Genomic DNA, 55,749 nt, shown 5'->3' on the forward strand with positions numbered 1-55,749 from the left:
GCGAAATTTAACTGTGAAGTATATATCCTTTCAAAAGATGAAGGTGGACGTCACACTCCAATCTTCAAAGGTTATAGGCCACAGTTCTACTTCAGAACAACAGACGTAACAGGTGACATCACACTTGCAGACGGTGTTGAAATGGTTATGCCAGGTGACAACACTTCTTTCGCAGTAGAGCTAATTACTCCAATCGCGATGGAAAAAGGTCTTAAGTTCGCAATCCGTGAGGGTGGTAGAACAATTGGTGCTGGTACAGTATCTGAAATTTTAGACTAAATTTTTGCTTAAATTTTGGGGTGGTCTCTTGATCACCCCTTTTTTGCGCTCAATACTTTAAATTGACGCGTAAAAAATATATGGCCTAGCGTAAAAATAATTTGACAATAGGCCCAAAAAAACAGTAAAAGTCAGGTTCAACTTTTAAAATTGATAATAGGATGAGTATGAAAGCTTCTAAGTTAAGAATTAAATTACGCGCATATGATCACAAGCTTCTAGATAGCTCAGTTGATGAGATCGTACAAACAGCTAAAGAGACAGGCGCAAGAGTAGCGGGTCCAATCCCATTACCAACTGAAATTAACAAGTTTACAGTTCTTAGAGGACCTCACAAAGATAAAAAATCTCGTGAGCAGTTCGAAATGAGAACACACAAGAGACTAATTGATATTGTTGATCCAACTCAACAAACTGTTGATAGCCTAATGAAGTTAGATCTATCAGCTGGTGTTGACGTAGAGATCAAGTACTAGTATAAACGAAAAAAATTTTTATTATTAACCATGCATGCATCTCTTGGAGAAGAGTGATGCTGTGGAGGCAAAATGACAGAAGAAACTCAAGCAGTTGAGACTACTGCTACTGTATCGCTTAACACTATCTATGGTGTGAAAGCTGGTATGACAAGAATCTTTGATGAAGCTGGAAACCACGTTCCAGTAACAGTTATCAAACTAATCCCTAACAAAGTTACACAAGTTAAAACTTTAGACAGAGACGGTTACGAAGCTTACCAAGTGGGTTACTACGAAAAAAGAGAAAAGCTTGTTAATAAGCCAACTCAAGGTCACCTAAAAGCTGCTAACGTTGAAAATAACTTTGTAAAATTTGCAGAAGTTAGAACAGAAGGCGTTGATGCTGCTAACTTAGGTAAAGATCTATCTCTAGAGTCATTTGAAGCTTCTACATATGTTGATGTAACAGGAACTTCTAAAGGTAAAGGTTTCCAAGGTCAGATGAAGCGTCACAACTTCAAAGGTGGACCTGCTACTCACGGTTCGAAATTCCACAGACGTGGTGGTTCGATCGGTAACAGAGCTACTCCTGGTAAAGTTTGGAAGAACAAAAGAATGCCTGGTCACATGGGTTGTGACACAAAAACAATCCAAAACATCAAGGTTGTTGAAGTTAATCAAGATAAAGGATACATGCTACTTAAGGGATCAGTTCCTGGTTCAAAAAATGGTTTTGTAAGAATCGCAAAAGCACTTAAGAAGTAATAGTAGACTGAGGTAATAGTTATGAGTGATGTAACAGTATTAAATGCAAAATTAGAAGAAGCAGGAAAGCTTACTACAAATGTAAGTCTTACTGCTGAAGATATTAACGTAGCGGCTGTACACCAAGTTGTTAAGGCTACTCTAGCGGGAAGAAGACAAGGTAATGCTTGTGTTAAAGGTCGTTCAGATGTTAGCGGTGGTGGAGCTAAGCCTTTTAAGCAAAAAGGTACAGGTAGAGCTAGACAAGGTTCAATTAGATCGTCTCTTATGGTAGGCGGTGGAACAGTTCACGGTCCAAGCCCAAGAAGCTACGTACAAAAAGTAAATAAGAAAATGGCAAAGGTTGCAATTCAATCTGTACTTGCTGACAAACTCCAAGCTGGAAAGTTGACAGTAGTAGATACAATTGAATCAACTGGAAAAACTAAAGATATGTACACTCTATTAAATGGTAAGGGTTTACTTCCTGCTTTAGTAGTAACTGCTGATAAAAACTCACCAGCTCTTAGAGCAGTGAAGAACTTACAGTGGGGTAAAGGGATGGCCGTAGAAGGTTTCTCTGTATACGAAGCAGTAAAATTTGAAAACCTAGTTATCGAAAAGAGTGCATTAGAAACCCTATTAAGTAAGTTGGTGTAGATTATGGCGACGTTAGAAAATGTATTAAAGAAACCACTTATCACTGAAAAGACTTCTGTTGCTACAGATAATGAAAACCGTTTTGGTTTTGTTGTAGATCTTAAGGCAAATAAGCATCAAATTAAGAATGCAGTTGAAGCTCTATATGATGTGAAAGTTTTAAATGTAAAGACAAACATTACTCCAGGTAAAGTTAAGAGAGCTGGTAAGGGTGTTAAAAAGACTAGTAAATTCAAGAAGGCTTTCGTTCAATTAGCGGAAGGTCAAAAGATTGAATTTTTTAAAGGTGTTTAACTAGTTAGCTGAGGAAATTATGGGTATTAAAAGATTTAAACCAACAACTCCTTCACTAAGAAAGATGCAAGTCGTAAATAGTGATGAGTTAACAAAAGGTGTAAAGCCAGTTAAAGGCCTTACAGCTGTTAAGAAAAATTTTGCAGGTAGAAATAACGCTGGTCGCATCACTGTTAGACACAGAGGTGGCGGTGTTAAGAGAAGATACAGAATTATTGATTTCAAAAGAAATAAAACAGATATCCCTGCAACTGTTCAAGCGATCTCTTACGATCCAAACAGAACTTGTAATATTGCACTTATCGCATACCTAGACGGTGAAAAGAGCTACATTCTAGCTCCACTTGGTCTTAAGGTTGGAGATAAGGTAATCGCTTCTGCAGATGCAGATATTAAAGTAGGAAATGCTAAGAAGCTTAAGGACATTCCAGTTGGTACTCTTGTACACAATGTTGAAATGTATCCAGGAGCTGGTGGTCAGCTAGCACGTTCTGCAGGTTCTTACGTTCAAATTATGGCGAAAGAAGGTAAATTTGCTCTTCTTAGAATGCCATCAGGTGAGCTTAGAAAAGTTGAAGTTAGTTGTGTAGCTACAATTGGTCAGGTTGGTAATCTTGATCATGAAAAACGTAACATTGGTAAAGCTGGACGTAAGAGAAAGCTTGGTTTCAGACCAACTGTTCGTGGTGTTGCTATGAACCCAGTTGATCACCCACACGGTGGTGGTGAAGGTAGAACTTCAGGTGGACGTCATCCAGTATCACCATGGGGAACACCAGCTAAGGGTTACAAGACAAGAACTAATAAGAGAACTGATAAGTTCATCGTTAAGAGAAGAAAGTAGTAGGAGATTAATATGGCCCGTTCATTAAAAAAAGGTCCATTTGTTGATATTAGCTTAATGAAAAAAGCTCTACAAATGCAAGAAGAAGGTAACAAAGGTAACAAAGTGATCAAGACTTGGTCTAGAAGATCAACAATTGTTCCTGAGTTCATCGGACTTACTTTTGCCGTTCACAACGGTAAGAAATTCATACCGGTTTATGTAACTGACAATATGATTGGACATAAATTAGGTGAATTTGCACTAACTAGAACATACTTTGGTCACGGTGCAGATAAAAAAGCTAAGAAAAGATAGTTAAGTTAGAGTTGAATAAGGAGAAGGTCAGATGGCCATTACAGTTAGAAACAGTAGAGTTGGTATCGCACCAAGAAAAGTAAGACAGGTTTGCGATCTAATCAGAAAGAAGAAAGCTTCTGAGGCGCTAAGAATCTTACGCTTCCAAGAGAAGAAAGAAATTGCACTTGTTTTAACAAAATTAATTAATAGTGGATTAGCAATCGCAGCTGATTCTGAAAAGTATGACTTAGATAACCTAGTTATCGGTACGATTAAAGCAGACGAAGGTCCAACTTTAAAGCGTATTCAGCCAAGAGCTCAAGGTCGTGCGTTCAGAATTAGAAAAAGAACTAGTCACATAACAGTAGAACTAAAAGAAGCATAGGATAAATTATGGGACAAAAAGTACATCCATACGGTTTTAGATTAGGTTATATTAAGTCATGGCATTCAAACTGGTTTGCTAACGATAGAGAATACGGTGAGACTCTTCACGAAGATCTAGCGATTAGAAACTACATTGAAAAGAACATGAAAAATGCTTCTGTAGCTAATATCGAATTATCAAGAACTTCAAACCAGGTTAAAGTTACTGTTTATACAGCTAAGCCAGGTGTTGCTATTGGTAAAAAAGGTGCAGGAATTGAAAAAATTAGAAACGACCTTAAGAAACTTACTAAAGGGACTCTAATCTTCAATATCGCAGAAGTTAAGAGACCAGATGCAGAAGCTAAGTTAATCGCGGAAAACATTGCAGGTCAGCTTGAAAAACGTGTAGCTTTCAGAAGAGCAATGAAGAAAGTTATGCAGTCAGCATTCAGAGCTGGTGTAAAAGGTATCCGTGTTAGAACAGCAGGACGTCTTGGCGGAGCTGAGATGGCAAGAGCTGAAGGTTATACAGAAAGAAAAGTTCCACTACATACTCTTAGAGCAGACATTGATTACAATACTGCTGAGGCTCACACTACATACGGTGTTATCGGTGTAAAAGTTTGGGTTTACAAAGGTGAGATCTATAAGTAGTAGGAAATTCGTTAGTGAATTTATTTTATTGAGGTAAATATGTTAAGTCCAAAGAAAGTAAAGTGGCGTAAGCAGCAGAAAGGAAGAATGAAGGGTAAGGCGAACCGTGGAAATACTATCACGTTCGGTGAATTTGCTATACAAGCCCTATCATGTGGGTATATAACTAACCGTCAAATTGAAGCTGCCCGTATTGCAATGACAAGAAAGATCAAAAGAGGTGGTAACGTTTGGATCAAGATCTTCCCAGATAAGGTCCTTACTAAGAAACCAGCTGAAGTTCGTATGGGGAAAGGTAAAGGTTCTCCAGATTCTTGGGTTGCAGTAGTAAAACCAGGAAGAGTAATGTTTGAAATCAAACACATCGATCCTGAGCTAAGTAAACAAGCACTTAAGCTTGCAATGTATAAACTACCTGTAAAGACTAGAATTATTTCTAGAGAACAGCAGGAACTTTAAATCGTTAAGAGGAAGTTATGCAAAAGTTAGAGTACAAAGATATAAGCGGTTTAAGCGGTAAAGAAATTGATGCAAAAGTAGTTGAAATGAGAAGAGCTATCTTTGATATCAACATGTCTAAAACGACAAGTGGAATCGAGAAGCCTCATGAGCTAAAACTTGCAAAAAAGAATATTGCTAAATTATTAACAGCAAAAAATGCTAAAGGTGAGTAACCATGAGTACAAATACGTTTAAGAGAAAGCTAGATGGTGTAGTTGTTTCTGTAAAGAATGAGAACACAGTTGTTGTGAATGTTGCTAGACGTTTCAAGCACCCTGTTTACAGCAAATTCGTTACAAAAACTAAGAAGTACCACGCTCATAACGTAAGTTTAGAAGCGAATCTAGGTGACAATGTAACAATTATTGAAAGTAAACCTTATTCAAAACTCAAAAAGTGGGAACTGTTAAAGGTAAATAAGTAGGGCTTAATAAGCCTATTTTAGGAGTTAGTAATGATCCAAATGCAAACTAAGTTAGAAGTTGCTGATAACTCTGGAGCTAAAGAAGTAAAGTGTATCAAGGTTCTTGGTGGTTCAAAAAGAATGAACGCAAATCTTGGTGACATTATTGTTGTAGCAGTTCAGCAAGCACTACCAGGTGGAAAAATTAAAAAGGGTGACGTTAAGAAAGCGGTTATCGTTAGAACAAAGTACCCTATTAGAAGAGACGACGGTTCATACATCAGATTTGATAAGAACAGCGTTGTAATACTAAATAATAACAATGAACCAGTAGGTACACGTATTTTTGGTCCTGTTGCGAGAGAGTTAAGAAACAAGAGCTTTACGAAGATCTGTTCTTTAGCGCCAGAAGTTCTTTAATTAAAGGTTCAGTGAGGAAGTTATGCAAAAGCTAAAAGTTAATGATAATGTTGTAGTTTTAACAGGTAAAGACAGAGGCAAAACTGGTGAAGTTAAGAAAATCAACTTCAAGACCAAAGTTGTTTATGTTGGTGGTGTTAATCTAGTAAAAAAAGCAATTAAACCAACTCAAGAGAACCCAGCTGGTGGTATCGTAGACATCGAAGCACCTCTTAACATCTCAAATGTTGCTGTTGTTAGCCCAAAAACAAAAAAGGCTACAAGAGTAAGAATTGAAGAAAAAGATGGTAAGAAGGTTAGAGTCGCTGTGTCTTGTGGATCAGTACTGAGTTAAGGATAGAGGCAAAAATGAGCAGATTCAAAAAACTATATAATGATGAAATAAAAAATAAAATGACTGAGAAGTTTGGTTATAAGAATGTTAACCAAATTCCTAAGCTAGAAAAGATAGTAGTTAACTGTTGTACAAGAGACGCAGTAACTAACTCTAAAGTTGTTCAGTCGATTGTTAACGATCTTGGTACTATTACTGGTCAAAAGCCTGTTGTAGCTAAAGCTAGAAAATCTGTTGCTGGTTTCAAAGTAAGAGAAGGTATGGCCTTAGGTGCAAATGTTACTCTTCGTGGTGATAGAATGTACGAATTCCTAGATAGACTTGTTAACATCACTCTTCCAAGAGTTCGTGACTTTAGAGGTGTTTCTTCTAAAGGTTTTGATGGAAAAGGTAACTATACTTTAGGTTTAAAAGAGCAGATTATTTTCCCAGAAATTTCTTACGATCAAATTGATAAAGTAAGAGGTCTAGGAATCTCAATCGTAACTACTGCTGGAAACAACGAAGAAGGTAGAGAGCTTCTAAACCTTTTTGGTATGCCTTTTAACAAGTAATTGAGGATAATGTAATGGCTAGAAAAGCGAAAATTGAAAGTAACAAAAAAAGAGCTAAACTTGCTGAAAAATATGGTGCTTTAAGAAAAGAACTTAAAGCTGCTATTATCAACGAGAATCTTTCTGATGAAGAAAGATTTGAAGCGATGATCAAGCTACAAAAGCTACCAAGAAATTCAGCTGCAATTAGAGTTAGAAATAGATGTGAATTAACAGGTCGTCCACGTGCTTTCTATAGAAAGTTCAGACTATCAAGAATTCAATTTAGAGAGTTAGCACTTAGAGGAATGATCCCTGGTGTAACTAAGTCAAGCTGGTAATGGTTGAGGAGACGAAATTATGATGACTGATCCTATTGCAGATATGTTAACAAGAATTAGAAATGCAATTAATGCTGGACACGATAGAGTGGAATTTCCAGCTTCGAAAATGAAAGCAGGTGTTTGTAAAGTTATGAAAGACGAAGGTTATATTCGCTCATTCAAAATCATTGCAAAGAGCCAATCAGATATTAGAATCAAAGTATTACTTAAAGACGACGCTATCGTAGGTCTTGAGAGAGTATCTAAACCAGGTCTTAGACAGTATCGTGGTTACAAGGACATCTCTAGAGTTATTAGTGGTCTTGGTACTTCAATCTTATCAACTTCTAAAGGAATTATTTCTGATAGAGAAGCGAGAGCGACTAAAGTTGGTGGTGAAGTAATCTGTAATATTTGGTAGTAGGGAGCGAGTAATGTCACGTGTAGGAAAAAACCCGGTAGTAGTTCCTGAGAAAGTTCAGGTTACAATAAATGGTACAAATGTATCAGTTAAAGGACCTAAAGGTGAGCTAGAGTACACTTTCAATGATAGAGTGACTTTTACACAAGAAGGTAATGAAGTTAAAGTAAACCCAGTTGATGAGTCTAAAAAGTCTCGTGCAATGTGGGGTACAGCAAGACAAATCGTTTTCAACATGGTAACTGGTGTTACTGATGGATTTGTTAGAAAGCTAGAGTTCAATGGTGTTGGTTATAAGGCAGCGGTTAGTGGAAATACACTAACTCTTAACCTTGGTTATTCACACCCAATTGAATATGTTCTTCCAGAAGGCGTAGCAGCGAAAGTTGCTGGTAAAGAAATCGAACTTACTGGATCAAATAAAGAACTAGTTGGCTTTGCTGCTGCAAAGATCCGTTCATTCAGACCACCAGAGCCTTACAAAGGTAAAGGTGTTAAATACGCTGAAGAGACAATCGTAAGAAAAGCTGGTAAATCTGGCGGTAAGTAATAAATAGTAGCCTGAGAATGGCCCGCAGTGAGGGCCTAGGGTGAGGAGTTTAAAATGATTAGAAAGCCTTATGGTAAAGCTGGTAAAGCAAGTACAGCTAGAAAAATTAGAAGAAAACTTGCTATCCGTAAGAAAGTTAACGGAACTGCTGAAAGACCACGTCTATCGGTTAACCGTACAAACAAGCACATTACAGTTCAGGTAATTGATGATGTTGCTAATAAGACACTTTTCAGTGTTCAAACTTACGGTAAAAATGCTGTTGAAGGAAAAAGCAATGTTGCTGGTGCAACGCTAGTTGGGACAAAACTTGCTGAAAACCTAAAGTCTAACAATATTTCAACTGCTGTATTCGACAGAAACGGACTTAGATACCACGGTGTAATTAAGGCTGTTGTTGAAGCTGCTAGAGAAAATGGAATTCAAATTTAGGAGTAAGTGATGACTGAAGAAAATAAAAGCGTTGAAAAAACAGTAAAAGCAGAACCAAAGAAAAGACAAGCTTCTAAGAAAGCTCCAGCGAAAAAGCGTCAAGCTAACTCTATGGATGTTGAATTAGAAGAAAGAGTTGTTGCTGTAAATAGAGTTGCTAAGGTTATGAAGGGTGGTAGAAGATTTTCTTTCAGTGCTCTAATGATCGTTGGTGATAAGAATGGTCGCGTAGGTTACGGTCTTGGTAAAGCTAAGGAAGTTCCTGAAGCAATCAGAAAAGCTACACAAGCTGCTCAAAAAAGCATGATTTCAGTACCAGTTGATGCAGGAACTATTCCTCACACTGTACTTGGAGAATTTGATGCTGGTAAGATTCTATTTAAGCCTGCTGCGGAAGGTACAGGGGTTAAGGCTGCTGGTGCATGTCGTTCAATCCTAGAACTTGCAGGTGTTAAAGACGTACTTACTAAGTCTCTTAGAGGTAACAACCCACATAACATCGTTAAGGCAACTTTTGACGCTCTTAAACAACTAAGATCTGTAGAAGAAGTAGCTAAAGTACGTGGAAAAGAAGCTAAAGGCTTAAGAATTAAAGGTTAATTGAGGTTGATATGACAGCGAAAACAATTACAGTAACATTAAAGAAAAGTACTATTAAATGTACTGAGAAGCAGAAAGCTACAGTAAGAGGACTTGGTCTAAGAAAAACTGGAACTTCAAAAACTTTAGAAAACACTTCTGCTGTTAGAGGGATGATCAAAAAGGTAATTCACCTTTTAGACATTCAAGAATAAGCAGTATTAGTTGATTAAGAGGTAAATATGTTAACTTTAAATAACTTAAAAAGTCCAAAAGGTGCACATAAAAACATTAAGAGAATTGGTCGTGGACAAGGTTCAGGTCAAGGTACTCAAGCTGGTAAAGGGCACAAGGGTCAAAAGGCTCGTGCTGGTGGCGGTGTAAGAACTGGTTTCGAAGGTGGAGCAATGCCACTTTACATGCGTCTTCCAAAAAGAGGTTTCTCTAACGCACCATTTAAAACTGTGTATGCAGAAGTTTCTCTATCTACATTAGAAGCTAAATTTGATGGCGGAGACGTTACAAAAGAAGCTCTAATTGAGAAAGGTATCCTTAAGGGTGCAGACAAAAGACGTCCAGTGAAAATTCTTGCTAACGGAGAGCTTTCAAAATCGTTAAATTTTGTTAATATTGAAAAGTTTTCTAAAGGTGCTCAAGAAGCAATCGAGAAAGCTGGTGGAAAAATAGCAACAAAATAGATAAAAGGATCGTCTGATGTCAAACGCTCAAGGAAAACTTGAAGAGCTTAAGAAAAAAGTCTTTTTTACTTTTTTATTATTAGTAGTATATAGATTGGTTGCGCAAATTCCTGTACCAGGAGTTGATGCGCAGGCAATCTCTTCTTATTTTGCGGAAGCTGGTGGAGGAAGTCTTTTTGACCTGATCAACACTTTTAGTGGTGGTGCCTTCAAGCGATTCTCGGTTTTAGCACTGGGGATTATGCCGTATATTACTACTTCTATCATCTTTTCTCTTTTAGGAGAGGTTATTCCTCAAATCCAAGAGCTACAAGAAGACTCAGAAGGTAACAAAAAAATTCAAAAGTGGACTAGGTATGCAACAGTAATTCTCTGTTGCATACAAGGTTACTCAATGGCCGCTGTTTTCGAAACATTTGTTTCACCAGGAGGCGCTAGAGTTATCCCTGAGCCAGGTATGCTTTTTAGAATTGTAACTATGATTACTTTAGCTGCAGGGACAATGTTCCTACTTTGGCTTGGTGAACGTATTACAGAATTTGGCTTGGAGAATGGTGTTTCTCTGATTATTTTTGCTGGTATTGCTGTAGAGTTACCATCAGAAGTTATTCAAAAAATCACACTATTTAGAAACGGTGAAATGGGAGGACTAGAGCTTCTTACATTTGTAGCCGTTATTATTGTTGCATTTTTTGTTGTTGCATTTATCGAAAGAGCTTTTAGGGCTGTTCCGGTTCAGTATGCAAAACGTGTTGTTAATAATAGAGTTTATGGTGGTAACCAAACTCTTCCAATGAGAGTTGATACTGGCGGTGTTATGCCTCCAATCTTAGCTTCTTCTTTATTAGCAGCCCCAGCAACTTTTGCTACATTTATTCCTGCAGACAGTGCTTTTAAGCCATACTTTGATACAATTCAGCAAAGTTTAGCTCCAGGACAACTTTTATTCAATATTCTTTTTGCAACACTTATTGTGTATATGACTTACTTCTATGCACCGATCCAATTCAAAACGAAGAAGATTTCAGAGATGTTACAAAAGAATAATGCTTTTATTCCAGGTATTAGGCCAGGTGATAAAACTAAAGAGTATTTAGATACATTATTAAATCGTTTATCATTCTTTGGGGCTCTTTTCCTTATCGTAGTTTGTATTGTTCCTTCATTAATTACAGGAGCACAAACTAGATTTGGTGGTACTTCAATGCTTATTTTAGTATCTGTATCAGTTAGAGTTATGATGAATGTTCAATCGTTTATGTTTGCTGACAAGTATGAAATGTCATACAAGTCAAAAGGTAAATATAACGGAAACAATAGAAGGTTCTAGTCCATGGCACCTCAACTTATTTTAATTGGAGCTCCTGGATCAGGAAAAGGTACTCAAGCTAAGAATATTGTTTCTGAGCTTGGGTACAAACATGTTTCTACTGGAGACTTGCTTAGAGCAGAAGTAGCTAAAGAGTCAGAGCTTGGTCGAAAGATTAAGGCCGTTATGGATTCTGGTAAACTAGTAAGTGACGAGTTAGTATTAGATCTTCTTAAGGCAAATTGTGCTGTTGAGAAGTCGACATATATTTTTGATGGTTATCCAAGAAACTTAGTTCAAGCAAAGGATTTAGATAGTGCTCTACTTGGTGGAGTCGATTCTAAAGCAATTTACTTTGATATCGCACTTGATACTTTAGTTGAGAGAATTGTTAATAGACGCGTGGCTCCTGGAAGCGGTGAGATCTACAATCTAAAGACAAAGCCACCTAAAGTTGAAGGTAAGTGTGACGTTTCAGGTGAAGACCTTGTGCATCGTAAGGATGATAACGAGGAGACTGTAAGAACAAGAATGAAGGTTTTTACAGATAATATTGAGCCAGTTCTTGAGTATTATGAATCTCAGGGCCGCTTGGTTAGAGTTGATGCTACTAACGGGCTTGATGAGATTTTTGAAGAAATAAAAAAAGTAGTTAAATAATTTATTTTATAAGTAATTCGCCTTGCAATATGGCCCTGAGTCATATATAAGCAATTACTTTAGGTTTTAAAGTATATGAGTAATCAGGAAACGATTGAAGTTGAAGGAGAGGTTACTGAACTTCTTCCAAACACAAAATTTAAGGTTAAATTACCTAATGGACATTCTGTCATTGCCCACATTAGTGGAAAAATGAGAATGCACTTTATTAAAATTTTACCTGGAGATAAGGTACTTGTTGAGATTAGCAAGTATGACTTAACGAAGGGCCGAATTACATATAGAAGTAAAAAACGCTAGTGTAGAATTTACGAGGTTGTTATGAAAGTTAGAGCATCTGTAAAGCCGATGTGCAAAGATTGTAAAGTTATTAAAAGAAGAGGCGTACTTAGAGTTGTATGTAAGCAACCTAAGCACAAGCAAAGACAAGGTTAATCATAGGAAAGGAGTGTAGCTATGGCGAGAATTCTTGGTGTTGATATTCCTAGAAATAAGGTAATGAAAATTGCCCTGCAATCAATTTACGGTGTAGGACCGAAGGTTGCTAAGGAAGTATTAGAAAAAACAAACATCGATTTAAACAAAAATTCAAACGAACTAACTGAAGAAGAAGCAAACGAAATCAGACTTCTTCTTGAAAGTGAGTACACTGTAGAAGGTGACTTACGTAGAGAAGTTGGTCTTAACATTAAACGACTAAAAGACTTAGGTTGTTACAGAGGGATCAGACATAGAAAAGGTCTTCCTGTAAGAGGTCAAAGAACTTCTACAAATGCTCGTACTCGTAAGGGACCAGCTGTTGCAATCGCAGGTAAGAAGTCAATTAAGTCAATGAAGTAATTGTTAGGAGTTAATGATGGTTAAGAAAACAGCTTCAAAGAAAAAAGTTAAAAAGAATATTTCGAGAGGTATTGCACACATTCAATGCTCTTTCAATAATACAATCGTTACGTTCACTGACATGAACGGTAACGCTATTTCATGGGCATCTGCTGGTCAATTAGGATTCAGAGGCTCTAAGAAATCGACTCCATTCGCGGCACAGATGGCTTCTATGGAAGCAGCTAAAAAGGCTATGGAGCACGGACTATCTACTGTTGAAGTAAGAGTTAAGGGTCCGGGTGCAGGTAGAGAAAATGCTGTTAGAGCATTCATCGCTGCAGGCCTTAAAATCACTTCTGTTGCTGATAGGTCACCAATTCCACACAATGGATGTCGTGCACCGAAAAGAAGAAGAGTATAATTATATAGATTTATATTAAGGAGTTGTCTGTGGACACATTTACAGCAAAAAATTGGACAGGAATGATAAGACCAGTAGCTTTGGAAATGGATAACGATAAGCTAACTAATACTTATGGTAAGTTCGTTGCTAAGCCACTAGAAAGAGGTTATGGACAAACTCTTGGAAACTCTTTACGTCGTGTACTTCTATCTTCACTTCAGGGTGCAGCTATTGTTGCAATCAGAATTGATGGTGTTGAACATGAGTTTGGTACAATCAACAACGTAAAAGAAGAAGTTTCTGAGATTATTCTTAACCTTAAAGAAGTTCACTTTAGAATTAAAGATAAAGAGCAGGTAACTCTTACTCTTGAGAAATCAGTAGAGGGTGTTGTTACTGCTGGTGACATTTCTGAGTCTGCAAATGTTGAAGTTTTAAATCCAGAGCACGCTATCTGTAATCTATCAACTGGTGGATCTATTAAAATGGAACTACTTGTTGCTAGAGGTAAAGGATACGTTACAGCTCTTGATAATAAAGAGTCTTTTGATCTTCCAATCGGTTGGATTTATCTTGATTCTCTTTTCTCACCTGTTGCACGTGTTAACTATACAGTTACTAACTCACGTGTTGGTAAGAGAACAGATTTTGATAAGCTTACTCTTGAAGTTTGGACTAACGCAGGTGTTGAGCCTTCGGATGCAGTAGCTTACTCAGCGAAGATCCTAAGAGACCAACTTGCTGTATTCCTTAGCTTCGAAGATGAAGAAGAAATCACAAGAATGGAAACTAAGCCTAAGAAACAACAAAATACTGCTAATGCAGCTCTATTAAAGCCTGTATCTGAGCTTGAGCTGTCTGTAAGATCTGCAAACTGCTTGCAGAACGCAGATATTAAGTATATCTATGAGCTAGTTTCTAAGACTGAAGGCGAGATGCTAAGAACTAAGAACTTTGGACGTAAGTCACTAAATGAGATTAAAGAAGTACTTTCTCAAATGGGACTTGGTCTGGGTATGAAAGTTGATAGCATCATGCAAGATCTAAAAGAAGAATAAAAGTTGTTATAAGTTGAGGTAGAGATATGAGACATCAAAAACATAAGTATAAACTAGGTGTAAGTCCTTCACACAGAGTTGCAATGGTTAAAAACCTTGCTTCTGAAGTTATCGATCACGGTATGATTAAAACTACTCTTACAAGAGCTAAAGCAATCAAGCCAGTAGTTGAAAAATTAGTAACTCTTTCTAAAAATGATACAGTTGCTAACAGAAGACTTGCATACAAAAAACTTAATGATAAGAATGCTGTAAACAAGCTTTTTACTGAGCTTGGGCCAAAATTCAAAGAAAGAAACGGTGGTTACACTAGAATCATGAGACTTTCTGAGAACAGAGTTGGTGATAACTCTAAAATGGCATACATCGCATTTGTTGATTAATTTTTAATCTGAATAAGATAGAATAAACCCATCATATTTGCGTATGATGGGTTTTTTTATTTAAAACTTTTCCAATATATCTATGAGCACATCTTCTAAAGTTTCTATTATTTTCATTATTGTTGCCATTACACTAGGTTATTCCATTTATCATAAGGGTAAGGTGGATACTTATGTAGACCAAAGTCGTGATTATATTCTTAAGTCACTGCCAAGTGTAAAACTCGATAATTTTGCTGATAATACTGAAGTCGAACTTCAAGATTTAGCTAGAAACTCTAATGGTTTAGTCGTGCATTTTTGGGGTACTTGGTGTGCACCTTGTGAAGCCGAATTTCCTGAATTTGTTGAATTTGCACGCAAGCTGGAAGAGAAAAATGTTAAGGTTGTTTTCATGGCCGTTAAAGATGATGACATGAAAATTAAAAAATTTCTTAAAAGATTCAATAACTTACCATCAAATTCTTTAGTGATTCATGATCAAGCAGGTATCTCTATGAGTAAATTAGGTGTTGTAAAGGTTCCGGAGACTTTTGTCTTCAATTCAAAACTAGAGCACAGAATCATGTTTAAAGGTCCTCAGGATTGGAAAATGGATTCATATTTTGTACGTGTTCTTAGCTATTTAGGCGTGAAGTAAATTAATAATATTTCTTTAAATTCGTCTATTTTTTTATCATTCATAGTTAAGTTTTATTAAATTCTGCCGAAAAGTTTTACAGACTTTGCTTTGGCCTATCGTTTTTTGTGCCAAAGAATTAAACATCGGAGAATAAAAATGATCAACTGGAATGAACTAAAAGGACTTCATGTTATTTCTAAGCTCGAAGAAGTAATTCATAAGTGGTTTGGTGTAGAGGTTTTCTATGCAGATAACCATTTTAAGATTAGAAGTTCACACACTGATAAGGACTATAATTTTAAAAACCTTTTCTTTGAGACACAAATGTCACTTCCACATGGTTATGATTTTGTTACGGCCGATGTTGAGAGATTTAGTGATGAACTAAGCCAGTCTGGTGAGGTTGTTATGATCTTTGATTCATATTTCCCAGGTGTTAAAATGATGGGTACTAAGATTGAAATTGAAGGTGAGTATCATGGAACTGTATTTGCTTTTCCTTTCTTAAAAAGTACATTTACTGAATCAGAAGAAAAAGAGTTGGTAACGGCACTAATTGAGCATGGTGCATCTCCAGAAGCAGCACAAGAATGTGTTAATGAAACAAGAAGATTATTCCCGAGAGAAATTGAATATTTAAAAGAGTTAGTTGAGCTAGTTGCAGGTGAAATTTCTACATTTCACCATGAAATCTCTAAGCGTGAAGAAAGAATTCATATGCTTAATTCTGAGCTAGGTGAAAAGTTTCGCTATCACAATATGATTGGTAAATCTAAGCAAATGCAAAAGATTTATTCACTACTAGAGCGTATTTCTACGAGTGAATCATCAGTTCTTATTCAAGGTGAAAACGGAACTGGTAAGGAACTTGTTGCTAAGGCCGTACACTTTGCTTCTCCACGTAAAGATGCTCAGTTCCTAGCTGTGAACTGTTCAGCATTCAACGAAAACTTATTAGACTCTGAATTATTTGGTCACGTTAAGGGATCATTTACTGGAGCACATAAAGAGAAATCTGGTTTATTTGAACTAGCTAATGGTGGAACACTATTTCTTGATGAAATTGGTGATACTTCACTTTCAATGCAGGTAAAACTACTTCGTGTCCTTCAGGAAGGTACATATCTTCCAGTTGGTGCTGATTCACCTAGAAGAACTGATGTTCGTATTATCGCAGCGACAAATAAAGACCTTAAAACAATGATGGCAAAAGGTGAATTTAGAGAAGACCTCTACTATAGAATTAACGTTCTAAATGTAAATCTTCCTCCGCTAAGAGATAGAAAAGAAGATATTCCTGTATTAATGGAGCACTTTCTTAAGAAGAAATGTGATGAGTCGGGGATGCCGATGAAGTCATACTCTAAGAAGTGTATGGAAAAAATGCTAGATTACCCATGGCCAGGTAACGTACGTCAGCTAGAAAACGAAGTTGAGAGACTGGTTGTGCTTGCTGGTGATGATAAATCAATTACTCCAGATAACTTAAGCCCTCAGATCCTTGATCATGGCGCAGCTCCAGTTGAGTCAACTAGAGGTGTTAATACATCAGGTAAACTTAAGGATGCACTAATGGAGCTAGAGATCATTATGATTCGTGAAGGTCTTAAGAGATGCAACTTCAATAAGTCAAAGCTTGCTAAAGAGCTTGGGATGTCTAGGGCCAGCCTTATTATGAAAGTTGATAAGTATGGACTAGATAAACGTGCGAAAGCAGGTAATGAATAGAATAATTGCTTTAAAATAAAAAGATAGACACTTTTAGGCCCTCTGCGAGGGCCTTTTTATTTATATTTCCATAATTTCAGTTACTTAACCCCTCAAAAATAACGCAATGTGATTGGGCAAATTACCTTTTAAGGGTGTAATATGCTCGGATAATTAATTACATAGAATCTCGAAAGAGAAATTGGTGGAGGGGATGTATGTCAACAACCAGTGAAAATATATTAGAGCAAAAAAGAGCTCTTTTAGTAGACAGAAGAATGCAGGCCGAGCTTGGTGGTGGTGAAGCGAGAATCGCTAAGCAACATGAGCAAGGTAAGTATACTGCAAGAGAAAGAATTGAAAGACTTGTTGATCCAGGTACTTTCATTGAGTTTGATAAATTTGTTACACATCGTTGTGTGAACTTCGGAATGGAAAATAAGAAGTTTTACGGTGATGGTGTTGTTACGGGTATTGCAGAGATTAACGGACAAAAAATTGCGGTTTACTCTCAAGACTTTACTTGTTGGGGTGGAGCACTTGGTGAAGCTCATGCAAGAAAGATCTGTAAGATTATGGACTTTGCTCTTGATAACAGAATTCCTGTAATTGGAATTCAAGATTCAGGTGGAGCTCGTATTCAAGAAGGTGTTGATGCACTTGGTGGATACGCTGAAATTTTCTACAGAAACGTAAAGGCTTCAGGTGTAATTCCTCAGATCTCATTAATCATGGGTCCTTCAGCAGGTGGAGCTGTTTATTCTCCAGCTGTAACTGACTTTATCTTCATGGTTGATAAGTCATCATATATGTTTGTTACGGGTCCAGATGTTATCAAGACTGTAACTCACGAAGAAGTAACAAAAGAAGATCTTGGTGGTGCAACAGCTCACTCAGAAAAGTCAGGTGTATGTCAGTTTAAGTGTAAAGACGAAGACGAAACATTTGAAAGAGTAAGAGAGTTAATGAGCTATATCCCAGCTTCTAACTTTAAAAAGCAAGCGCCTAAGTATACTTCGGATCCAGTTTATAGAGATAACTCTAAACTAAAAGAAGTTGTGCCAGGTAACCCTAAGAAGCCATACGATATGAAAGAAGTAATTCTTGATATCGTTGATGATGGGCACTTCTTAGAAGTACATAAGGATTATGCAAGAAATATCATCGTTGGTTTCGCATCAATTGGTGGAATTAAAATTGGTATCGTAGCAAATCAACCAGAAGTTCTAGCTGGTGTTCTTGATATCGATTCATCTTGTAAAGCTGCTCGTTTCATCAGATTCTGTGATGCTTTTGATATTCCAATTGTTTCACTTGTAGACGTTCCTGGTTTCTTACCAGGTACAGTTCAAGAGTACGGTGGGATCATTAAGCACGGATCAAAACTTCTTTACGCATACGCAGAAGCTACTGTTCCATTAATTACTCTTATTACAAGAAAGTCTTACGGTGGAGCTTATGACGTTATGGCATCTAAGCACATTCGTTCAGACGTAAACCTTGCTTACCCAACTGGTGAAATTGCAGTTATGGGTGCAGAAGGTGCAGTTAATATTGTATTTAGAAAAGAACTTCAAGGCCTTGAAGGTGAAGCTTTTGATAAGAAGAAAGCTGAGCTAGTTGCAAACTATGAGAATAACTTCGCTAATCCATATGTTGCAGCTGAAAGAGGATATATTGATGCTGTTATTCTTCCTGAAGAAACAAGAAAGCGTCTATATGAATACCTAGTTGTTCTAAAAGATAAGAACGTTGACCGTCCAAAACGTAAACACGGGAATATTCAATTATGATGATCAGACAGCCAAAGAACATGGAAAGAAGAGTACTAATTGCTAACCGTGGAGAGATTGCTTCACGTGTTGCAAAAGCTTGTCGTGAGCTAGGGCATACTGCAATTGGTATTTACACAGATAATGAACCACAAGGAACTCACTTACAATTTTGTGATGAGTGGGTATACCTTCCGGGAAATACAAATGCTGAAACATATTTAAATGTTGAAAAGCTTGTTGCTCTTGCTAAGGAAGTTAAAGCCGATGGTGTACACCCTGGTTACGGTTTTCTTTCTGAGAATAGAGATTTTGCAAATGCTCTATCTGATGCAGGAATTACTTTCATTGGTCCACATGTTGAGGCCATTAGAGTTATGGGTGATAAGGCAACATCTAAGAAGCTAGCAAACGATGCTGGTGTTCCTACTGTTCCAGGTACAGACCACGCTGTTCCAACTGTTGATGAAGCGGTTGAGATTGCGAGTAGAATTGGTTATCCAGTTCTATTAAAAGCTGTTGCCGGTGGTGGTGGACGTGGTATGCGTGCATGTAAAGATGAAGCTGAAGTACGTGCTCAGTTTGAAGCCGTTGGACGTGAGTCTATGGCAGCTTTCAATAACGGAGACCTTTTAGTTGAGAAACTAATTGTTAATCCACGTCACATTGAAGTTCAGATTCTTGCAGATAAGAAAGGTAATACTTTCCACTTTTTTGAAAGAGAGTGTTCGGTACAAAGAAGACACCAGAAGATTATTGAAGAAGCACCATCTCCATTTATTGGAACTGATGAAGAACTTCGTCAAAGTGTTTGTGAAACGGCAGTTAAGCTTGCTAAGGCAGTAAACTATGACTCAGCAGGAACTGTTGAATTCATCATGGGTGAAGATAAGCAATTTTACTTCCTAGAAATGAATACACGTATTCAGGTAGAGCACCCAATCACTGAAGAAATCACAGGAATGGATCTTATTGTTTGTATGATCCAAGCTGCTTTTGGTGATGAGTTAGGAATTCCTTCTCAAGAATTTATCAGAAGATCAGGGCATGCGATTGAGTGTCGTATTTGTGCTGAAGATCCAATTACAATGCTTCCAGCTCCAGGTCTTGTAACAGGTTTTGAAACAAACTTCCCACAAGGAACTCGTTTTGATCACTGTCTATACAAAGGACTTGAAGTAACTCCTGACTTCGACCCAATGGTTGGTAAGTTAGTTTGTAAGGGAATCGTTCGTGACGTTGCTGTTAGAAAAATGAATGCAGCTCTTGATGGACTATTCATTGAAGGACTTAAGACAAATCTACCTCTTCTAAAAGAAATTATGACAGAGAAGAACTTTGTTGAAGGTCACTACTCAACAGCTTACATTGGTGAAGTAGCACCTCAGAACAACGTGAAGACAGACCTAGATCATATTAAGCTTTATACGATCATTGCTGGTTCTGAAGCACGTAGGATGGGTATCTAATATGAGAACATATTTAATTAATGATAATGAAGAAGTAATTGTTGATTTAACAAGAACTAAAGTTCACGATCACAGCTTAGTTGAGTTTGATTTTTCTACATTAAAAGAAGGTGAAAGAAGCCTTCATGAAACGATGTGGTTAAGAAAGCTTTGTGGCCAATATTTTATCTCTAGAGATAATAAAACTTGGAAAAAGATCCCAAGACAGGATCTTCCATCAAGGGTTGTGAATGTTGATAAAGTTTACTCTCTATTTAGAGGGTATAAGCCATCTGGCTTAGGTGGAGCTGACGCTGGTGAGCTTCTTACTAAAATGCCAGGTAAGGTTGTTAAGATCAATGTTGAAGTTGGTCAAGCAGTTAAGGCCGGTGAAACTCTAATTATTCTTGAGGCCATGAAAATGGAAAATGAGATTAAGAGTGGAATTGACGGAACTGTTAAAGCAATTCACGTTAAGGAAGGGGACGCCTTAGAAGAAAACGTCCTCATGTTAGAAGTAGAAGCATAAGACGCAAGTCAAGGAGAGCATATGTCTTTTAATAATGGACAAGCACCAAGGAATGACTTCGAAAAAATGAAACAAGATTTAGATAAGGGGCTCAAGTTACTTGGGCCCTTTTTTGTATTTATTGTTTTAGTTATTTTCGGGTACACATCTTTTTACACTGTTGAGCCTGATGAAGAGGCCGTGGTAATCCGTCTGGGGAAGTATATTAATACGAATACTCCAGGTCTTCATTTTAAAATCCCGTTTGGAATTGATGAAGTTATCAAGGTTAAGGTTAAAACAGTTCTTCAAGAAGAATTTGGATTTAGAACAAAGAGTACAAGATCTCGTCGTTCATCTTACTCAGGTGACAACTTTGATAATGAGTCTCTAATGTTAACTGGTGACTTAAATGTCGCTTCTGTTGAGTGGGCAGTCCAGTATCAAGTAAGAGATCCGTTTAAGTTTATCTTTCAAACAAGTGAGCCAGTAAGAAATATTCGCGACATCTCTGAGTCGATTATGAGAAGAGTTGTTGGTGATAGATCAGTTACTGATGTTCTAACAGTTGGTAAAGTTGAAATTGAAGCTGATGCAAAGGTTTTAATGCAAGAAGTGATTGATAAGTACGACATGGGAGTTTCAATTATTTCGGTAAAACTTCAAGATGTTAATCCTCCTCAGGTTGTTAAGGCTTCATTTAATGAAGTTAACGAAGCGAAACAAGAACAAGAAAAGGCCATCAACGAAGCTGAGGGTGCTTATAACAAGGTTATTCCTGAAGCACGTGGTAAGGCAGAGAAAATGGTTTCTGAAGCTGAAGGTTATGCTGCTGCTCTTGTAAACCGTGCAGAAGGGGACGTTGCGAAGTTTAAGGAAATTCTTAAAGAATATCGTCGTGCTCCAAAAATTACAAAAAAACGTCTTTATATTGAAGCAATGGAAGGGCTTTATAAGAAGTACGATAATCTTACGATTATTGACCCTAAGGTTAAGGGGCTTCTTCCAATTTACAACCAAGGAGCTAAGAAATGAATAAAGTAGTAACTCTTATTGTTGTTGTATTTATTGGTTTAATTCTAAGTAAGCAGTCACTGTTTATCGTTAGTGAAGGTAGACAAGCAATTATCACTGAATTTGGTAAACCTGTTGGAAAGCCAATTACAGATGCAGGTTTACACTTTAAGAAACCATTTGTTCAAGATGTACGATTTGTTGATAAACGAATTCTAAGCTGGGATGGTTTTCCAAATCAAATCCCTACAAAAGATAAGAAATTCATTAAAGTAGATACGACGGCAAGATTTAAAATTATTGATGCTCTTAAATTTATCCAAACTGTACGTAATACAGAAGGTGCCAAGAAGAGAATTGATACGATCTTAGATTCAGCAACAAGAAATGTGATTTCATCTCATGACCTTGTTGAAGCTGTACGTAACTCTAATGCAATTATTGATAAGTTAAATGCAACTAAAGTAGATGTTAACGAAATTGAAGAAGAAATAACTGGTGATATCGAAGATGTAAGCGTCGGTAGAGAAAAATTATCTCAACTAATTGTAAGCAAAGCCGATGGAGAGTTAGAACAATTTGGTATTCAATTAATTGATGTCCAATTAAGACGTATTTCATATGAGAAGTCAGTAGAACGTAAAGTTTACGAGAGAATGATTTCTGAACGTCAGAGGATTGCACAAAAGATTAGATCAATTGGAGAAGGTGAAAAGGCCAAGATTGAAGGACGTTTAGTAAAAGATTTACAAACAATTCAATCAGAAGGCTATAAGAAGTCGCAATTGATTAAAGGTCGTGCAGAAGCAAAGGCATCAGCAGTTTATGCGAAGTCTTTTTCTCAAGATCCAAGCTTTTTTGAGTTCGTGAGATCTCTTGAAGCATATAAGACATCAATTAAAGGTAAAACTAAGTTTATAATCTCTAATGATAACGAATTTTTAAAATACTTGAGGTAAGCATTGATTGAATATGTAATTGCAGAAAATCCAGATGATCGCGTATTACAAAAAGTCTCACAGGCTCTTAATAATGGAGAGCTTGTGTGCTTACCAACTGATACTAGTTGGGTCGTTATCTCTTCTCCTTTTAATAAGAAGGGGATTGAAAGAATCTATAAATATAAGAATGCTCCAAAACTAAAGACATTTTCACTTCTATGTGACTCGATTTCAATGGCCTCTGATGTGGCCAATATTGACGATGGCGTTTTTCGCTATATTAAGAGAATTATTCCAGGTCACTATACATTTATTTTTAATGCGAATAAGAAAATTACTAAGGCCGTTGCAGCAAATAAAACTGACCATGAAGTAGGAATTCGATTTGTTCCTTCGACACTTATTAGTCGACTACTTGAGATTCATGGAGAGCCGGTATTATCGAGTAATGTAGATTTGGATAAGTTTACTCCTGCTCTCTCTTCTTATGATGAATTATACTCTTATATGATTGAGGAATCATTAGCGGGAGTTGTGTCTCTCATCGTTGATCCAGGAGAGCATGAGTTTGTAGGCTCATCAACAATTGTTGACTTCACTAATGGTGAAGCTGATGTCATTAGACAAGGTGCTGGAATTCTTTAGTAATTTTAGTCTTTTACAAGATTTTTTTATTGTTAATTAAATAGACAAGGTACTGATTTTTTTCAATTTTCAGTATCTTGGTGTCTTTTTCTTCTATATTACAATCTATGTTAAAGAAGAAAATACTCCTCCTATCTTTTCTGCCTTATTTGGCCATGGCCAATAACTTTATCGAAGTTAAGGTTCATGATCTTAATGTTTCTAAGCAAGATGATATCTTTGGAAGACTAGGCTACATGGAGTACGAAAGTGCTATTATTTCTCGTGATAGTCTTTCATTTAATATCTCAGACCGAAATAAGAGCAAATCAAGTGCAGAGGTTTACTTTAAAAATAATCAGCTAAAACTTGATAATGGAATGATGACTGCTCAATTTGATATGAGTGGTAATACTTTTTTAAATACACTCGATAAATTAATAATTAAAAATGCTGAAACGGCGATTAATGCTACCTATTTCAATATAAATGGTTCTAGCTTTTATATGGACAGAGAAGGGCTTGAACTAAAGGCAAATAACTTCTTTGTTTTCTGTACAACAAATGATCCTGAATACGATATGGCCACTGGAGATGGGATTATTAAGGGCTGTATGACAGAGCTTAATATAACGCCTAAGTCGCATGAAAATCCTGTGAATTTTGTTTTTAAGAAGAAGTTAGAAGATGGGGCCACGTTTGCGGCGAGTGGTGATATTGGTACGATGCAATTGCAAGCGGCCAGATTTTTACAAATTGCTTCACCACTACTTGTTATGGATTACAAGCAATATGATGTACAAGCAAAATCTGTTGATCTTAAATGTGAAAAGGACGAGGACCTTGTTGAAATCGATTCTGATTCTCTAATGAGTGGTTGTGAAAACACTGCAGCTTTGAATGTTCCAAAGATTTTGGTTTCTAATTCAAAAGAGAAAACAAAATTTTATTTTGATATCGATACATTAAACGTGAAAAGTGAAAGATTGAATTTTCATTCAGATGTTTTTCAATTTATCGATACGAAGAAGTCTGTCACAGTAAAGGATCTTGACGTAAAATGCCAAAAGTTAATTCAATCAGACTTATTAGATATACCTTCAATGATTAAAGAGTGCTTAATTGATGGTTCTATAGAAATTGATAAGCTAAAAACGAGTGAAGATATTAAGATCGTTAGGGACCCTCGTGGACGTATCGTTTCTAGGCAAACAGTTTCGAATCGTTATAAGAATTTAGAAATAGATACTTATAGGCCTTTAGCAAATCTAAGTTTAGATAAATCAAACCTTTCAGATATTTCAATTAAAATTACTAATGGTATCGCTAAAGTTAAGGCGCATGCATATAAGAATGTTCTTTTAAAAAAGAATTTTGATGTAGATTTAACTGCGAGTGTTTCTTTTAATGAAAAAGATTCTCAAATTATTATGGATGTAACAGATGTCGTTGTTCCATTTGGTTTTATCAAAGTTAAGTGGATTTGGTTAATTGAAAAGATTATTAAGAATGCTATCGTAGGAAGTAATGTTACTTATGAAGATGGGAAATTCTATATTTCGATCTAGGAGATTGAATGAAGTTAATTTATTTATTTGTTATTTTTCTTATTACATCATTTGTTTTTGCAAATACGACAAATATAAGTTGCCAAGGTGGTGGGTACTCGTTCAATGTTCATGAAAACAAAGCAGTCATTAAAATTTTAGAGTCAACTTATGATGTTTCCGTAAAGCAGACTGGCCCTAATTATACAGGAGTTCTTAAAGCAGAGGGATACCTTGGTTTCCGTTTTATTTTGAAAGGGAATGAAGGAGAGTTAAAGCTTGTAGGCCCTAAGAGCTTAACTAAGAAAATGAAGTGCTCAGTTGTTAAATAAAATATGAATTAATTTATTTGCAGCACTTAGAGGTGTTTCAACTTCATTTAGTATATTGTCATTTAATTTTGTCCATTCTGATTGAAGAGATGGATTTGCTCTAACCTTATTTTCAAGTAGCTCATTAAACAGCTTCTTAAGCCAGTCTTGATTTTGTCTTTTACGCTTTAGTTGAATCTTTTCTTGATTTTCTTGGTAGATTTTTTCAATCAGCTCCCAATATTCAGTTACGCCTTTATTTTCTAGGGCCGAGGCCATCATGACATTGGCACCGATTTTTCGCTCTGTTTTGATCACGCCTAGGGCCGACTTGTATTGAACCATTGTATCGTGAGCTTTTTGTTTGTTATCACCATCTGCTTTATTAATAACGATATTATCACAGAGTTCAATGATTCCCTTTTTTATCCCTTGAAGCTCATCTCCTCCACCTGGTAGTAGAAGAACTGTGAATAAGTCCACAATATTTGCAACGTCGTATTCAGATTGACCAACACCAACAGTTTCAATAAGAACAACATCATATCCTGCAGCTTCACAGGCTAGCATTACTTCGCGTGTCTTTAGTGCAACTCCTCCTAGGTTTCCAGAAGATGGAGTTGGGCGAATAAAAGCATTTTTTTCTTGGGCAAGCTTCTCCATTCGAGTCTTATCGCCAAGAAGGCTTCCACCACTTAGTGGGGAGCTAGGATCAATTGCTAGGACAGCAACCTTTAGTCCCTTATTAATTAAATGAAGTCCCAGGGATTCGATAAATGTCGACTTACCAACCCCTGGTGTTCCAGAAATACCGATACGAATAGACTTACCTGTTAAAGGTAGAATTTCGTTTAAGAGCGTCTGAGCTTCTTTTTGATGCTCGCTCTTCTTACTTTCGATTAAAGTGATGAATTTAGAAAGAGATCTAATATTTCCACTTTTTAATTTCTGGATATCTATTTGCATTACTTTTGGGCCTCTTTGATTTTAGTAATTACATCTTTTGCGGCTTCAGCAATTGTCGTTCCTGGCCCGTAGATACCTTTAACACCAGCTTCATATAAGAAGTCGTAGTCTTTTCTAGGGATTACTCCTCCAGCAACAACGATGATATCTTCAGCATCAAGTTTTTTAAGCTCTGCAATTAGTTCTGGAATAAGAGTCTTGTGTCCGGCAGCAAGTGAAGATGCTCCAACGACATGTACATCATTTTCTACTGCTTGTTTTGCGACTTCTTCTGGAGTTGAGAAGAGTGGAGAAAGGTCAACATCAAAACCTACATCGGCATAAGCTGTTGCGACAACTTTTGCTCCTCGGTCATGTCCATCTTGTCCCATTTTTGCAACTAAGATTCTCGGGCGACGTCCGAAATCTTTCTCGAATTGGTCAATTTCATTCTTAATGCTCATCCATTCCTCATCACTTTCAAATGATTTACCGTAAACACCTGAAACAGTTTTAGTGTTTGCATTGTAGCGTCCCCACTCTTTTTCGAGTGCGTAAGTGATTTCACCAACACTACAACGTGCTTCCATTGCCTCTACAGCTAGCTCTAGTCCGTTACCATTTCCAGTTTTAGCGTAGTATTCAAGCTTGGCCATACACTCGCTAACTTTTGCTTCGTCACGGGATTCACGAATTTCTTCAAGTCTCTTAATTTGTTCATTAAGGACTTGAACATTATCGATCTCAAGAACCTCTACATGATCTTCTTTTGTTGGCTTGTATTTGTTAACACCTACAATTACATCTTCACCGCGATCAATACGTGCTTGCTTTAGGGCAGCAGATTCTTCAATCTTAAGTTTAGGAAGTCCTGTTTCGATTGCCTTGGCCATGCCACCAGCTTCTTGAATTTCCTTAATAAGACCACGTGCTTTGTCTGCAATCTCTTTCGTTAGAGTTTCCATCATGTATGAACCACCCCATGGATCAACAGTATTAGTAATACCAGTTTCTTCTTGAAGGATGATTTGAGTATTTCTTGCAATACGAGCTGAGAATTCTGTAGGAAGGGCAATTGCTTCATCAAAAGAGTTTGTGTGAAGTGATTGAGTTCCACCGAATACTGCGGCCATTGCTTCAATTGTTGTACGTATAATATTGTTGTATGGATCTTGCTCTGTTAGTGACCAACCTGAAGTCTGACAGTGAGTACGTAACATCTTTGATTTAATATTCTTTGGTTCATACTCTTCAACTATTTCAGACCATAGAAGTCTTGCAGCGCGAAGCTTCGCAATTTCCATATAGAAGTTCATTCCAATACCAAAGAAGAATGAAAGTCTTGGAGCAAATTGGTCGATCTGCATCCCTGCTTTGATTGCAGTGTCGATATACTCTTTTCCATCTGCAAGTGTGTAGGCAAGCTCTAGAGCAGCGTCTGCACCAGCTTCTTGAATATGGTATCCCGAAATCGAGATTGAATTAAACTTTGGCATATTATTCGAAGTATATTCAAAAATATCTGCGATAACTTTCATCGAAGGAGCCGGAGGAAAGATATAAGTATTTCTTACCATAAACTCTTTTAGAATATCGTTTTGGATAGTTCCTGAAAGTTGATCTAGTGATACACCTTGCTCTTTTGCAGCAACAATATATCCTGCTAGTACCGGAAGAACGGCCCCGTTCATTGTCATCGAAACAGAGACTTTATCTAATGGAATTCCATCGAATAGAACTTTCATATCCTCAACTGTATCGATAGCAACACCAGCTTTCCCAACATCACCTTTTACTCGAGGGTGATCTGAATCGTAACCTCTGTGTGTTGCAAGGTCGAAGGCGACAGAGACACCTTGTCCACCAGCAGCGAGTGCTTTCTTGTAAAAGTCATTTGATTCTTTAGCAGTTGAAAATCCAGCGTATTGACGAATTGTCCACGGACGACCTGTGTACATCGTTGCTCTTGGTCCTCTGATAAATGGGTCCATTCCAGGCATAGTGTCTGTTAGGTCATTATTTTCAATATCTGCTTTTGTATAAAGGGCCTTCATCTCAATTCCTTCTGGAGTTTGAGTTACTTTAATCCCTTTTCCTCTTGATTCTTTTTCTGCTAGTTCTTTCCAAGTATCTAACTTACTCATTTATTCTCCTTCAAACCATTTTACTACAACGTGATCAATACCAGCTCTTTGGGCAGCTTCGATTCCTGTAGGTGAGTCTTCAAAAATTAGACATTCATGTGTTTGAGCTTTAAAAAAATCCTGGGCCAATAAATATGGTGCAGGATTAGGCTTTGTATAATCTACTTCTCTTTCTGTAATAATTTTTTCAAAGTAACCATTTAACTCACAATGCTTTAATATTGGATGAGTCACTTCATATTGACTTGCAGTCACAAGCGCAAGTCGACTACCACTATCTCTTAGGCGATTTAGCAGTTCGTGAATATTTCTATGTCTTATATTACTTGCGTCGGACTGGCCAATGAGTTCGACTAAAGCCTCATTTTTCTTTACGAGATATTCTTCCAAACTATTGAGGCTCAATGCTTCTTTGATCATCGGGAAAACCTCGCCATCAGACATGCCATAGGTATCTTCCATTGTTGGAATTTTCTTTCCATTACACAGAGATTTAACAACTTCATAATGAAGAGGCTCACTATTTAGGATTGTTCCATCCATATCAAAAAAGATATAAGGTCTTGTTTTTGCAATGGCCAAAATTTCATCAATAACAGCACTATCTAATATACTGAAATTATTAAGCTTTTTTCCGATCGAATTCATTCCAACTTTATACCATAAAAAACTAGGAATTTGTTTCGTTGTTGTTTTGCGTCATGAGATTAAGTTATAATTTATAGACACGGAGGAGATTGTGAAAAAGCATACGACCAACATTTCTCTTGAACCTTCACTGCAGGCATATTTCTATGATGAACTGCATCGTATAAATCTTAAAAGGCAAAATCCTTTACCTCAGTTATCTATTTTTTACTCTTCCTTAGTAATGGATAAGTTCGGACTTTCTCAACATTATTTTGAAGAACAAAAAGACGGAAGGTTAAAAGAGAAGACACTTGGGATAAAACTCTTACAGGCCGAGCACTTAAGTGAAAGAGAAAAGAAAAGAGAGTTACGTGATATTGCAGACACAGCATTATTTCTATGTGGATATTTTTCTAATTCAGTTAATGAGAAGATTATTGATTTGGGATACTACTGTGAAATTGGGAAAACTGCATATCAAAAACTTGATTGCTATCAGCATACATTTTATGACTTTAATGGTTTCTTTAAGGAGCTCGCTTCGCAGTTTTATGACATTACAAACTTAATGAGTTTACTGCAAAGCGATTGCCGCTTAAATGAAGAACAATACTTGCTCTTCACTAAGGATGTATCGTAGATGGAATACTATTATCTATAGTTTTTCCAACTGTAATTGTTATCCAATTTTGCTTTAAAACTTTCTTGATGATTTTTTGAAAGTCTTCATATTTAAAGTTTCTAATTTCTTCATTTGATTTGTAGAAGTAATCTACACCAAGGCCGTGAAGGGCCGGGACAGAGTAGACATTTGCGTAGTCATCATTTACTTGTAGGTTAAGCTGATTTTGTCCATCAATCATCATCTTTATGCGATCAAAGTCAGATTTAGAAAGACCTTCTTTTTGAAGCTTAGATAAAATGGTATTGATAGCATTGATTGCTTCAACTGTTTTATCATGACCGCTGGCCATGTAAATTCCCCAGTACCCAGCTTCAAGAGCATTCATATGAATTGGCTGTGCAACATAGCAAAGTCCTTTACGATCTCTAACATCAACAAAGAGTTCCGAAGACTGGCCAGATAGGTGAGTTGTTAACATTTTAAAGACAACGTTTTCCTTGGCCGTAAGTTTTTTTGTTTGAGTTGCAATTAGAATTTGAGTTTGTTCACGATCAAAATCAATATGTTTTTCAACTGTCTTAATAGGAATAACTTTCTTCGCTTCCCTCTTCTTTCCTTTTCTTGGCTTTATCCCTTCAAAGTAGAACTCAACTTTTTCTTTTACTTCATCTAGTGAAAGGTCTCCACAAAAAGTAATAAGCATTTCTTTTGTTTTTAAGTTCTTTTCATGAAGTTTTGCAAGATCTTCCTTCTTTAAAGCTTTAACAGATTTCTCAGTACCAATAGTTGAAAGGGCATAAGGGTGACCTTTAAATAGTAAGTTCGTTGCTTCATTAAAGCAGTGCCTTGTTGGGTCTGACTTATTTGCCTCAATAGTTCTAAAGATTAACTTCTTCTCATGAGCTATGAACTTTGCTTGAAATGTTGGATGAATAAGTGACTTAAAAAAATGTTTGGAGAGGTCAGAAAAGTATTCACTTTGACCGTGCATTGTCATTCCGTAAGCGTTCTTACCTGAAAAGCTATTAAACATTGTGGACTTATTATCGAGGTCTAGCTTCAGCTTTTCATAGCTTAGGCCTTTGTAACCCTTTGTTAGTTGAGAGCTCATAAGACTATAGATACCATTTGTTTTAGTTGACTCATCAACAAGCCCACCTTTTAGGTATGCGTGCATTACAAATGTCGGTGTAATAGCATTATAGCGATATAGGAGTTTGATTCCTGGCTTGATTTCAACAATTTGAGTTGCCGGATCATGCTTCGATTTTGTTGCTTTAATCACTTGTTCTTTTTTGTTCTTTTTAAGCTTAGTAATTTTATTCTTAAACTCCACTAACTTTGGTTTGAAGTCTTGTGGCTTAAGGTCGTTTGGAATTTGTAGACTTAAGTGAAGCGATCGACCAAAAATATCTGAGTATTTTTTATTAACTTCTTTCAGGCTAGTCTTTTTAATTTTGTTAATAAACTCTTGCTCGATTTCAAGATCTTTTGCTCCAGCATAACTACTCCCCAGTGAAAAGGCGTAGGACTCTAGTGATTCTTTCTCATAAATCTTAGCTGCTACATATTGATTCTTTATTTTTTTGATATCATTTTCTTTAAGGCCAACAGATGTAGCTTCTGAGATTGTCTTCTCTAGTTCGTGCATAACTTTTTGGTAATTCTCTTTTGGGAAGTTGATTCTTAAAAAATGAATTCCACCATCTGCGAAGAACATTGAAGAAGAAGTACAGTTATTGGCAATAGTATTATTTAAAACAAGGTTCTTATATAGTGGCGAGGTCTCACCGTATCCAAGGGCATTGTATGCGAGATCTTCTCCAGCAGCACCATCAGACTTCATTGGAGGACATTCAATGGCCATTGTTAGTTGGCACATGCGAACGTCTTTCTTATGTATTTCAATTGTAGACTTTTTATGGAGTGAAAAAGATGGCCTCTCTGAACGCTTACCTTTTGGAAGCTCGTAACCTTCAATTGTTTTAATATATTTCTTTTTATTTTTTAAGTCTCCAGCGACAACTAAAAATGCGTTAGCATTATTGTAGTGGTTATTTCTAAAATCAATTAACTGCTTTTGAGTGAAGTTTTTAATTGTTTGTTCATTTCCAAGAATTGGGTGCGCATAGCCACCGTTAAAAGACATTTCTTGAATTCTTTGGAAAGAAAATTGGCCAGGATTATCTTGGCTACGACGATACTCTTCGAAAACTACTTCTCTTTCAGGAATGAGATCTTCTTGATTGAACATTGGATTAGAAACCATATCCATGATGATATCAATTGATGTATTAAAGTAAGCAATAGGCGAGTTAATATAGTAGCAAGTGTAGTCAAAAGAAGTGAAGGCATTTACTTCGCCACCAAATGACTCAACATCGTGAGCAATTTTAGCTCCTGGTCTTTTTTGTGTTCCCTTGAAAAACATATGTTCTAGGAAGTGAGCGATACCAAAATTTGATTCATCTTCAAGAGTTGATCCTGCTCGAAACCAAATTTGTACAGATGCACTTGTATTTCCAGGAACATCAACAAAAATGACTTCCAAACCATTATTTAACTTTTCTATTTCATATTTCATTTACATTGCCTTTTAATTTTAGGTATTTGTTAATTATAGTCTGGGTTACAAAAAAATAATATGGAAGAAATAAAGTCGTTATATATACATTTCCCGTTCTGTCGTCACCTCTGTAATTATTGTGACTTTTTTAAGTCAATTAAAGAGAATGATGGGCAACTCGATGATTTCGAAAGACTCTTTGCAGATATGTCTACAAAGCATAAGTCAATTCTAGCTAGTCATGGTGCTACTCTTAAAGAGTTAGAGTCTCTTTATATTGGTGGAGGAACACCAAGTTTATGGGGAAGTCGTGGAGCCTACTTCTTAAGAGACTGGTTGTCTGACAATAAGATTTGTTTGAAAGAGGATTGTGAATTTACTCTTGAGGTAAATCCTGGGGCATGGACAGAAGAGACTTTGAGTAGTTGGAGAAGTATCGGAGCGAATCGCTATTCTTTAGGGGTTCAATCTCTAAACTCTAACTTTTTAAAAATTATTGATCGCGTCCACAATATTGATGATGTCCATGAAACATTAAAATATTTTAATAAAGGAAATTATAATTTCTCTGTGGACTTCATGATTGGCTTACCATTTTCTGAAAAATATAACCGCGATATTATAGCTGAGTTAACTGAAATTCTTACATATAACCCAAGCCACATAAGTCTTTATATTCTTACTGTACCAAAGCACTATAAACATTACGACGAATTGCCAGACGAAGAGTGGATAAGTGATGAATATATTAAAGTCGCTAACTTCCTATCTATCAATGGTTTCAAACATTACGAAGTTTCAAATTTTGCAAAGGCAGGTAAGGCATCTATTCATAATTTAAATTACTGGAAGATGGAATCTGTTGCAGCGATTGGCCCTTCTGCTACTGGCTATATTAAAAATAATCGTTATCGCTATAAGTGGAAAACCAAAGGTGCCGAAGTTGTCGAAGAGAATCTTAACGAAGACGAATTTCAAATAGAGCGACTTTATATGAATTTACGTTCTAGTGTTGGCTTTCCTGTTAAAGATTCTTACTGGGGTGATCTTAGTGAGCTCGTTCAATCACTAAAATCTCGTGGACTGGCCATGGCCGGACGTGATCATTTCTATTTAACGTCCCGCGGCTTTCTTATCCTAGACTCAATTATTGATGAAATATTTAAAATATCCAAGTAATTTCAGCTAGTTGTAAAGTAATTCAAAAAAAAGTCATTGCGCAACGTTGACACTGGGCCAAAGAATACCATCTTTAGGTTAGAGATAAATTTAAAGAGGTAGTTGAAATGTCTGAAACTCAAGTTAATGAAGAAAATGAAAAAGAACTAGGGCCTGAAACTAATGAAGAAACTCAGGAAACTTCTCAAGTAGAAGATACAGAAGCTGAAAATGAAGTTTCAGAAGAAATGAAAGAGTTAATGGAATTTAAAGATAAATTCTATTATGTAGCAGCTGAGATGGAAAATCTTAAAAGACGCCATGAAAAACAACTTCAAGATCAAATTAAATTTGGGACTGAAAAGGTGATGATGGGACTTCTAGATGTTGTTGATAACTTAGAAAGAACTCTTCAGGCGATTGAAAGTGATGAAGATGATAAGGTTAAAAATATTTACACTGGTGTAGATATGGTTAAAAACCAGTTCCTTGAAACACTTAAGACGAATGGTTTAGAAAAAATTGAAACAGAAGGTAAGATTTTTGATCCTCATTTCCATGAAGCAATGGCCCAGATGCCAGCAGAAGGAAAAGAAGATCAAGAGATCATACAAACATATCAAAACGGTTACTCACTAAACGGTAGAGTGATTAGAGCAGCAAAAGTAGTAGTAGCAAAAAACTAATTATATAAAGGAGATTATAATGGGAAAAATTATTGGAATCGACTTAGGTACAACTAATTCATGTGTTGCCGTTCTTGAAAACGGTAAGTACAAAATCGTAGCAAACGCAGAAGGACACAATACAACTCCATCTGTTATTGGTTTCGCTAACAACGGTGAAACTCTTGTAGGTCAAGTTGCAAAAAGACAAGCTGTAACGAATCCTTCAAAAACACTTTATGGGATCAAGAGACTTATTGGTCGTAAATTTAATACACCAGAAGCAAAGTCATTTGCTGAGGTTGCTCCATTTGAAATTTTCGCAAATGACAATGGTGATGCATGGGTAAAGGTTGATGGGAAGGCAATGTCTCCTCAAGAAATCTCTGCAAAAGTTCTTCAAAAGCTTAAGAAAGCGGCAGAAGATTACTTAGGTGAAACAGTTACTGAAGCTGTAATTACAGTTCCAGCATATTTTAATGACTCTCAAAGACAAGCAACTAAAGATGCAGGTAAGATTGCAGGTCTTGAAGTAAAAAGAATTATCAATGAGCCAACTGCTGCGGCACTTGCTTACGGACTAGAATCTAAGCAAGATAAAAACATTGCAGTATTTGACCTTGGTGGTGGTACTTTTGATATCTCAATTCTTGAGATCACTTCAGACGGTGTATTCGAAGTAAAAGCAACTAACGGTGATACATTCCTTGGTGGTGAGAACTTTGATGAAAAAATCATTAACTTCCTTGCAGAAGAGTTCCTAAAGTCAGACGGAATCGACTTAAGAAAAGACCAAATGGCACTTCAAAGACTTAAAGAAGCTGCTGAAAAAGCTAAGCATGAGCTATCGAATGTTAACTCGACAGATGTTAACCTTCCATTCATCACTGCAGATGCCTCAGGTCCAAAACACTTAAACGTAAACCTTTCAAGAGCTAAGTTTGAATCTCTAATCGGTGATCACTTAACTGCTCTTGCTAAACCATGTTTAACTTGTCTTGAAGACTCTGGTCTTGAGAAGAGCGAAATCGATGAGGTAATTCTTGTTGGTGGTTCAACTCGTATCCCAGCTGTTCAAGAAAGAGTAAAAGAAATCTTTGGTAAAGAAGCTTCTAAAGGTGTTAACCCTGACGAAGTTGTAGCTGCAGGTGCTGCAATCCAAGGTGGTGTTCTAGCTGGTGATGTAAAAGACGTACTTCTTCTAGACGTAACTCCACTAACTCTAGGGATCGAAACTCTAGGTGGTGTTATGACTCCACTAATTGAGAAGAACACGACTATTCCATCGAAGAAGTCGCAAACTTTCTCAACAGCTGTTGATAACCAACCAGCTGTTACAATTCACGTATGCCAAGGTGAGCGTGAGTTTGCTAAAGATAATAAGTCACTAGGACGTTTCGATCTAAGTGGTATTGCACCAGCTCCAAGAGGTGTTCCACAAATCGAAGTAACTTTTGATATTGATGCTAACGGTATCGTACACGTTTCTGCTGTAGACAAAGCAACTGGTAAATCTCAAGAAATTAAGATCACTGCTGGTTCAGGTCTTTCAGATGAAGAAATCGAAAGAATGGTACAAGAAGCAGAAGTTAACAAAGAAGCAGATAAGAAAGCACGTGAGATCGTAGATACTAGAAATAATCTAGATGCACTTATCCTAAGCTGTGAAAAAATGATTAAAGACAGTGCTGATAAAATCTCTGAAGACGATAAGTCTAAATTAGAAGCAGCAATCAACGAAGCTAAAGGTAAGCTTCAGTCTGAGAATCTTGATGAGTTAAAAGCAGCTCAAGAAGCTCTAACGAACGCTTCACATGCAATCGCTCAGCAAATGTATCAACAACCAGGTGCTGAAGCTGGTGCTCAGCAAGCTGGTCCAGAAGCAGATGCAGGTGCAAATGCAGGATCAAATAAGCAAGACGACGATGTTGTTGATGCTGACTTTAAAGAAGTTTAATTAGAAATATAGAATTGAAGGGAGCCCTGTGCTCCCTTTGTTCGTTAATAGAGAATTAAAAATATGAGTGATAAAAGAGATTATTACGATATTCTAGGCGTCGCAAAAGGTGCTGATAAAGCTGAGATCAAGAAGGCTTATCGCAAGATGGCCATGAAGTATCACCCTGACCGTAACCCTGATAATAAAGAAGCTGAGGCAAAGTTTAAAGAAGCTTCTGAAGCTGCAGAGGTTTTACTAGATGATGGAAAACGTCAGCGCTATGACCAATTTGGACACGCTGGTGTAAATGGCCAAGCTGGTGGCTTTGGTGGCGGTGGCTTCCAAGGTGGATTTGGAGACTTCGGCGATCTAGGTGATATCTTTGGAGATATCTTTGGTGACATGATGGGCGGTGGTGGCCGTGGCCGTCGTGGAAGACGTCGTACAGGTGTTCCAGGTAATGATCTTCAAATGACAGTTAGTGTTTCATTTGAAGAAGCAGCATTTGGTGCTAAAAAGAAAGTTTCAATTAATAAAGAAACAACTTGTGAAACTTGTTCGGGCTCAGGTGCGAAAGCGGGATCAGAACCAACTACATGTGATATGTGTCACGGAGCTGGTGAAGTTCGTCGCCAACAAGGTTTTTTTACAGTTGCTTCGACTTGTCCGAAATGTCAGGGTTCAGGAACAATGATCAAAGATCCTTGTGGAACATGTCATGGGCAAGGACGTAAGAAGAAAAAAGTTGAACTAGAAGTGACTATCCCTGCAGGTATCGACCATGGTCAGCGTCTAAAACTTTCTGGTGAAGGTGATGCTGGAGCACAAGGTGGACCTAATGGTGACCTTTATATTGTTGTGGATGTTAAAGAGCACGAAATCTTTCAGCGTGAAGGCTTCAACGTTCTCTACACTGTACCAATTAGCTTCTCACAGGCGGCCCTTGGTGCTGAGGTAGAAGTTCCAACTCTTGATGGTAAAGTTGTTGTTGATCTTCCTCCTGGTACCCAATCTGGTAAGAAAATGAGACTTAAGGGGAAAGGAATTCAAAAGCTTGGCGGCTATGGCACAGGTGATGCAATTCTTACTGTTCATGTTGAGACACCGACTAAGCTTTCTAAGGAGCACAAGGAGTTACTTGAGCAACTTGCTAAACTAGAAGGAAAGCAGTGTCATCCAATGAGCACTGGCTTCATCGATAAAGTTAAAGAATTATTTAGTTAATTCAATATATTCATGGGAGACTGAGTGAATTAGTCTCCTATGTTTATAAAATCCTAATATTTCTCCTGTTTTCATCTATCTATATTTCAAATAAAATAGACCATACAAAATTAAAAAAGGTCGACTATGTTTAAGTATATTTCTCTAATTTTAATCACACTTCTTGTGAGTTGCGGTGGTATCCAAATGATCAACCGAGACACTTCACATCTTTATACTGAAAAATTCTTAAAAGATTTTGATGTTGCGAAGAAGAGCTTCGTTGATGGAAATAAGGAATTAGCACTAGGTCAACTTAATGCAATTCAAGATGCTAAGTTGAGACCAGCTGAACTTGCTACTAAGACAAATTTAATTGGTGTTATCAATTACTCAAACCAAAACTACGAACAAGCTATCTTTCAATTTAATCTAGCTTTGAATAGCTCAGGTGAAGATGGCCAGCTTAATGCTCAGATTAAGCTTAATCTTGCGAGTAGTTATTATAAGCTTGGTGATCTAGAGAATACTTTTAAGACTCTTGATGGAACGGATTCAAGATGGCTTCTAAATCGCGACTTAGAAAATTTTCATAAATTACGCTACCGTGTTTCGAAAGAACTAGATTTTCAAGCGGTTGCACTAGATTCATTACTTTGGTTAAACTCTGGTGCTAATACGGTTGATGAATTAAAAGAGAAGAAGTTCTATGGGCAACTTGTTACTCAGTACTTCATTGTTGATCAAGCGGAACGTGTACGAATAGTGCAAGACTTTAAAGAGGGGAAGGACTTTGTTTGTGCCTATCTTTCGTACTTAGAAATTGAGCAATTAATTAATCAGGGAAATAAAGGTAAGGCACAAGAAGTAGGTGATTGGGTTAAGTCTCAATATAATATGTACCCTGAGGTTATTGGCTTAGTTACAGCACGTTTTGAAAATTTAAAGAAGTACAGCAAAATTAACCTTCGCTCAATTGGTGTTGTTCTTCCACTTACAGGTGACAAGAGTAAGTTTGGGAAGAGGGCACTTGCTGGTATTGATCACGCTGTTCGCAAATATAATGAACAGAATTCAACGAAGCCGAACTTTCAACCAATTCAGATTAAAATCTTTGATAGTATGGGAAGTGCTATTGTCGGAAAAGAAAAAGTTCGTGAAATGATTGAAAGAGAGAATTCTTCAATTATTATCGGTGGGCTGTTAAAAGATGAAGCAAAGGCACAATATGAAGCAGCTAGAAAGTATGGTGCATTCTTTATTTCTCTATCACAAATCTATACAAGTAAGGATGATAAAGGACACTTACTAATTGAAGTACCTGGTTCAGTTGAGTCTCAAGTATCATTATTATTTTCTGAGAAATATCTTTCAAAATTTGGAAATAAAGTATCAATTATTTATCCTAATACAGATACTGGTTATTCATATGTTGATTCTGCTTGGAAGATGGCCGAGAAAGCCGGTGCAGAAATTGTCAGTATTCAATCATTTGATACTAATCAGACAGACCACAGATCAACTGTTGCTAAGATACTAGGTTTATACTTTACACGCGAAAGACAAGAAGAATTTGAACTTCTAAAATCTGTTCATAAATTAGAAGGTAATACTTCAATTAGACGTGTGCAGACACTTGGGCCAATTGTAGACTTTGATTGGGTTCTATTACCTGCAGCTCCAAATGATGCCCTCCAACTAATTCCATCTTTTAACTACTACGATGCATTTAATGTAAATTTAGTAGGTGGCCCAAATTGGCGATCAAGAAGAATCTCAAGAGAGACTTCTAAGCTAGGGAAGTTATTCTTTGTGGACTCAGAAGTACCTCAGGGGGACTCTGGCTTCGTTTCAAGTTATCAGTCACGCTATGGGCAGCGACCTGGTGTTGTTGAAATTCTAGGTTTTGAGGGGATGGCGCTTGCTGCTAATGTGTTATCGTTGGGGGATTTTACAAGTCGCGATGAACTTGAAAGAACGCTGGTTAATGCGAAGAAAGTTGCTGGAATTACAGGTTCTTGGAGATTAGAAGATGACGTGTGGATGAAGGACATGAGTCTCATGAGCTTATACCGCGGTCGTTTGAATAAAGTGAATTTGACTATTGAAAAATCTGTTGAAAAATCAATTGAAGAGGAAGTAAGTAACTGACGCTAATGCGCCAGTTATATTACTTCTTAGCAGCGTTGATTCTGCGTAAAATTCTTGCTTTTTTCTTAAGTTGAGCTTTTTTCTTGCTCATTTTAGCAATAGTTTTCTTTCTACCTGCACCCATAATCTTTCCTTTTGCGTAGTGTTAGAAAATAGTCTGGTTATACTAAAAAAAAATATCGATTTTGACAAGGGCCAAGTCATTTTTATAGGAATGCGCGGTGCTGAACTTGTTATTAATGGTTGTCAATAAAATGACCTAAATGGTACATTTTACATATATAAGCAAACGGATTGCTAATCAAAAGGTATAACGGAATGTGCGCTGCAAAGAAAAAAGTGGCAGCTAAGAAAAAAGCTGCGAGCAAAACGACAAAAAAATCATCTAAAAAAGTTGCTAAAAAGAAAGTAACAAAGAAAAAAGCCGTAAAGAAAACTTCTTCACGTAAGACAGGTTCTCCTACAAAGGCTAGTTTATCAACTGCATTTGTTGATGAACTTTCTCTAAATAATAAGGCCAAGACTCCAGAGCTAGGTGCTAACCTAGAAATGAAAAAAGCTGCTCTTAGAGCACGTCGTATTCACTGGAATGAAGACAAGCGTAAGATCGCAATTGATATGATCGAACGCTATACGGGTCATGACTTTAAAGACTTCCAACAACAAATTATTTTAACGAATTTTCACTACTATGTAGAAAGATTCAATGCTCTTCTTGATGACCATGTTTATACGCAAGGTTCAGCTTTTAAAGCTTCAAGTTCTAAGAAGGCAAAAGTTACAATTATTGAATTTGGTGTAGGTGCTGCAATGGCCGCTCTTATTGGTGAACTTATTTCAGTTATCCATCCAAAGGCCGTTCTATTCTTAGGTCTTGCAGGTGCTGTTCACCCTTCTCTTAAAGTCGGTGATTTTGTACTTCCAATTGCTTCGATTAGAGCAGAGGGTGTTACTGAGCACTTTCTTCCTAGGGAAGTTCCTGCCCTTCCAACATTTAAAGTACAAAAATTCGTTTCTCAAATATTATTAGAACATGGGCATGATTACCGTACTGGAACGATCCACTCTACAGATTATCGATTCTGGGAGTTTGATGATCGCTTTAAGGAACGCTTAATTGAGCAAAGAGTTTTAGCTGTTGAAATGGAAACGGCCGCTCTTTTTGTTTCGTGCTTTGTAAGTAAGGTAAATATCGGAGCATTACTTTTAATCTCTGATTGTCCAATGACTAAAGATGGTATTAAGACGAAGAAGTCTGCTAAGTCAGTCTTCAAGAAATATACAGATATTCACATCGAGCTGGGAATTGAGGCAATGGCAGACATTGCTGACCGCGGTGAGAATATCAGACACTATCATTGGTAAAATTTTATAAAGGAATATGAAATGTTAAAGCAATTTTTTAATTTCTTCTCAAACGATCTTGCGATCGATTTAGGTACGGCAAATATTCTTGTTTACGCTAAAGATAGAGGAATCATTGTAAATGAGCCTTCTGTTGTAGCAGTACACCAAGGGTATAAAGGTACTGGCTCAAAAGTACTTGCTGTGGGTGCGGAAGCAAAACAAATGCTTGGTCGTACACCTGGATCTATTCAAGCTATTCGTCCTATGAGAGATGGAGTAATCGCTGACTTTGAAGTGACTGGTGCGATGCTTAAGTACTTCATCCAAAAATCACTATCAGGTTCAAAGCTTGTTAAGCCTAGAATTATCATATGTATTCCTTTTGGAATTACTCAGGTTGAAAAGCGTGCGGTAAAAGAATCTGCTGAGCAAGCAGGTGCTCGTGAAGTTTATTTAATTGAAGAACCAATGGCCGCAGCTATTGGTGCTGGACTTCCTATTACTGAGCCTTCAGGGAATATGATTGTTGATATTGGTGGTGGTACTACTGAAGTTGCAGTCATTTCACTTGGTGGTATTGTTTACTCTCAATCTGAAAGAGTTGCAGGTGATAAATTTGATGAAGCAATTGCTTCATATATTAAGAAAAAGTATTCACTTCTAATCGGTGAGAGAACTGCAGAACAAATCAAAATGTCGATTGGTAATGCATATCCATTTGATGATGAAGTAAGAACATACGAAGTTAAGGGACGCGACCTTGTAGCGGGTGCTCCAAAGATTATCGAAGTTACTTCTGACGAAATCAGAGATGCACTTTCTGATCCAATTGCAGAAGTTGTTGAAGCAATCAAAACTTCATTAGAAAAAACACCTCCTGAGCTAGCAGCCGATATCGTTGATAACGGAATTATTCTAGCTGGTGGTGGTTCACTTCTAGCAAACCTAGATGTTTTAATTAAAGAAAGAACTGGTCTTCCGGTAGCTCTTGCTGAAGATCCACTTACTTGTGTTGTTCGTGGATGTGGTAAGGCACTAGAGTCAATCGATCTTTTAAAACAAGTAGCGACTCTATCATAAGTCGAAGATAGGTTTACAATTGAATTCTAAAAATCTTTTTATCGAATTAGAGCTCTCTGATATAAAACTAAAAATCAGGGAGCTTATTGCCACAAAGAGTAAATTAAAAATTTGGTCGAACTCACAGCAAGTTGCTTCTGTTGAGATTTTTGCAATTGAAGAGGATACTCTAATTATTGATGATAATCACTCACTTAATGGTGTTGTTATGGCGAATTTTAGTCTTCGCTATATGAGCTACTTTTTTAAGGGCATTGTTGATGGTGGTAAGTTAAAAATCGATGGTAAAGTTTATCGAAGTGAAAGAAGAGCAGATATGAGATTCAATGTTTCATATATGACGTCTTCATATCTCTACTTTGATGCCGTTGAAGAAGATCTGCCTTCTGCAGATAATGTTCTTCACTTTAATAAATCAAAAAATAAAGAAGATTCATTCATTAAAGATTTCTCTAGCTCAATGAGTGACTTTCCTGAATTAAGAGGTGCTAAGTTAATTGATATTTCAAGTAATGGTGCTTCCTTTGTTATGTCTCTTCAGGACTTCAAAAACTTCTCAAATAAGAAGTTCTCAATGGGAACTTTAGTTTTAGAAAAAAATTCATATGACATCTCAAATATCCAAAAAGTTTACGATATCGATTATGTAAATTTTAGACTCGATAATATTCCAATGAAAAAAATTGGTATTAAATTCGAGAGTAATGGCGAGCTAGAATCATATCTGCAAGAGCTTGATGATAAATCAATAATTTTAACTTCACTTGATGAGGAATTTAATAAGTATATTAATCAAAAAATAGAGGAGTAGTTTATGTTGCGACCTCTTGGTGTGCTTTTTCTATTCTTAATTGCTTCATGTAGTGTGCTGAACGACGATATTAATGATCAGCTGACGGCGGCTACTAATCAATATAAGCAACTAGAAGTAAGTGGCGAGTATCTTGTTGAAACGATGTCTGGCTTTAACAAGGATCGTGAATACGTACGAAAAACACAGATTGTTTCTCCAGTTAACAAATCTAAAGTCTATGAGAAGACTATAGTTATCTCAAAGAGAAAGAAAATTGCTAAGGAAGTATTCTTCTTAGTACCAATTAAGTACGAATCAACATTTTATTTAAATAATGATGTTTACACAGTAAGTGGACAGATTGACTTAAAAAGAAGAAAGATCCTCTATAATCTAAATTCACCAGAGTATAAATGGTTGGGACAACGTGAGTTTGATGTTCCTCGTGGAGTAAAAGCAATTTGTTTTTATTCATCGATTATTGATTGTGCAAAGGTATCAGGGTTTATCAAGAAGGCCATAGAGAAAAAAAATGGTGACATGAATTTTCATATTCTTTGGGAAAGCTTTCCATACTTCCAAGAACAATATTTAAATATTCCTAAAGAAATCCTTTCTGAAGCAAGATTAAGTTTTGATGAATTTGATAAAAAAGGAAATTATCGCTTTCTCTTAGCCGCTGGCGGCCAGGAGCAAGTTTATATATTAAATAAGAACCTAGATGTTGTTGGTCACTACTGGGCATCCCAAGGCCTATCAAAAGAGTTGGTTAAATGAAGTTATTCTTAAAATCATTTTTTACATTATTTTTTGCAATTACTACGATATTTTTTGCCTTGAGATTAACTCCTGGTGATCCTGTGGAAAGATTACTTGGGCCCGAAGCTAAGGTTGAAGAAATCCAAAAGTATCGTGCTGAACTAGGACTTGATAAAGGACTTGTTGAGCAATATGTTGATTTTGCAAAAGGAATCATCACTCTTGATCTAGGAAAGTCATTTTTTAAGAAAGAGTCAGTTGTTACTCTAATAAAACAAAACTTTCCACCAACTCTTGTGTTGGCATTAATTTCAATTTTAATATCAACACCAATTGGAATTGCTATTGGTGTTATTTCTGCAATTAAGAAATCACAATTACCAGATACGGCCATACGTGTAATTACTTTAACTCTGTTGTCATTTCCTATCTTCTCTTTGGCTCCATTACTTGTTTTAGTTTTTTCAATTAAGCTCGGGATTTTTCCAGTTTCTCAGTGGGAATCTGTCATGCATATGGTAATTCCTGTGACGACATTAGTTCTTCCTCTATCATCTGTAATCGTAAGAGTAATGAGAAATAAGTATCTTGAAGAAGAATCTCAGTTATGGGTTTTGGTTTTAAATGCTAAGGGACTTTCAAACTCTGCGATCGTATATCGCCTAGTTAAAATTTGTATGCCGACGATTTTAAATGTTGTTGCAATTCAACTTTCTGTAGTACTGGCCGGTACTGTTATTACTGAAACTATTTTTGATATTCCTGGTCTTGGCTCTCTATTGTTTGAGGCCATTAATAATCGTGATTATCCTCTGGTACAGGGGATTATCGCCTACTCAACAGTTATCTATATGCTTGTTTATGTATTAGTTGATTATTTAAATGAAAAAATTGATCCAAGGATAGGTTAGTGAGAAAGAAGAAAATAAACAATGAAATGATCTTCGGTGGCGTCATCCTTTCAATATATATTGTATGGGCCTTACTTTGGTTATTTATGAATGGTTTTAACTATACTCCTTCAAGTATTATATCTCATGAATTGTTTGCACCTTTCTCACAAGATTATTTTTTAGGCACAGACATCAATGGAAGGAGCTTATTTAAGGTTCTTAGCGTTGGGCTTATTTACACAGTAGGGATTTCTCTTTTAATAAGTTCTAGTGCTTGTGTTATTGGTATTGTTATAGGTTATCTATCTGCAATAAAAATTAAGTTTGTTTCTGAAATAATGGATATGTTTACTAACTTAATTTTTATTTTTCCTAGTATTTTACTCGCCATTTTAGTTATGTCTTTTTCGGGACAATCTTTTACTGGATTAGTACTCTGTCTAATTTTCACATCATGGCCTGGTTATGCTCGTATTGCTCGAGGCGAGACAATGCGTGTCTTAAATTTAGGATATGTTGAAAGTGCAAGAGCAATAGGAGTAAGTGAATTTCGTTTATTCTATAAGTCAATTTTACCAAGTATTGTACCAGTTATTTCCATTCACTTTGTTCTTGGAATAAGTGGAGTTATAATTAGTGAGGCTAGTTTAGGATTCCTTGGATTGGGAGCAAGTGAATACTCATGGGGAGCAATCCTTGCGATGGCAAAGCTAGTTCTTTTAGAGGCACCTCATGTTGTAATCGTGACTAGCTTACTAATGACAGGTTTAATTATCTCTTTAAATCTCTTTGGTGATGGCCTAAGAGATTACTTAGATCCAAAACTTAAAGGTAAAGGCAAATAGATGAATAATATATTAGGTCAATTATTTATTACTGGTATCAGTGGTACACAATTAACGACAGAAGAAGAAAGCTTTATTCAAAAAGAAAATATTGGTGGAGTTATTCTTTTTAAACAAAACTATGAGTCTCCAGCTCAGTTAGCAGAGCTAATTAACAATATTCAATCACTACGTGATAACTATCCACTTTTCATAGCAACAGATCATGAAGGTGGACGAGTGCAAAGATTTCGTGAAGGCTTTACTATAATTCCACCGATGTTAGACGTTGCAAAAACTGCTTCTCCAAAGCTATGCTTTGAAATTTCGCAATTGATGTCTAATGAGCTTTTAAGTTGTGGAGTAAATTTAAATCTTGGGCCTGTTTGTGATATTTTCACAAATCCAAAAAATACTGTTATTGGTGACCGCGCATTCGGTGATAATGCTGATGATGTAACGAAATTTGTTTCAGCTATTATTCGTGGACAACAAACTAGTGGAATTATGTCATGTGCAAAACACTTTCCTGGACATGGTGACACATTAGAAGATTCACACTTTAAACTTCCAGTAGTTAATAAGTCTCTTGAAGAACTTAGAGAAAATGAATTTATTCCATTTGTAAAAGCTGTTAAAGCAAGAGTTGATTTTGTTATGATGGCACATTTAAAAGTGGATGCAATCGATCCAGAAAATATTTGTACATTCTCTAAAAAGGCTTATGAATTAATTCGTGAAGAGCTGCGCTTTAAGAAAGTAATTATATCTGATGATATGGAAATGAAGGCCATCTCTGACGAAATTACAATTGGTGAAGCAGCTCTAAAAGCTCTTAGTGCCGGTGCAGATGTTATTGAATATCGTTCATTTGAAGCTTGTCGTGAAGCATATGATTATGTGAAACAGGCATTTGAGGCCGGAGATATTGATAAAGTGGATATCTCACAAAAATATGAACGAGTTTTAGAGCTTAAGAAAAAATACCTATCAAATTACTCACCTACTTATATTCCTGACGTCGCAGGTAAGGTGGGAACCAAAGAGAACTTATCTATTGTTGAGCAGGTTAATCAAGGTTAGCACATAGGGCCAATATTGCCTCTAACTGCTTGAAATCAATTATTTTTGATATTCTTATGTTATGACTAAAGGTCTCATAACTTCTTTATTGTTTTACATGTTTACGTTGCTCGTAACATTCGATGCAAATGCGCAGAGCTATGCCAATTATTCAAAACGTGACCATGCAAACTTACTTGATGAATCTTGTAAAAAAGGAAATCAATCAAGCTGTTTTGAGCAAGGTCTTCTTTATCAAACATTTACTGATAAGAGCTTTAAACAAGATGGTATTAACTACGCTGCCGAAGGGAAGAAGTTAATTATTAGTGCCTGTGATAATGGTGAGCAGAATGCTTGTGATTATAGAAAGGGAGCTGAGTTATTTGAAAGTTCACAGCTCCTTATGTGGGCCGGAATTATTCTTATTGGGATTGCCGTCTATATTGTGACGCAAATGATGTTTCAAGATAACGAATCATTTCAAGCGGCACAAAAATTAGAGGAAGGCGGCTCTAAGAAAGCTGATAATGTTAAGAAGCACGGTTTTGTTCTCCAATACTCTAGGCCTTTCTTTAAGCGCTATATCTCGCCAATTGTTTCTTCGATGAAGAGCAAGAAGAAAATTAAAGAGAAGTATAAAAGAAAGTTAGCAAGTGCTGGATTAACAGAGGACATGACACCTGAAGACTTCTTTGCCTTTAAGTTATTTCTCATCATTGGTTTTCCAATTATGTTCTTAGCTGTAAGAGAATTTACTGAAGCTGATTGGAAGCTATCGTTAATACCTGTTATGGCCCTTGTTGGATTCTTGTATCCTGATATTTGGATTAAAGGAAAAATTGAACAACGCCAAAAAGATATTATTAATGGAATGCCATTTTCTGTTGATATGCTAGCTCTTTCTGTTGAAGCTGGTCTAGATTTTATTGCTGCAATGACAAAAGTTGTGGATAAAGCGAAGCCAGGTCCGCTAACTCAAGAATTCGAAATCCTTCTTAAAGAAATTAAGATTGGGGCAAGTCGTGCTGAGGCATTAAGAAATATGGCCTGGCGAGTGGACTTAATTCAAATATCTTCATTTTGTGCAACTCTTATTGCTGCTGACTCTGTCGGTGCTTCAATCGGACCAATACTAAAAGCATTATCAATTGAGATCAGACAAAAGAAATCAGCTCAAATTGAAAAAGAAGGTGCCACTGCTGCCACTAAAATTTTATTTCCGATGATGGCATTTATTGTTCCATCTGTTCTGTTGATGATCTTTGCTCCTCTTGTTGTTGAGCTTGTAGGAGGAAAGTAATGAAGATTTCTTGTAATGGAATTGAAATTTGCAAGCGAGCGATAGTAGCAGACTCTTTTTATAAGAAGCTAAAAGGACTAATGTTTTCGGAAAGCATGGACGGATTTGATGGCATGATTTTCTATGGAACAAATGCGATTCATACATGTTTTATGAATTATAAAATCGATGTTGTGTTCTTTAATAGTAAGAACGAAATAAAGAAAATATACCGTGGACTAAAACCATGGAGACATACGCAAATTGTTTTCAGTGCTAGTCGTGTACTAGAGTTGGCTGATGGACAGTTGCCTCAAGAGATTAAGGAAGGGGATACTCTAGAGTTATGTATAAGTTAGTTGTTGTAGCTGGTAAGCTACGTGGACAAGAGTATATTTTAGAAGAAGGGGAAAATACCCTAGGACGCTCTGAGGAATGTAGTGTTCACTTTCCTGTAAATGGTGTTTCTAAAAAGCATTTATCAGTTACAGTTACTCAAGATGTTGCGTTTGTTAAAGATCTTGGAAGTTCAAATGGAACTTTTGTTAATGGTAAAGCTGTTAAGAGGGCCACTGTTAAAAATGGTGATAAAATAGCGCTTCCAGATTCAATTCTTCAAGTGGTCTTCGTTAAAGAGAAAAAGAAGATTATTAAGAAAAGGATCGAGACCGTAGAAGAAGATGATGAGCCAACATATATTACTGGTGGTGAAATGCCAGAGAATATCTTTGGTAAGATTATCTGGCTTTTTAAATATCGTTTAATGCCACTTGTTCATGGGATCAATGAAGAGTATGAGTGGCGTGTGTTAACTGGTATCTTACTGGCAATTTTTGTTGTTGTTACCGTAACGCTTACAATATTTCCAGTTATGAAGACTTCGCAAAGTTTACTTCTACTAGAAGTCGCTAAGCGTGGTGCTCACTATGCTGATGAGATTAAAAGACAAAATAGAGGTGCTTTGGCCAGAAAAGATCTTGATCGAGTCGACACGAAGTTTATGGAACAAGGAAATAACGGGGTTGTTTCTTATGATCTATTTGATATCGATGGACGAATTGTAAGACCTCTTACAAAGCTTAATATGTATATTGATGATCCTTTTTCTGTCCAAGTAAGAGAGTGGGCCGAAAGGACTATGAAAAATTCTGATGATCGTCCAATGGTAAGTCGTTTATCAAATGGTGAAATTGGAATTGGACAAAAGATTAAAGCAACTAATGTTAAAACAGGTCAGCTTGATGTAGTAGGTGTAATTGCGATTAGGTTTAAGCCTTCTTCAATTGCTGATGAAGCCTCGAAAAGTCGTGTTGCTTACTTAGAGGCGCTTATTACTTCATTTATTGCTTCTATCGTCTTCTTCGCTATTGTTTACTATATGACAATTAGGCATCTAGATGAAATGAAGTTTCAAATTGAAGAGGCACTAAGAGGAAATCGTAAAAGCGTTGATAGTGAATACCTTTGGTCGGAAATTGATCCACTGAGGTCATCGATCAACTCCATGATTCAAAGAATTAGAGAGCTTCAAAAAACTGATGATGAAATGAGCTTCGATGAAATGGAAAGTGATGAATCCTATGTTTCGAGCTTATACGAGTTCATGCAAGGAGCCCAAGGGGCAGTCCTTGTTTTAGATTCACAAAAGAATCTGTCTCATATCAATACACTAGCTGAAGATATCACGGCAATTAGGGGGAGCTCTTCTGAGGGAATGAGCCTCTTAGATGTGGCACGTGAAAAAGGATTTGCAGCTACTATAATTGAATTATGTGATGCCTCTGCTGACAATGGAGGTACATCTCAGAAGGGTGAATATGAACTTTCTGGGCACTTTTATAATATTTTTGTTACGAGTTTAATAGGGCGAGATAATTTTGCTAAAGCGTTCTATGTTACACTAATTAAAGAGGACTAAATATAAATGGTTGCCGCAATTAGAATGACAAAGAATTTATCTTCCCCAGAGTCTTCTGGGCAGTACCATCGTATTATCTGTATGACTGGGAAGAATAAAGGTATTTGTTATTACTTAAATGGTAATCGAATCGTTCTTGGTCGTTTAAGTTCAAACGACATTCAAATTCTTGATACTCAAGCTTCTCGTGAGCATATTGAATTAACACGTGTAAATAATGAATACACGTTAACTGATCTTAAGTCACAAAATGGTGTGATGGTAAATGATCTAAAGGTTACTCAACACAAGCTTAAATCTGGCGATAAAATAATCGTTGGCTCGACTGTTTTCAAATACTCTTTTATTGAAGTGAAAGAAGAGAAGGCCCTCGTTGAATATGAAGACCCTGAAGATGATGAGGATGAAGACGAGGAAGAAGAGGAAGAAGTAAAAAAGAAGGCTAAGCCTAAGAAAAAAAAGGGCCCTGCTACTCCTGAAGAGAAACGAAAGAAGTTGATCTATATAGCAGTTGCTGTCATGGGGTTACTCTTTTTTATGGACGGGGACGATACTAAGACAAAAAAGGCCAGTGTTAAAAAAGAAGGTAGTACAATTATTGACTCTTCAAATAGTAATACCGGTCGCAAGTATGTTGAGGACTTCGAAACACGAGAAAAAGTTGAAGCCTATATTCATCGTGGTAGACGTGAGGCACGAGAAGGTAATTACTTTAGGGCCATGCAAGAGTTCAACTTAGCGTTAACTCTCGATCCAAATGATGGGAATGCTGCCTATCACTTAAATATTGCAAAACAAAGGCTTGATGAAAAAATTAAAGATATGTTTGATCAAGCAACTAAGAATAAAGATTCTTTGAAGTATAATAGAGCATTGGGAACGTACTGTGCAATCTATAAGCTTTTAATTGAATATAAGACAGATGAACGCTTTATCGAAGCTAAGAAAAATGTTGAAGATATGGCCGAAAAATTAGGGATGAAAAAGAGTGATAATTACTGTTTCTAAACATGGAACAATTCTTAATCGTATTGAGATTAATGATCAAGTGATCATGGGGCAGAGCTCTAGTTTCCTAATTGGTCGTTCTGAAGAGGCCCTCGTTCATTTAGATGATCCTCAAATTTCAAGAAGACTCGCAAGCCTAAATTTTAACGGTGTAAGTTGGACACTCAATAAACTATCAACTTACGATACTGTTTTAGTGAATAATGCACCTATGTTTCTTGAAGAGATTCCTGTCTCAAGTGGTTACTATCTTGTTTGTAATGATTATAAGGTTTTATTTGAAAGCCTTGAAGTCGAAGAACAGGTAGTTCAAGAAAGCGTGGAACCACAATTACCAGAAGATGATTTTGGAGAAGTGGAGCCAGAAGATTCTGTTGAAGAGGAAGAGACTGTCATTATTGATGACCCGATCGATAACTCATCCGATTTTGAAGAAGAGACTCAGGCTTTTGATGCTCCGACGCAAGACTCTAACGATGAAGTTCAAGATGAATTCAGTGCTTCTGAAAATATAGAAACCCAAGATGCTGGTTTTGATGAGTTTGGTCAGCAAGAAGATGGCTTTTCTGAAGGCTTTGATGAAAACTACGACGAAAACTATGACGGTGACTATGACGATAATTATGGTGATGAATCATACGATATTGATACATTAGATGATGATGTAGGAGATAAAACTCAAGTTTTCTCAGGCTTTGCTAACTTTGTTCTTGAGCTATTTGGTGAAGATGTTCCTTACGATCATTTTAACCTTGAGTTACCTGAGACTTATATAGGACGAGATCCAAGTAAATGTCAGATTGTTTTATCAGACCCTGAGGTCTCTTCTGTTCATGCAGTTCTCAGAAAAAATAAGATCACGTGTGTTTTAGAAGATTTACAGTCGGCCAATGGGACTATTCTAAACGGTAAGAGAATTAACCAAAAAGAAATCACAAATGGTGATGAATTCATTATAGGTTCGACGACTTTTACAGTTAAAATTGCAAGTGACTTTATTAAAAGTCAGCAAGATATGCTGATGCCTGTTGAAGATAACCAAGTTATTGAAGTCGAAGAAGTTGTTGAAGTATCAGAAGACGATGAAGGCTTTGATGATCTCGAGTTATCTGATAATCCAGCGGCCAGTGAAGAAAAATCTATTATAAAGCGAATTCTAAACGACCCAGAAAAGCGTAAGAAAGTTCTAATTTATACTGTCGTACTACTTGGTGTCTATATGTTCTTATTCCCTGATAGTGGAGAGAAGCCAAAAGCGACAGCAAAAGATAAACAGGCAAAAGAGCAAAAGAAGAAACAGGTTGTAACTTCTATCGATAAGAAGCTTACAAAAGAACAGCAGGAAAAAGCAGAGGCCCTCTATCAGTTAGCAACTCGTTATGCTAATGAAGGAAATGTTGCAGAAGCAATCACAGAGTTTGAAAGGCTATTTCTGATTACTAAAGATTATAAACAGGCCCAAACTTTTTATCAGCTCGCCAAAGATAAGTATGCAGAGCTTGAAAAGGCAGAGCTTGAAAGACGTGCTGAAGAAAAGAGAAAGCTCATTCAAGCTAAGGTGAAGAATCTACTCGATAAAGCAGCAGATGCGGTAAAAGAGCGAAATGTCACTTTATCTCGTGGGTTGTTCCAACAAATAAAAGAGCTGGATCCAAATAATTATGATGTTGCTAACCTTGAATTAGAGCTAGATTCTTATATCAAAGAAAAGAATCGAAAAGAACTTGAAGAAGCTCAGAAGAAAGCGGAAAGACAACGTATGGTTGATGCACTAAAACCAGGAGAAACACTCTTTCTTCAAGAAGAGTGGTTTAAGGCCATTGGTGCTTTGGAGTTATTCATAAGTGAAAAGTCGATGGATGAAGACCTCATGAAGAAAGCAGTGGATATGCTTAAGAAGTCTCGTCAGAATCTTAAGAATATTACTGGCCCATTACTAGGAAAGGCCCGTTCATTAAAAGAGGCCGAAGATCTTAAGGCTTCTTATGAAGTTTTTAAAGAAGTCTTACGTTATAATCCTAGTGAACTGGATGCCCAAAGTGAACTGGATGATATTAATGATACATTAACGAGAAGGGCAAGAAAGGTATATCGACAGGGCTTAATCTCAGAGTCTCTTGGCTCTTTTGAAGATGCTCGTGAGAAGTTTCAAGAGGTGCAACAAATTTCACCTATTGATAACGAATACTACCTTAAGGCCAGTGAAAGGCTGAAAAATCTATGAGAGAAATCCAAAGCTTCTTTGCTAGAACACATCAGGGCCCTTATTTAAATCTAAATGAGGACAATACTTTCATTAATCTTAAACAAAAGATTTTTGGAATTTTTGATGGCTTTGGTGGCTCTGGTATATCAGATAGAAATTTAGAAAGTGCTAAAAGGTCAATTGACTCATACTTCTCAAAACTATCAGGTGATCCGAACGCGACAATGCCGTACTTCTATTCACCGCAGTATGTATTAGAAACTAATGCCTTAGTGAATGCAATGTTTATTGCACATAAGAATCTTCTTGATATCAATAAGAGTAAGCCCCTTAATGATAAGGGGGGAGTTTCCGCTGCTTTAACTATGTTGTCTGAGAATATTCTATCAATCGTTTCATGTGGTAATTGTTTAGTTCTCATGTATCGTGATGGGGATCTGTCACTAGTTAATACTCCTGACTGTGTTACACAAATTTCAATTTCAGATAATTCACATCAAAAAAGTACATTCCCTTTAGTTGCTCTGGGTTTATATGAGGATATTGCTCCTAAAATTTGGGAGTTAAATGTCGAACCAAATGATCGCATTATAGTCTTGAGCGATGGTGTCTATGGAAGCCTAAGTCTTCACGATATTAAGAGAATCATTCAAGAATCTTCTCAAGATGAAGTTATTCAGATTAATAATCTTTTTGATGGGGCCAATCGTCGAGGTAATCTAGATAATCAGTCAGCTATTATCTATTCAATCATTTAGAAACATACCGTAATCATTAAAACTGTCTCTTGCTTAGCTGGATTTTTTGCGTAACAATATATTGAGGTTTTATATGAGTAAAAAGGTATTAGTTGCTGACGACAGTCAGACAATCCAAAAAGTAATAAATATTACATTCGCAAATCAAGATTTTGAAATTGTTTCAGCTCTTGATGAGTCAGAATTATTTTCAAAAAGTGATGATTTCGATCTTATCCTTCTCGATTTCGGCCTTTCTGATGATGGCTATAAGTTAGGAGAAGAGACTCGTAAGAAATTTCCTACAACGCCTGTATTAGCAATGCTTGGTACATTTGATATCGTTGACGAGAATAAATTACGCTCTAGTGGTTATTCAGATAAGGTTGTTAAACCATTTGAGACGGAAAAATTTATTTCTCTTTGTAATGAGTTAATCGAAAGTGGTGTATCTGAGATGGATACATTAAATGATGCTTTTGAAGATGATCAAGAAGATACTCAAGAAAGTTTTGAGAGCAATGACCAAGAAGAAGATAATTTTTCTGGTTGGGACGTTGATAGCTCAATTGCTCAATCTGAAGAAGATAAGACTCAAGAGTTTGATCTTACAGCTAATAATACATTTGATGGTGACTCTGAAGACATAGATAATAACTTACAGTCTGAATTAGATGGTTGGGGTTTTGATCCTACAAACTTAAAGGGTAGTGATGTAACAAAAGAATTTGATACACTTCCACCTGTTATTGAAGGTCTTCCTGAAGCCAAACAAGAAGATGCATCTTCTTCTGTGCTGGATGTAAGCAATTATTTTGGAAACTTGGATGACGAGCTGGGAGATGACTTTGATCTTCCAGAACCTGAAGAAGAGGAGTCTGAAGAAATAGCTTTTGAGGCCCCAGAGAATATTGAAGAAGTTGAAGACGATAAGTTTTTTGAAGCTTCGACTGATGATGACCAAGACTTTGAAGAAATTTCTGATGAGAACCTATGGGATGCAGATGAAGAGTCTTCTGAGATGTTCTCATCTCCTGAAGAAGATGAGCATGAAATCAATCTTTCATCAGTAACACAAATGAATGATGATTTCTCATTTGGTACATCGACGACTGCATCAATCAATACTTCAACTTCAGCAGCTCCTGCGACTGCAGCACCATCCGTAGACGTTGAAGAGCTTAAAGCTGAGCTTAGAAATGAAGTTGCACCAATTATTGAAAAATATGCTCGTGAATATTGTGAACAAAATATTGAAAAAATTATTTGGGAAATCGTTCCTGATCTTGCAGAAAATCTTATTAAGAAAGAACTTAAAAATATTAGTAAGCAAGTTTTAACTTCAATTTCAGAATAGTTATTTAATAATGAGAGAGCCTGTATAGGCTTTCTCTATTTTTCCTTGCACTTCAATGAGCGCTTCTCCAAAGCTCCCAATTCCTTTAAAAATACCTTCTATAACAGAGTCTTCGTCAACAATTTTAACTTCTTTGTTAAGATGATAGCATCTTTCATTCCATTGATTGATAGTCTCTTCTTCCGTAAGTCTGTTATTTAAAAAGTAATCATAGATTTTAAGTGGTAATTCTTTATAATCGATATCTCTTAACTTATTTCCAGGTTTTAACACCCCATATGTTTCATGAGGAAGTCCTCCATAGTTAATACCAATCCCAACGATATAGTTATCATCATCTTTATTAACTAAGATCCCCATAATTTTTTGACTATCTACATTGAAAATATCATTTGGCCATTTGAGAAGCAGCTTGTGCTCATTAAAATAGTTACTAAGCATTACAGCAACTTCAAGGGCCAGCAGAGTTGGCTTCTCTTGGGCCTCCAATTTACAAGAGAAACAAAGACTATCTTGTAGGTCTTCCCATTTATTAAGTCGACGTCCTCTTGCGGAAGTTTGAAGCTTGGCACTGACAAGTAATTGGTCATAATGGTGCGCTTCTTCAATGGCAATTGTTTGGGTCGATGGAATTTCTTCAAAATGTAGGTGTTTCATAGATTTTCTCATTATGTTATTATCGAACAATACTAATAAATTCAGAGGTATTCAATATGTCACTTATCGAACGTTCTACCCCAAGAGAAGTTAATTTTTCAATTAATATCAATCCATATGCAGCAGGTTCAGTTCTTGCAGAATTTGGTAATACTAAGGTTCATGTCACAGCTTCAATTGAAGAAAGTGTCCCAAGATGGATGAAAGGAAGTGGGAAAGGATGGGTAACGGCCGAATACTCAATGTTACCAAGTTCTACTCATACAAGATCAAGAAGAGAGCGCTCTAAAATTGGTGGCCGTACACAAGAAATTCAACGCCTAATCGGAAGAAGCTTAAGAGCAATCGTTGATCTTGAAAAACTTGGTGAGCGCATGATCACTCTTGATTGTGATGTTATGGTTGCCGATGGTGGAACGAGAACAACTTCAATCTCTGGAAGTTTCATAGCTCTTGAACTTGCAATCCAAAGTTTAATTGCAAGAGGTGAACTTACTGAAAGCCCAATTATTGAGCCACTAGCGGCAATTAGTTGTGGAATTAATGGTGAGGGTAAGATCATTGCTGACTTAAATTACGAAGAAGATTCAAGCTGTCATACAGATATGAATATTGTCATGACTGAGTCTGGAAAGTTTATTGAAGTACAAGGAACGGCAGAGGGAGAAGCTTTTTCTAGAGATCAAATGGATGCACTAATGGATTGTGCGGCCGAGTCTTTAAAAGTTGTTTTTGAAAAACAAAAAGAAGCACTAGGGAAATAATGAAAGAATTTATCTTAGCGACTGGAAATGCCCATAAGGCAGAAGAGTTTGCTGTTTTATTTAAAGAAACTAATATTACAATTAATGCAGCAGCCGCAAAACTTGATGTTGTGGAAGATGGAAATACTTTTC

66 protein-coding genes and 1 pseudogene (1 of these 67 only partly in view) are annotated in these 55,749 nt (G+C 36.6%); 62 read left to right on the forward strand and 5 right to left on the reverse strand.

Features of this window, described 5'->3' with window-relative positions; all coding sequences use genetic code 11:
• The 40 genes and pseudogenes from tuf to ABMA76_RS08585 all read left to right on the forward strand — a co-directional run.
• Positions 1-279, forward strand: a pseudogene (tuf, locus tag ABMA76_RS08390) (elongation factor Tu); the annotation flags it as partial.
• Positions 280-446: 167 nt separating this feature from the next.
• Entirely contained in the window at positions 447-755 is a 309-nt protein-coding gene (gene rpsJ / locus ABMA76_RS08395; RefSeq protein ID WP_021265868.1) for a 30S ribosomal protein S10, read from the forward strand.
• A 72-nt stretch (positions 756-827) separates the two neighbouring features.
• On the forward strand, positions 828-1,502 hold the full coding sequence (gene rplC, locus ABMA76_RS08400) for a 50S ribosomal protein L3 (RefSeq protein ID WP_392909672.1): 675 nt from the start codon (positions 828-830) through the stop codon (positions 1,500-1,502).
• Positions 1,503-1,523: 21 nt separating this feature from the next.
• A complete protein-coding gene (gene rplD, locus ABMA76_RS08405) occupies positions 1,524-2,141 on the forward strand; it encodes a 50S ribosomal protein L4 (RefSeq protein WP_392909673.1) in 618 nt (205 codons plus the stop codon).
• A 3-nt stretch (positions 2,142-2,144) separates the two neighbouring features.
• Positions 2,145-2,435 (forward strand): 50S ribosomal protein L23, encoded by a 291-nt coding sequence (rplW, locus tag ABMA76_RS08410; protein WP_021266483.1) that lies wholly within the window; start codon positions 2,145-2,147, stop codon positions 2,433-2,435.
• A 19-nt stretch (positions 2,436-2,454) separates the two neighbouring features.
• Positions 2,455-3,279 carry a 50S ribosomal protein L2 gene (gene rplB, locus ABMA76_RS08415; protein ID WP_021266159.1) on the forward strand — a complete coding sequence of 275 codons (825 nt, stop codon included), beginning with the start codon at positions 2,455-2,457 and terminating at the stop codon, positions 3,277-3,279.
• Positions 3,280-3,291: 12 nt separating this feature from the next.
• Positions 3,292-3,576: a 30S ribosomal protein S19 gene (rpsS, locus tag ABMA76_RS08420; RefSeq protein WP_021266332.1), complete on the forward strand. Its 285-nt coding sequence runs from the start codon at positions 3,292-3,294 to the stop codon at positions 3,574-3,576.
• 31 nt (positions 3,577-3,607) lie between these two features.
• On the forward strand, positions 3,608-3,943 hold the full coding sequence (gene rplV, locus ABMA76_RS08425; protein ID WP_021266204.1) for a 50S ribosomal protein L22: 336 nt from the start codon (positions 3,608-3,610) through the stop codon (positions 3,941-3,943).
• Between the two features lie 8 nt (positions 3,944-3,951).
• A complete protein-coding gene (rpsC, locus tag ABMA76_RS08430) occupies positions 3,952-4,581 on the forward strand; it encodes a 30S ribosomal protein S3 (protein WP_021265986.1) in 630 nt (209 codons plus the stop codon).
• Between the two features lie 39 nt (positions 4,582-4,620).
• On the forward strand, positions 4,621-5,040 hold the full coding sequence (gene rplP / locus ABMA76_RS08435; protein WP_021266311.1) for a 50S ribosomal protein L16: 420 nt from the start codon (positions 4,621-4,623) through the stop codon (positions 5,038-5,040).
• 17 nt (positions 5,041-5,057) lie between these two features.
• Positions 5,058-5,255 (forward strand): 50S ribosomal protein L29, encoded by a 198-nt coding sequence (rpmC, locus tag ABMA76_RS08440; protein WP_021266478.1) that lies wholly within the window; start codon positions 5,058-5,060, stop codon positions 5,253-5,255.
• 2 nt (positions 5,256-5,257) lie between these two features.
• Positions 5,258-5,506, forward strand: a complete 249-nt coding sequence (rpsQ, locus tag ABMA76_RS08445) for a 30S ribosomal protein S17 (protein ID WP_021266428.1) — start codon at positions 5,258-5,260, stop codon at positions 5,504-5,506.
• 30 nt (positions 5,507-5,536) lie between these two features.
• Complete coding sequence (rplN, locus tag ABMA76_RS08450; RefSeq protein ID WP_021265914.1) at positions 5,537-5,905, forward strand: 50S ribosomal protein L14; 369 nt, start codon at positions 5,537-5,539, stop codon at positions 5,903-5,905.
• A 22-nt stretch (positions 5,906-5,927) separates the two neighbouring features.
• Positions 5,928-6,239, forward strand: coding sequence for a 50S ribosomal protein L24 (gene rplX, locus ABMA76_RS08455; protein WP_021265798.1), 312 nt, complete (start codon positions 5,928-5,930; stop codon positions 6,237-6,239).
• A gap of 14 nt (positions 6,240-6,253) precedes the next feature.
• Positions 6,254-6,793 (forward strand): 50S ribosomal protein L5, encoded by a 540-nt coding sequence (gene rplE / locus ABMA76_RS08460; RefSeq protein ID WP_392909675.1) that lies wholly within the window; start codon positions 6,254-6,256, stop codon positions 6,791-6,793.
• A 14-nt stretch (positions 6,794-6,807) separates the two neighbouring features.
• Positions 6,808-7,113, forward strand: a complete 306-nt coding sequence (gene rpsN / locus ABMA76_RS08465) for a 30S ribosomal protein S14 (RefSeq protein WP_392909676.1) — start codon at positions 6,808-6,810, stop codon at positions 7,111-7,113.
• 22 nt (positions 7,114-7,135) lie between these two features.
• On the forward strand, positions 7,136-7,516 hold the full coding sequence (rpsH, locus tag ABMA76_RS08470; RefSeq protein WP_040313878.1) for a 30S ribosomal protein S8: 381 nt from the start codon (positions 7,136-7,138) through the stop codon (positions 7,514-7,516).
• Between the two features lie 13 nt (positions 7,517-7,529).
• Positions 7,530-8,066: a 50S ribosomal protein L6 gene (rplF, locus tag ABMA76_RS08475; RefSeq protein WP_392909677.1), complete on the forward strand. Its 537-nt coding sequence runs from the start codon at positions 7,530-7,532 to the stop codon at positions 8,064-8,066.
• A gap of 54 nt (positions 8,067-8,120) precedes the next feature.
• Positions 8,121-8,498, forward strand: coding sequence for a 50S ribosomal protein L18 (gene rplR / locus ABMA76_RS08480; protein ID WP_021266175.1), 378 nt, complete (start codon positions 8,121-8,123; stop codon positions 8,496-8,498).
• A gap of 111 nt (positions 8,499-8,609) precedes the next feature.
• Positions 8,610-9,098, forward strand: coding sequence for a 30S ribosomal protein S5 (gene rpsE / locus ABMA76_RS08485; RefSeq protein WP_040313879.1), 489 nt, complete (start codon positions 8,610-8,612; stop codon positions 9,096-9,098).
• A gap of 11 nt (positions 9,099-9,109) precedes the next feature.
• Entirely contained in the window at positions 9,110-9,292 is a 183-nt protein-coding gene (gene rpmD / locus ABMA76_RS08490) for a 50S ribosomal protein L30 (protein WP_021266070.1), read from the forward strand.
• Positions 9,293-9,319: 27 nt separating this feature from the next.
• Complete coding sequence (rplO, locus tag ABMA76_RS08495) at positions 9,320-9,775, forward strand: 50S ribosomal protein L15 (protein WP_392857980.1); 456 nt, start codon at positions 9,320-9,322, stop codon at positions 9,773-9,775.
• Positions 9,776-9,791: 16 nt separating this feature from the next.
• Entirely contained in the window at positions 9,792-11,105 is a 1,314-nt protein-coding gene (secY, locus tag ABMA76_RS08500) for a preprotein translocase subunit SecY (protein WP_392909679.1), read from the forward strand.
• Between the two features lie 3 nt (positions 11,106-11,108).
• Complete coding sequence (locus tag ABMA76_RS08505; protein WP_392909680.1) at positions 11,109-11,744, forward strand: adenylate kinase; 636 nt, start codon at positions 11,109-11,111, stop codon at positions 11,742-11,744.
• A gap of 75 nt (positions 11,745-11,819) precedes the next feature.
• Complete coding sequence (gene infA, locus ABMA76_RS08510; protein ID WP_021266177.1) at positions 11,820-12,044, forward strand: translation initiation factor IF-1; 225 nt, start codon at positions 11,820-11,822, stop codon at positions 12,042-12,044.
• 21 nt (positions 12,045-12,065) lie between these two features.
• On the forward strand, positions 12,066-12,179 hold the full coding sequence (rpmJ, locus tag ABMA76_RS08515) for a 50S ribosomal protein L36 (protein WP_021266475.1): 114 nt from the start codon (positions 12,066-12,068) through the stop codon (positions 12,177-12,179).
• 21 nt (positions 12,180-12,200) lie between these two features.
• Complete coding sequence (gene rpsM / locus ABMA76_RS08520; RefSeq protein WP_021265934.1) at positions 12,201-12,584, forward strand: 30S ribosomal protein S13; 384 nt, start codon at positions 12,201-12,203, stop codon at positions 12,582-12,584.
• Between the two features lie 16 nt (positions 12,585-12,600).
• Positions 12,601-12,987, forward strand: a complete 387-nt coding sequence (gene rpsK, locus ABMA76_RS08525) for a 30S ribosomal protein S11 (RefSeq protein ID WP_021266246.1) — start codon at positions 12,601-12,603, stop codon at positions 12,985-12,987.
• Positions 12,988-13,016: 29 nt separating this feature from the next.
• Positions 13,017-14,027 carry a DNA-directed RNA polymerase subunit alpha gene (locus ABMA76_RS08530; RefSeq protein WP_392909681.1) on the forward strand — a complete coding sequence of 337 codons (1,011 nt, stop codon included), beginning with the start codon at positions 13,017-13,019 and terminating at the stop codon, positions 14,025-14,027.
• Positions 14,028-14,053: 26 nt separating this feature from the next.
• Positions 14,054-14,410 carry a 50S ribosomal protein L17 gene (rplQ, locus tag ABMA76_RS08535; protein WP_392909683.1) on the forward strand — a complete coding sequence of 119 codons (357 nt, stop codon included), beginning with the start codon at positions 14,054-14,056 and terminating at the stop codon, positions 14,408-14,410.
• Between the two features lie 82 nt (positions 14,411-14,492).
• Positions 14,493-15,050, forward strand: coding sequence for a TlpA family protein disulfide reductase (locus ABMA76_RS08540; RefSeq protein ID WP_392909684.1), 558 nt, complete (start codon positions 14,493-14,495; stop codon positions 15,048-15,050).
• A 138-nt stretch (positions 15,051-15,188) separates the two neighbouring features.
• Complete coding sequence (locus ABMA76_RS08545; protein WP_392909685.1) at positions 15,189-16,760, forward strand: sigma-54 interaction domain-containing protein; 1,572 nt, start codon at positions 15,189-15,191, stop codon at positions 16,758-16,760.
• A gap of 197 nt (positions 16,761-16,957) precedes the next feature.
• Positions 16,958-18,532 carry an acyl-CoA carboxylase subunit beta gene (locus tag ABMA76_RS08550; protein WP_392857967.1) on the forward strand — a complete coding sequence of 525 codons (1,575 nt, stop codon included), beginning with the start codon at positions 16,958-16,960 and terminating at the stop codon, positions 18,530-18,532.
• Positions 18,529-19,980, forward strand: coding sequence for an acetyl/propionyl/methylcrotonyl-CoA carboxylase subunit alpha (locus tag ABMA76_RS08555; RefSeq protein WP_392909686.1), 1,452 nt, complete (start codon positions 18,529-18,531; stop codon positions 19,978-19,980). Before ABMA76_RS08550 ends, ABMA76_RS08555 begins: the two co-directional genes overlap by 4 nt.
• Before the next feature lies 1 nt (position 19,981).
• Positions 19,982-20,488, forward strand: a complete 507-nt coding sequence (locus ABMA76_RS08560; RefSeq protein WP_392857963.1) for an acetyl-CoA carboxylase biotin carboxyl carrier protein subunit — start codon at positions 19,982-19,984, stop codon at positions 20,486-20,488.
• A gap of 21 nt (positions 20,489-20,509) precedes the next feature.
• Positions 20,510-21,502 (forward strand): FtsH protease activity modulator HflK, encoded by a 993-nt coding sequence (gene hflK, locus ABMA76_RS08565; protein WP_021266388.1) that lies wholly within the window; start codon positions 20,510-20,512, stop codon positions 21,500-21,502.
• Entirely contained in the window at positions 21,499-22,440 is a 942-nt protein-coding gene (gene hflC, locus ABMA76_RS08570) for a protease modulator HflC (protein WP_392909688.1), read from the forward strand. Before hflK ends, hflC begins: the two co-directional genes overlap by 4 nt.
• Positions 22,441-22,443: 3 nt before the next feature.
• Positions 22,444-23,067 (forward strand): L-threonylcarbamoyladenylate synthase, encoded by a 624-nt coding sequence (locus tag ABMA76_RS08575; protein ID WP_392909689.1) that lies wholly within the window; start codon positions 22,444-22,446, stop codon positions 23,065-23,067.
• Positions 23,068-23,174: 107 nt separating this feature from the next.
• Positions 23,175-24,614, forward strand: coding sequence for a hypothetical protein (locus tag ABMA76_RS08580; protein WP_393061364.1), 1,440 nt, complete (start codon positions 23,175-23,177; stop codon positions 24,612-24,614).
• A gap of 8 nt (positions 24,615-24,622) precedes the next feature.
• On the forward strand, positions 24,623-24,925 hold the full coding sequence (locus ABMA76_RS08585) for a hypothetical protein (RefSeq protein WP_393061366.1): 303 nt from the start codon (positions 24,623-24,625) through the stop codon (positions 24,923-24,925).
• Here the strand turns inward: ABMA76_RS08585 and meaB are convergent.
• The 3 genes from meaB to ABMA76_RS08600 are packed head-to-tail and all read right to left on the reverse strand — an operon-like array spanning position 24,911 to position 28,641.
• Positions 24,911-25,870, reverse strand: a complete 960-nt coding sequence (gene meaB / locus ABMA76_RS08590; RefSeq protein ID WP_393061368.1) for a methylmalonyl Co-A mutase-associated GTPase MeaB — start codon at positions 25,868-25,870, stop codon at positions 24,911-24,913. The genes ABMA76_RS08585 and meaB overlap by 15 nt on opposite strands.
• Positions 25,870-27,993, reverse strand: a complete 2,124-nt coding sequence (gene scpA / locus ABMA76_RS08595) for a methylmalonyl-CoA mutase (RefSeq protein WP_392857952.1) — start codon at positions 27,991-27,993, stop codon at positions 25,870-25,872. Before scpA ends, meaB begins: the two co-directional genes overlap by 1 nt.
• Positions 27,994-28,641 (reverse strand): HAD family hydrolase, encoded by a 648-nt coding sequence (locus tag ABMA76_RS08600; RefSeq protein WP_392909694.1) that lies wholly within the window; start codon positions 28,639-28,641, stop codon positions 27,994-27,996.
• A gap of 223 nt (positions 28,642-28,864) precedes the next feature.
• On the opposite strand from ABMA76_RS08600, the gene ABMA76_RS08605 reads away from it, so the two are divergent.
• Positions 28,865-29,263, forward strand: coding sequence for a hypothetical protein (locus ABMA76_RS08605; RefSeq protein WP_392909695.1), 399 nt, complete (start codon positions 28,865-28,867; stop codon positions 29,261-29,263).
• On the opposite strand, the gene ABMA76_RS08610 is transcribed toward ABMA76_RS08605, so the two are convergent.
• Complete coding sequence (locus ABMA76_RS08610; RefSeq protein ID WP_393061370.1) at positions 29,247-31,832, reverse strand: M16 family metallopeptidase; 2,586 nt, start codon at positions 31,830-31,832, stop codon at positions 29,247-29,249. The two genes, ABMA76_RS08605 and ABMA76_RS08610, sit on opposite strands and share 17 nt — an antisense overlap.
• Before the next feature lie 60 nt (positions 31,833-31,892).
• On the opposite strand from ABMA76_RS08610, the gene ABMA76_RS08615 reads away from it, so the two are divergent.
• The 19 genes from ABMA76_RS08615 to ABMA76_RS08705 all read left to right on the forward strand — a co-directional run bounded on the left by ABMA76_RS08615 (position 31,893) and on the right by ABMA76_RS08705 (position 54,196).
• Positions 31,893-32,993 (forward strand): coproporphyrinogen-III oxidase family protein, encoded by a 1,101-nt coding sequence (locus ABMA76_RS08615; protein WP_393061372.1) that lies wholly within the window; start codon positions 31,893-31,895, stop codon positions 32,991-32,993.
• Between the two features lie 107 nt (positions 32,994-33,100).
• Entirely contained in the window at positions 33,101-33,658 is a 558-nt protein-coding gene (gene grpE, locus ABMA76_RS08620; protein WP_392909699.1) for a nucleotide exchange factor GrpE, read from the forward strand.
• Between the two features lie 19 nt (positions 33,659-33,677).
• On the forward strand, positions 33,678-35,594 hold the full coding sequence (gene dnaK / locus ABMA76_RS08625; protein WP_392909701.1) for a molecular chaperone DnaK: 1,917 nt from the start codon (positions 33,678-33,680) through the stop codon (positions 35,592-35,594).
• A 63-nt stretch (positions 35,595-35,657) separates the two neighbouring features.
• Positions 35,658-36,800 (forward strand): molecular chaperone DnaJ, encoded by a 1,143-nt coding sequence (gene dnaJ, locus ABMA76_RS08630; RefSeq protein WP_392909702.1) that lies wholly within the window; start codon positions 35,658-35,660, stop codon positions 36,798-36,800.
• Between the two features lie 126 nt (positions 36,801-36,926).
• Positions 36,927-38,930: an ABC transporter substrate-binding protein gene (locus ABMA76_RS08635; RefSeq protein WP_392909703.1), complete on the forward strand. Its 2,004-nt coding sequence runs from the start codon at positions 36,927-36,929 to the stop codon at positions 38,928-38,930.
• A gap of 318 nt (positions 38,931-39,248) precedes the next feature.
• The gene (locus ABMA76_RS08640; RefSeq protein WP_392909705.1) at positions 39,249-40,295 is read left to right on the forward strand and encodes an AMP nucleosidase; all 1,047 of its coding nucleotides are present in this window, start codon (positions 39,249-39,251) and stop codon (positions 40,293-40,295) included.
• Between the two features lie 21 nt (positions 40,296-40,316).
• A complete protein-coding gene (locus tag ABMA76_RS08645; protein ID WP_021266421.1) occupies positions 40,317-41,357 on the forward strand; it encodes a rod shape-determining protein in 1,041 nt (346 codons plus the stop codon).
• Between the two features lie 19 nt (positions 41,358-41,376).
• On the forward strand, positions 41,377-42,168 hold the full coding sequence (locus tag ABMA76_RS08650) for a hypothetical protein (RefSeq protein ID WP_393061374.1): 792 nt from the start codon (positions 41,377-41,379) through the stop codon (positions 42,166-42,168).
• A 3-nt stretch (positions 42,169-42,171) separates the two neighbouring features.
• Positions 42,172-42,927, forward strand: a complete 756-nt coding sequence (locus ABMA76_RS08655; RefSeq protein ID WP_393061376.1) for a hypothetical protein — start codon at positions 42,172-42,174, stop codon at positions 42,925-42,927.
• Positions 42,924-43,820 (forward strand): ABC transporter permease, encoded by an 897-nt coding sequence (locus ABMA76_RS08660; protein WP_393061377.1) that lies wholly within the window; start codon positions 42,924-42,926, stop codon positions 43,818-43,820. Before ABMA76_RS08655 ends, ABMA76_RS08660 begins: the two co-directional genes overlap by 4 nt.
• A complete protein-coding gene (locus ABMA76_RS08665; protein ID WP_392909710.1) occupies positions 43,820-44,647 on the forward strand; it encodes an ABC transporter permease in 828 nt (275 codons plus the stop codon). Before ABMA76_RS08660 ends, ABMA76_RS08665 begins: the two co-directional genes overlap by 1 nt.
• Positions 44,648-45,709: a beta-N-acetylhexosaminidase gene (gene nagZ, locus ABMA76_RS08670; protein WP_392909711.1), complete on the forward strand. Its 1,062-nt coding sequence runs from the start codon at positions 44,648-44,650 to the stop codon at positions 45,707-45,709. It abuts the gene before it with no gap.
• Positions 45,710-45,806: 97 nt separating this feature from the next.
• Complete coding sequence (locus ABMA76_RS08675; RefSeq protein WP_392909713.1) at positions 45,807-46,991, forward strand: type II secretion system F family protein; 1,185 nt, start codon at positions 45,807-45,809, stop codon at positions 46,989-46,991.
• Positions 46,991-47,329 (forward strand): DUF192 domain-containing protein, encoded by a 339-nt coding sequence (locus tag ABMA76_RS08680; RefSeq protein WP_392909714.1) that lies wholly within the window; start codon positions 46,991-46,993, stop codon positions 47,327-47,329. Before ABMA76_RS08675 ends, ABMA76_RS08680 begins: the two co-directional genes overlap by 1 nt.
• A complete protein-coding gene (locus ABMA76_RS08685; RefSeq protein WP_392909715.1) occupies positions 47,317-48,888 on the forward strand; it encodes an FHA domain-containing protein in 1,572 nt (523 codons plus the stop codon). The genes ABMA76_RS08680 and ABMA76_RS08685 overlap by 13 nt, the downstream gene beginning before the upstream one ends.
• Positions 48,889-48,894: 6 nt before the next feature.
• Positions 48,895-49,896 carry an FHA domain-containing protein gene (locus ABMA76_RS08690; protein WP_392909717.1) on the forward strand — a complete coding sequence of 334 codons (1,002 nt, stop codon included), beginning with the start codon at positions 48,895-48,897 and terminating at the stop codon, positions 49,894-49,896.
• Positions 49,877-52,120, forward strand: a complete 2,244-nt coding sequence (locus tag ABMA76_RS08695; protein ID WP_393061379.1) for an FHA domain-containing protein — start codon at positions 49,877-49,879, stop codon at positions 52,118-52,120. The genes ABMA76_RS08690 and ABMA76_RS08695 overlap by 20 nt, the downstream gene beginning before the upstream one ends.
• A complete protein-coding gene (locus ABMA76_RS08700) occupies positions 52,117-52,860 on the forward strand; it encodes a PP2C family protein-serine/threonine phosphatase (protein ID WP_392909719.1) in 744 nt (247 codons plus the stop codon). The genes ABMA76_RS08695 and ABMA76_RS08700 overlap by 4 nt, the downstream gene beginning before the upstream one ends.
• Positions 52,861-52,933: 73 nt before the next feature.
• Positions 52,934-54,196 carry a response regulator gene (locus ABMA76_RS08705; RefSeq protein ID WP_392909721.1) on the forward strand — a complete coding sequence of 421 codons (1,263 nt, stop codon included), beginning with the start codon at positions 52,934-52,936 and terminating at the stop codon, positions 54,194-54,196.
• Here the strand turns inward: ABMA76_RS08705 and ABMA76_RS08710 are convergent, their stop codons facing one another.
• Complete coding sequence (locus tag ABMA76_RS08710) at positions 54,197-54,865, reverse strand: biotin--[acetyl-CoA-carboxylase] ligase (RefSeq protein ID WP_393061381.1); 669 nt, start codon at positions 54,863-54,865, stop codon at positions 54,197-54,199.
• Positions 54,866-54,909: 44 nt separating this feature from the next.
• On the opposite strand from ABMA76_RS08710, the gene rph reads away from it, so the two are divergent.
• Together rph and rdgB are read left to right on the forward strand one after the other, a co-directional pair.
• Entirely contained in the window at positions 54,910-55,617 is a 708-nt protein-coding gene (rph, locus tag ABMA76_RS08715; RefSeq protein WP_392909723.1) for a ribonuclease PH, read from the forward strand.
• A protein-coding gene (gene rdgB, locus ABMA76_RS08720) for an RdgB/HAM1 family non-canonical purine NTP pyrophosphatase (protein ID WP_392909724.1) crosses the window boundary here: on the forward strand, positions 55,617-55,749 show its beginning. 443 nt of this gene lie beyond the right edge of the window; 133 of the gene's 576 nt are visible here — the first part of the coding sequence; its start codon is at positions 55,617-55,619; its stop codon lies beyond the right edge, outside the window. The genes rph and rdgB overlap by 1 nt, the downstream gene beginning before the upstream one ends.

This window comes from Halobacteriovorax sp. ZH5_bin.2, from assembly GCF_043196375.1.
In the GTDB taxonomy this organism is placed as follows: Bacteria; Bdellovibrionota; Bacteriovoracia; order Bacteriovoracales; family Bacteriovoracaceae; genus Halobacteriovorax_A.

What these genes read in the sequence shown, in the direction of transcription:
- rpsJ (WP_021265868.1), top strand. Translation starts at nt 447, where the DNA reads ATGAAAGCTTCTAAGTTAAGAATTAAATTACGCGCATATGATCACAAG.
- rplC (WP_392909672.1), top strand. Translation starts at nt 828, where the DNA reads ATGACAGAAGAAACTCAAGCAGTTGAGACTACTGCTACTGTATCGCTT.
- rplD (WP_392909673.1), top strand. Translation starts at nt 1,524, where the DNA reads ATGAGTGATGTAACAGTATTAAATGCAAAATTAGAAGAAGCAGGAAAG.
- rplW (WP_021266483.1), top strand. Translation starts at nt 2,145, where the DNA reads ATGGCGACGTTAGAAAATGTATTAAAGAAACCACTTATCACTGAAAAG.
- rplB (WP_021266159.1), top strand. Translation starts at nt 2,455, where the DNA reads ATGGGTATTAAAAGATTTAAACCAACAACTCCTTCACTAAGAAAGATG.
- rpsS (WP_021266332.1), top strand. Translation starts at nt 3,292, where the DNA reads ATGGCCCGTTCATTAAAAAAAGGTCCATTTGTTGATATTAGCTTAATG.
- rplV (WP_021266204.1), top strand. Translation starts at nt 3,608, where the DNA reads ATGGCCATTACAGTTAGAAACAGTAGAGTTGGTATCGCACCAAGAAAA.
- rpsC (WP_021265986.1), top strand. Translation starts at nt 3,952, where the DNA reads ATGGGACAAAAAGTACATCCATACGGTTTTAGATTAGGTTATATTAAG.
- rplP (WP_021266311.1), top strand. Translation starts at nt 4,621, where the DNA reads ATGTTAAGTCCAAAGAAAGTAAAGTGGCGTAAGCAGCAGAAAGGAAGA.
- rpmC (WP_021266478.1), top strand. Translation starts at nt 5,058, where the DNA reads ATGCAAAAGTTAGAGTACAAAGATATAAGCGGTTTAAGCGGTAAAGAA.
- rpsQ (WP_021266428.1), top strand. Translation starts at nt 5,258, where the DNA reads ATGAGTACAAATACGTTTAAGAGAAAGCTAGATGGTGTAGTTGTTTCT.
- rplN (WP_021265914.1), top strand. Translation starts at nt 5,537, where the DNA reads ATGATCCAAATGCAAACTAAGTTAGAAGTTGCTGATAACTCTGGAGCT.
- rplX (WP_021265798.1), top strand. Translation starts at nt 5,928, where the DNA reads ATGCAAAAGCTAAAAGTTAATGATAATGTTGTAGTTTTAACAGGTAAA.
- rplE (WP_392909675.1), top strand. Translation starts at nt 6,254, where the DNA reads ATGAGCAGATTCAAAAAACTATATAATGATGAAATAAAAAATAAAATG.
- rpsN (WP_392909676.1), top strand. Translation starts at nt 6,808, where the DNA reads ATGGCTAGAAAAGCGAAAATTGAAAGTAACAAAAAAAGAGCTAAACTT.
- rpsH (WP_040313878.1), top strand. Translation starts at nt 7,136, where the DNA reads ATGACTGATCCTATTGCAGATATGTTAACAAGAATTAGAAATGCAATT.
- rplF (WP_392909677.1), top strand. Translation starts at nt 7,530, where the DNA reads ATGTCACGTGTAGGAAAAAACCCGGTAGTAGTTCCTGAGAAAGTTCAG.
- rplR (WP_021266175.1), top strand. Translation starts at nt 8,121, where the DNA reads ATGATTAGAAAGCCTTATGGTAAAGCTGGTAAAGCAAGTACAGCTAGA.
- rpsE (WP_040313879.1), top strand. Translation starts at nt 8,610, where the DNA reads ATGGATGTTGAATTAGAAGAAAGAGTTGTTGCTGTAAATAGAGTTGCT.
- rpmD (WP_021266070.1), top strand. Translation starts at nt 9,110, where the DNA reads ATGACAGCGAAAACAATTACAGTAACATTAAAGAAAAGTACTATTAAA.
- rplO (WP_392857980.1), top strand. Translation starts at nt 9,320, where the DNA reads ATGTTAACTTTAAATAACTTAAAAAGTCCAAAAGGTGCACATAAAAAC.
- secY (WP_392909679.1), top strand. Translation starts at nt 9,792, where the DNA reads ATGTCAAACGCTCAAGGAAAACTTGAAGAGCTTAAGAAAAAAGTCTTT.
- ABMA76_RS08505 (WP_392909680.1), top strand. Translation starts at nt 11,109, where the DNA reads ATGGCACCTCAACTTATTTTAATTGGAGCTCCTGGATCAGGAAAAGGT.
- infA (WP_021266177.1), top strand. Translation starts at nt 11,820, where the DNA reads ATGAGTAATCAGGAAACGATTGAAGTTGAAGGAGAGGTTACTGAACTT.
- rpmJ (WP_021266475.1), top strand. Translation starts at nt 12,066, where the DNA reads ATGAAAGTTAGAGCATCTGTAAAGCCGATGTGCAAAGATTGTAAAGTT.
- rpsM (WP_021265934.1), top strand. Translation starts at nt 12,201, where the DNA reads ATGGCGAGAATTCTTGGTGTTGATATTCCTAGAAATAAGGTAATGAAA.
- rpsK (WP_021266246.1), top strand. Translation starts at nt 12,601, where the DNA reads ATGGTTAAGAAAACAGCTTCAAAGAAAAAAGTTAAAAAGAATATTTCG.
- rplQ (WP_392909683.1), top strand. Translation starts at nt 14,054, where the DNA reads ATGAGACATCAAAAACATAAGTATAAACTAGGTGTAAGTCCTTCACAC.
- ABMA76_RS08540 (WP_392909684.1), top strand. Translation starts at nt 14,493, where the DNA reads ATGAGCACATCTTCTAAAGTTTCTATTATTTTCATTATTGTTGCCATT.
- ABMA76_RS08545 (WP_392909685.1), top strand. Translation starts at nt 15,189, where the DNA reads ATGATCAACTGGAATGAACTAAAAGGACTTCATGTTATTTCTAAGCTC.
- ABMA76_RS08550 (WP_392857967.1), top strand. Translation starts at nt 16,958, where the DNA reads ATGTCAACAACCAGTGAAAATATATTAGAGCAAAAAAGAGCTCTTTTA.
- ABMA76_RS08555 (WP_392909686.1), top strand. Translation starts at nt 18,529, where the DNA reads ATGATGATCAGACAGCCAAAGAACATGGAAAGAAGAGTACTAATTGCT.
- ABMA76_RS08560 (WP_392857963.1), top strand. Translation starts at nt 19,982, where the DNA reads ATGAGAACATATTTAATTAATGATAATGAAGAAGTAATTGTTGATTTA.
- hflK (WP_021266388.1), top strand. Translation starts at nt 20,510, where the DNA reads ATGTCTTTTAATAATGGACAAGCACCAAGGAATGACTTCGAAAAAATG.
- hflC (WP_392909688.1), top strand. Translation starts at nt 21,499, where the DNA reads ATGAATAAAGTAGTAACTCTTATTGTTGTTGTATTTATTGGTTTAATT.
- ABMA76_RS08580 (WP_393061364.1), top strand. Translation starts at nt 23,175, where the DNA reads ATGTTAAAGAAGAAAATACTCCTCCTATCTTTTCTGCCTTATTTGGCC.
- ABMA76_RS08585 (WP_393061366.1), top strand. Translation starts at nt 24,623, where the DNA reads ATGAAGTTAATTTATTTATTTGTTATTTTTCTTATTACATCATTTGTT.
- meaB (WP_393061368.1), bottom strand. Translation starts at nt 25,870, where the DNA reads ATGCAAATAGATATCCAGAAATTAAAAAGTGGAAATATTAGATCTCTT.
- scpA (WP_392857952.1), bottom strand. Translation starts at nt 27,993, where the DNA reads ATGAGTAAGTTAGATACTTGGAAAGAACTAGCAGAAAAAGAATCAAGA.
- ABMA76_RS08600 (WP_392909694.1), bottom strand. Translation starts at nt 28,641, where the DNA reads ATGAATTCGATCGGAAAAAAGCTTAATAATTTCAGTATATTAGATAGT.
- ABMA76_RS08605 (WP_392909695.1), top strand. Translation starts at nt 28,865, where the DNA reads ATGGATAAGTTCGGACTTTCTCAACATTATTTTGAAGAACAAAAAGAC.
- ABMA76_RS08610 (WP_393061370.1), bottom strand. Translation starts at nt 31,832, where the DNA reads ATGAAATATGAAATAGAAAAGTTAAATAATGGTTTGGAAGTCATTTTT.
- ABMA76_RS08615 (WP_393061372.1), top strand. Translation starts at nt 31,893, where the DNA reads ATGGAAGAAATAAAGTCGTTATATATACATTTCCCGTTCTGTCGTCAC.
- grpE (WP_392909699.1), top strand. Translation starts at nt 33,101, where the DNA reads ATGTCTGAAACTCAAGTTAATGAAGAAAATGAAAAAGAACTAGGGCCT.
- dnaK (WP_392909701.1), top strand. Translation starts at nt 33,678, where the DNA reads ATGGGAAAAATTATTGGAATCGACTTAGGTACAACTAATTCATGTGTT.
- dnaJ (WP_392909702.1), top strand. Translation starts at nt 35,658, where the DNA reads ATGAGTGATAAAAGAGATTATTACGATATTCTAGGCGTCGCAAAAGGT.
- ABMA76_RS08635 (WP_392909703.1), top strand. Translation starts at nt 36,927, where the DNA reads ATGTTTAAGTATATTTCTCTAATTTTAATCACACTTCTTGTGAGTTGC.
- ABMA76_RS08640 (WP_392909705.1), top strand. Translation starts at nt 39,249, where the DNA reads ATGTGCGCTGCAAAGAAAAAAGTGGCAGCTAAGAAAAAAGCTGCGAGC.
- ABMA76_RS08645 (WP_021266421.1), top strand. Translation starts at nt 40,317, where the DNA reads ATGTTAAAGCAATTTTTTAATTTCTTCTCAAACGATCTTGCGATCGAT.
- ABMA76_RS08655 (WP_393061376.1), top strand. Translation starts at nt 42,172, where the DNA reads ATGTTGCGACCTCTTGGTGTGCTTTTTCTATTCTTAATTGCTTCATGT.
- ABMA76_RS08660 (WP_393061377.1), top strand. Translation starts at nt 42,924, where the DNA reads ATGAAGTTATTCTTAAAATCATTTTTTACATTATTTTTTGCAATTACT.
- nagZ (WP_392909711.1), top strand. Translation starts at nt 44,648, where the DNA reads ATGAATAATATATTAGGTCAATTATTTATTACTGGTATCAGTGGTACA.
- ABMA76_RS08675 (WP_392909713.1), top strand. Translation starts at nt 45,807, where the DNA reads ATGTTTACGTTGCTCGTAACATTCGATGCAAATGCGCAGAGCTATGCC.
- ABMA76_RS08680 (WP_392909714.1), top strand. Translation starts at nt 46,991, where the DNA reads ATGAAGATTTCTTGTAATGGAATTGAAATTTGCAAGCGAGCGATAGTA.
- ABMA76_RS08685 (WP_392909715.1), top strand. Translation starts at nt 47,317, where the DNA reads ATGTATAAGTTAGTTGTTGTAGCTGGTAAGCTACGTGGACAAGAGTAT.
- ABMA76_RS08690 (WP_392909717.1), top strand. Translation starts at nt 48,895, where the DNA reads ATGGTTGCCGCAATTAGAATGACAAAGAATTTATCTTCCCCAGAGTCT.
- ABMA76_RS08700 (WP_392909719.1), top strand. Translation starts at nt 52,117, where the DNA reads ATGAGAGAAATCCAAAGCTTCTTTGCTAGAACACATCAGGGCCCTTAT.
- ABMA76_RS08705 (WP_392909721.1), top strand. Translation starts at nt 52,934, where the DNA reads ATGAGTAAAAAGGTATTAGTTGCTGACGACAGTCAGACAATCCAAAAA.
- ABMA76_RS08710 (WP_393061381.1), bottom strand. Translation starts at nt 54,865, where the DNA reads ATGAGAAAATCTATGAAACACCTACATTTTGAAGAAATTCCATCGACC.
- rph (WP_392909723.1), top strand. Translation starts at nt 54,910, where the DNA reads ATGTCACTTATCGAACGTTCTACCCCAAGAGAAGTTAATTTTTCAATT.